Raw genomic sequence first — 43,764 nt, forward strand, 5'->3', positions numbered from 1 at the left:
TGTTTCTGTTTCTGTTTCTGTTTCTGTTTCTGTTTCTGTTTCTGTTTCTGTTTCTGTTTCTTTTTCTTTTTCTTTTTCTGTTTCTGTTTCTGTTTCTTTTTCTTTTTCTTTTTCTGTTTCTTTTTCTTGTTTCTGCTCAGCCGTCTCTTGCTGTTCTAAAATCTGCTCAAATGATATCGGGTTAGGCTTTGGCAATTCATTTGAAGAAATAGCTAGTGCGTTGCTTCCACTATATTCATGTAAAAATGCATTGGCCATTTGGCGATAGCCTTCAAAATTTGGATGTACGTCTGAACTATTGGGTAAAAGATTCGTCGCGTTTAACCCGAAAGCATCATATACGTTTACATACGTTGCACCAGCCTGTTCTGCCTGTTGCTGTAAAATCGTATTTAGCTTGACGAGCTGTGCATTTGTGCCTTCTTTTTGTGAAGCATGCACATTTGGATAAGCAAAATAATAGCCCATTACATAGACTTTTGCTTTAGGTGCTCGTACTTTCAATTCCTCTAAAATCTCTACCATATTTTTTCTGACAACATTTAATGCATAATCAGTTTGTAGCTGTGAAAAGGCTAATGTACCAGCTGTTGGATTAACCTGTACAAGACGTAGTAAATCGTTGGCACCTGCCGAAATAGTGATCAGTGTTGCATTCGCTAATAAGTCACTTGCTTCCTCTGATTTTACTCGTTTCAAGACATCAGCTGTAGTGAAACCTGGGAAAGCGAGCTCCTTCGTATAGAAACTCAATTGCCCAGTCACCCCTAGTCTTATGGCGATTAAATCACTATAGCCTGTATCAACCTGTCGATAAGGTGTTTGACCAGCTGCCAAGGAATCGCCAATTGACAGGTAGTTTTCACTCTGAGCAAAAGCAGATGAAACACCAAATACCATCGTAAGTATAACTGTACCAATTAAGCTTAGTAATCGTTTCATCTGCGCAGGCTCCTTTTCTTTACTTAAAATGCCCAGCTACCTTTGCGGAAAATTGGCTCTACAGTTCCATCTGGTAAAATACCGTCAATGTCCATCTCACCGCTGCCAATCATAAAGTCTTCATGTGTTACTGAAATATTTGCACCTAACGCTTCAAGCTGTCCATTTTCTAAATCTCTTCCACCTTCTAAGCAAGTTGGATAAGCTTCGCCAATCGCTAAATGGTTTGATGCATTTTCATCAAACAATGTATTAAAATATAAAATTCCCGATGCTGAAATTGGTGATTCATGTGGTACAAGTGCCACCTCACCTAAATAGCAAGAGCCTTCATCTACATTAATGAGCTCCTGTAATAAATCATGCCCTACCTGCGCTTCAGCCTTAATAATTTTGCCTTCTTCAAATGTCAGTTTAAAGCCATCAATAATATTCCCTTGATAAACTAATGGTTTTGTATTGCTGACATAACCATTTACACCTTGCTTCAGCGGTAACGTATAAACCTCTTCCGTTGGCATATTAGCAATGAAGACATTATTATCTGGCGTTTTACTACCTCCAGTAAGCCATTTATGCTGTGGTGCTAATGCAATTGTTAAATCAGTACCTGGCGCTTTATAGTGAAGCTTCGCATATTTTTTATTGTTCAGAAGGTCTGCACGAGATTCTAAATTTGTTACATGCTCACGCCAGTTTTCAACAGCATTACCTTCACCAATGTGAACCGTTTTAAAAATAGCTTCCCATAATGCTGGTACTTGTTCTTCAGCAGCAAGCTTCGGGAATACTTTCGCCGCCCACTTTGGAGAAGGCACAGCAACAATCGACCAGGCTATTAAATCCTTCATTACGGCGTTGCGATAGTTTTTCAGTGCAGCTCCTGATACCTTTTGATGTGTTGCAAGACGGTCTGCTGGAATTCCTGTTAATTTATCAGGATCTGCAGCATCAATCCATAATAGCGCCCCTTTACGTTCGATTACCTCATCACGCATTTTAACTACCCATTCCGGGAAACGATTAAATTCTTCATCTGAGGCATGCTCGAAGTAAGCACGATCCATTTCATCATCTGAAAAGTTTACATGAACACGACCTGCTCCAGCCTTATAAGCCTCTTTCACAACTAAGCGTGCAAAGTCCAGTGCATCCACTGATGTATTGACTAATAAGTATTGCCCTGGCTGAATATTGACACCAACTTTTACTGCAAGCTCTGCGTATGCTTGTAATTTTTCTTCAAAAGTCATATTATTTACCTCGCTTCTGTCCAATTGTTTTTGAATTGCCTTCCACTAGATTGCCATCGTGCCATATTTTTTGTACAGGCTTGCCTGGAATTTCTCTTGTCCATTTTTTATATGTTTTTTCATCACGATAAGATAATAACGTCAATACTTCACCATCTGCTCCAGCACGACCTGTACGACCAGAACGATGTAAATACTGCTCAATTGTTCTAGGGACATCAACATGAATAACATGTGTTAAACCTGCAATATCTAAACCACGTGCAGCAATATCTGTTGCAATTAAAATACGCGCTTCTCCTTTACGGAATGCATCTAACGTCTTTTTACGTTCTTCTTTCTTCATGTCAGAATGTAAAGTCACAATCGGTGCCGCACGGTATTGCAATTTCGTTTCCTTCATCAGCAATTGATCTATATTGTTGACGAAAGCTAATGCACGTAATCCTTCTGTATGTGATAGTCGGCGTAGGAAATCAGTTTTATCTCGCTCCTCCACTTTCACGAAAGAGTGTACAACTTTACCAACCTTTAACATATCTTCAGGCTTAATTTTGAAGCGTACTGGCTCGAACATCATGCGACTAGCTACTAATTCAATTTCTTCCGTAATTGTTGCTGAAACAACAACTATTTGTCGCCCATATGCTGAACCTTCGATAAAGGATTTTACTACGACACGATATTCACGACTAAGTAACTGATCACATTCATCTAAAATAACTGTTTCAATTTCTTTTAGCTTTAATTTTCCTGCACGTGCTAATTCATTTAATCGGCCTGGTGTTCCTACAACGATCGTCGGTTTTTTCTTTAACTTTTCGATTTGACGTGCGGAGTTTGCACCACCAATTAGTTGTTGAACCGTAATATCAGAACCTGCTGTCCATTCACGGATAACCTCTACAATTTGCATTGCAAGCTCCTGTGATGGGGCTACGATAAGTCCTTGTGTTTGTTTTTTTGAACCGTTTACCTTATTTAATAAAGGAAGTACATACGCTAACGTCTTCCCCGATCCTGTCGGCGATTCGGCTACAATATCTTTGCCTTCAAGCATTGCAGGAATCATTTCTTCTTGAATTTTCATCGGCTCTTCAAATTTCCATTTTGCTTGTAAATCTTCTTTTAATAAATTAATTACTGACATGTAATTTCCCACCTTCTATCTGCTTGACACTAGTTTAACACACTAATCATTTTCCTACTTCATATGTACGTAAACCTTTATCTAATCGTTTCAATCAAATAAATCTGCTCGCTCATATACGGAATTTGTAAGCTACAAAACCCTTTCACTTGAGCTTCCTTAAGGCTTGAGGCTTACCCGCAAAAAGCGAGCAGATTTTATTTGGTAATACAATGGTTAACCTACTATTTCATAGCCACATGCTAAAATAGCACGTTCTGCTAAAACAATTAGTGAGTCGATATATTTATCACTTAGCTTTAAATCTCTATTGACGATAGATAATTCTGTACATCCTAACACGATACGATCACAATTAAGTGCAAGCATCGCCTCTTCTATCGGCTGCCAATCCTCCTGAGAGACATCTTTCCCAGCCTTTACATAATCGTAAATAATAGACATGACTTTTTCTTTCATACTATCGTCTGGGACAACAGGTTTTATACCAAATTCCTCTAACGCATCTTGATACATACGTGAAGTTAATGTACCTGTTGTCGCTAAAATGCCGACACGCTCTGCCCCTAAGTCATAGGCACGCTTTGCCGTTTCACGAATCATATGTAAAACGGGCACTGGAGAGCCTTCAACGATATCATCATAAAAGGTATGTGCCGTATTGCATGGGATAGCAATCACATCTGCTCCTACAGAAGCAAGCTTTTTAGCATCTGCGACTATCACTGGAACTGGATTTTCCTTTGTATTATCTAAAATAAAGGCTGTACGATCAGGAATATTCGTATCATTATCAATGATTGTATGTAGATGCTCCTGATCCTTCGTTGCCTTCGTACGTCTTACAATCATTTCACCGATAAACATCGTTGCAAGTGGACCTACGCCACCTATTATACCTAAAGTTTGTTTTTTCATTAGTTTGACAGACCTTTGTTGTTAAAATATTTCTTATATTGGCGATAAAAACTTAAATTATCTAGCGTTATATTCAACCAACGCTTCGCATTCATATCTTTATAATTAAAGATGGAATCCGTCGCCATTCCTTGGCGAATAAGACTCTTCGCTTCAATTACTAGCTGTTCATTTTGTACATATTTAAAGAGTACACCATTTGGCACAATCGTCCAAAGATGCTTATTCTGAACATAGGTTAGTTGTTGCTTGCTTCCTCGAATAAAATCATCCGCAACATATTGCATTAAATTATAGCCACTTGCTGTCACATAATAATTGGAAAGTTCATTATGTAATTCAATACTTAATAACTTATATTGACCGTCACGTTCATCATACTTCATATCAAACGTGGCAAAGCCTTGGAATCGAATCTCTTCTAGAAACAATTTCACATGATCCATTAAGTCTTGATCATATGCTGTCATTATGGCTACATAGCGACCAATCCCCTCTGGAGAATGCTCCTCTAAAATTGGGTTCCCTACAGAAAGCAGCTTTACCTTACTGTCTTGCCCAACATAAGCATTGACGACGCACATATGAGCATCATCGCCTGGTATATATTGCTGTACCATTATGTCATCTCGGTATACAGATTCCTTATAAATGGCGTGGAAAATAGCTTCCTTTTCGTCGCTATCTTTTGCAATATACACTTTTTTCTTACCTGGAAAAATACATGTAGCATACTTTGTCATATTCAGAGGTTTAATGACAACCGGATATTCAAAAGGAATGTCAAATTCCTCATAGTCATTGACGGTGCAAACATGCATTGCCGGATAGTGAAAGCCGAACTTCGCACAAAGTTCATACATACTCTCACGTGTTAATAGCTGGTTAGCCAGTTTGGCATCAACATACGGAACTACAAAATATTCAGCTAGTTCTTCTTTATGTTGTACAATTTTTTTCACATAAAATTCATCACAGGCTAATAACAGTAGTTTTTTACCTGCAAATTCTTCAGCAATTGTCTTTAAAGCGACTATAAATCTTTCCTCAATATGGAGTCTTGGTACTTCACGAAATGTTAATAAGTCACTCTGTTGTATTTTCTCCATATTTGTATGGTTTAATGCTAGTGGTTTAACTCCATATGACTCGTAAAATGCTCTTGCCATACCGTAAGCATTCATTTCATCTCCTAATAAAACCGGTAAAAAAGCGTGCTCAATAGCCATTCTACTCAACTCACTTTAGCTTTTTTTAGGCTTATCACCATAACATGGGGTTGACTTCCGTTCCGACTTGTATAAATGGACGTTTTATCGAATATTATCCTATTATTTGGTGATGAGTCTTTTTTATTAGTGTAACATACTTTCCTTGTACTCCTGATAGCTCTCTTGAATCTATTTATGAACTGCTACAGCGTGTTTACCTAGCTTTTGATAGCTTTTAAAAAATTGATCTACATTATAAGTGACAAAGCCTTTTAATGGGTCCATGACAACTACTTTATCTCCTAAATGCCCTGTTAAGACAACAGCATGCAAGTTCATATAAGCTTCACGCGACTCTGTTTCACCTTCATATATCCAGCCCTTAGGTGGACTTGTTTTGGGTTCTGATAAATCTAACGTAACCCATGTCACAACTGGTACTCCTTCACGGACAAGCTGTAATATTTCGTCCTGTGAGGCACCCGTCCTATTTGTGACACGTAAATCTGCCTTTTTATCTGCTATTACTGCTTCTGCGGCTTTTACAATTGGAGCTGCAAAGACATACATACCCTCCGCTTTATCACTAGGATCACCCGCAAAAGCCTTCTCAGGATTTGGACCAATGCGTTGTCCTCCTACAATTCGTATATCTTGCTTTGGTAAATACTTATCAGCCATTTCAAGCTTCGTAACGTTCATACCATAATAATTTAAGACTGCTGTTAACGATGTTATTTCACAGCCATGCGGTAGTTCAGGATTTTGCATAACAACTGGTACATCTAGCTCCTGCTCGTCCCTTGAAAAATGTGTTTGCAATCGATAATACGGCTTTGTTGCATCATACGTAAAATGTTCGATTGTCGTATAGCCATCGTTTGTTGTACTATTTTCAAGCGTAGTTGCAGCAATAGCATATTCCCGTCCCTCTTTAAGTTTCGAAAATGTTGCTTCGCCCTCTTCAGAGCCAACCACATCCTCAACTACTTCACCCGTCTTTACATCTGTGGCAGTTATGTAAAGGTTAGGAATCGGTGCACCACTATTAAACTCTACCGTTAACACAGTCAATTCACTCTTTTGCTTTTCCTGCTGTGAAAATGGATTGCAGCTCGAAAGTAGCATGATTATCATAATACCTATTAATAAAAGGCGTTTATACCCCGTCCACAAGACAAATTCCGCTCCTATCCAGTTTGAAGATAAAACTTCAATTCTATTATTTCAATTTGTCATAGACTCTATTATACGCTAATTTCATAGACGTTCCTATTTTAACTTGGTTCACTTTATCTTCATTCGTCAGAGGACTCCCATTTCTGAAGCTGGTGAGATGAATGCAAATGTGGTTCCTTTTCAGTAGTGTCCAAACAGCTACTGAAATAGAGGAACTCAAGCTACTGATGCTTCGTTTTCGCGCAAAAACATCTGTGTCACGGATTATGAAATGACTCAAGTTATAACCTTCATTCAGCGGACGCCCCATCAAGGTATAATCATCTTACTACTTTTGAGTTTTACATTTTACACGCTAGGTTTAGGGAATGCTTACTTTTGGACGCAATGTATGCTTTAAAACTTTACCGGAAGCATTACGTGGCAATTCATCTAAAAATTCAATTTCATGTGGCACTTTATATTTCGCAAGCTGAGTCCGACAATACGCCAATATTGCCTCTTCATCGAGGAATTTCCCTTCCTTCAAGACGACAAATGCTTTCGGAACTTCACCATATACTTCATGTGGTAAACCTACAACGGCTGCTTCTAAAATTTCTGGTAGTTGATATAAAACCTCTTCTATCTCGATAGGATAAATATTTTCCCCACCACGAATGATCATATCCTTTTTACGATCTACAATATAGAGATAGCCTTCTTCATCAAAACGTCCTAAATCTCCTGAATAGAGCCAGCCATCTTTCATTGTTCTCGCTGTTTCTTCAGGATTACGTAAATAGCCTTTCATCACTTGAGGTCCTTTGACACAAATTTCTCCTACCTCACCTGCTGGCACAGTTTCACCAAAGCTATCGACAACGCGGACCTCTGTCTGTGCTAATGGTTTTCCTACTGATCCAATCTTTGTCAATGCATCGACATCTAACAGGGAAGTGGCAGCAGGAGAATTTTCAGTTTGTCCATATAGGTTTTGTACCTTCACATTAGGGAATGTTTCTTTCACTTGCTTAACAAGCTCATACGGCATAGGCGCTGCCCCGTAACATAATAAACGTAAATTTTTAAACTCGTGTTCCTTAAAGTCAGGTGTATTTAAAATGATTGAATACATGGCCGGAACACCAAAGAAAATTGTCGCTGCCGTTGTGGCTAGCTGCTCTAATGTATTTGTCGGAGAAAAAGCCTCTTCAATAACAAGAGTACCACCTTTATAAAACATCGGCATCGCAAATACATGAAGCCCTGCACAATGAAATAAAGGCGTACAAATAAACATTCTATCTTCATTGGTCATATCCATAGATAATGACCATATTTCCGCAGAGGATACAATATTTTGATGCGTTAACATCACTCCTTTTGGTTTACCAGTCGTACCAGAAGTGTATAGAACAACAGCAGTATCATCAGGCTCCAGTTTTATAACTTTTAGCTTACCATCATAGCTTTGAATCATTTCCTTCATTTCTAGAAGACCAACACGATGCTGGAAAGTATATGGAATATCAGCGAGTATTTCTTCTATTCTTTCATCATAAATAAGACCTTTAGCTTCTGAATGGTTAAAAATAAATTCGACCTCTGGGGCAGCTAATTTTGTATTAATAGGCATTACCACAAAGCCAGCTAATTGAACGCCTATATAAGCGACTAAAAATAAATCTGAATTAAGCGTGTATAATGCAATCACATCATCTTTTTCATAGCCTTGCTCTTGTAAGTACGCTGCAAATTTTTCTGCACGTTTATAAAAGTCACTATAGCTCATCTTTTCTCCGTCGTATAACGTTGCGATTCCATTTGGTTGTTGTATAGCATAGTTTTGAACAATTTCTGTCATTAACATCGTCATCAAAAGCCCCCCAATTTTTAATATTTATAACCCTCATAATGCATAGAATCTCCATAAAAGATTTACCGCTCTAATAATATGAAAATTCAGAAAATTACTCTTACATTTTATCAATCTATGCGAAATTTAGCAATTTTTCTACACATAAGAGAAAATTAGGGATTTTCACAGAAAGTTAGAGATAGATGCCCTGTATATTAGTTCTTTTCCATTCCAGCTGGGCGACTCCTTGGGGATCAGCGTCACAGATGAGACCCTGGAGCGAGTCTTGCGAGTGAAGCGGCTCATCGGACGCCCTCAGGAAGCTTTGCTCTGTGCACAGCTACAAATGTTTTATCTGTGCGAAAGCGTAGCGGCAGCTACAAGTGTTTTCTCTGCGCGAAAGCGTAGCGGCAGCGGCAATTGTTTTATCTGCGCGAAAGCGAAGCGTCAGCGGCAAATGTTTTCTGTAGCGAAAGCGAAGCGTCAGCTACAAGTGTTTTATCTGTGCGAAAGCGAAGCGGCAGCAACAAAGCGCCCAGTCGGAACGGAAATCAACCACACGTTTTGATGATGAACCAGACATTTTACTTTTCTATCAATTTCTGTTAGGTGTATGATATTTGTACAATTATTTTTTAGGAAAGGCCTGGTTAAAATGCTGTACGCACTTTTAGGAGATTTACATTCTAATATAGAAGATACGAAGGCAGTTCTAGCGCACATTCAGCAAACTGCGAAAGATGCAAGGGTGTTAGGATTAGGTGATTTATATGAATGTACTGTAAGTAAAAAAAAGGCACAAACAATGTCCAATTTACCGCTACAAAGAGCTGCGATAGTGGATAATGATTTCGAAAATTTACTAACATTCCCCTCTATTCGTGGCAATCAGGAGGAGCGTATTACACGTGTAACTGGCATCAAACGTTTCACAGAGCTACCTGAAACAATGGAAATTGATGGTGCAACACTTATGCACGGACATCAATTTCAATGGAGTGTGACATGGCGACCTACATTCCCCCCATTCAAAAAACCGCTGCTTTTCTTCGGACATAGTCATGAATCTGGTCTTTATCATCAAAATAAAAAGCTACCTATTCACATTCGCTTTGGCCAACCGATTGCATTACAAGAAAAGCACTACGGCATCAATGTTGGCTCTGTTGTGGATCACCGTGAGTGGTGTCTCTACGATAGTGATAAACGAACAGTAACGTTTATGTGCGCTTCTTCTGTCAATTAAGGTTCGTTTTTAAGATTTACGCAAGTCTACATACGACAAAAAAACGCTAAAATCGATTTCGACTCTAGCGTTTTTTCACCAATCTAGCAATTTTCACAATCCTGTAAAGCATCAAGTAATTTTTCCATATCGCAAATTCGATCGCACATCGTTTTAATCATATTTTTAAGGATTGGTATTAATTCTTGGCAAATACAGAACCTTAAAACGTTTTGCGCAAGTCGAACTCCGCCCTGATGGTGAACAATCATCTCTCGAAGATAATTTATATTAATGTTATTAGAAACTGGTGGTAAGCTCATTGCCTTGAACATTACTTCAGTAATTTCTTTATATGCACACATATATTCGTACAATTCATATTCTGAATTTTGCACGATACAGCATCTATTTTGTATCGCTTCGAGACATTCAACAGTCTCTGTACTTGTTTCTATTATTTCTAATGCAAGTTCTTGTACAAGTAGATTTGTTGTGTATCGCAAAACATTTTCTGACATTTTAATAGCAGCTACTTGATGCGGTAAAATTTGCTTAATAAAATTTTCTGAAATGCTACATGTAATAGTTACATAGGTCATGCCCTGAATCATTTTGTCGAGAATCCTTTGGTATTCCGCTAAATAAGCCTGTGTAACATTACTAAGTACAATTGGTTTAGCCATTAGACACACTCCTTTCAGAGTAATGTATGCCTGATAGGTTGTAGTGCTGTAGACAATTGTACCAATTTGATAATCATTTATTGCCCATCGTTTTTGATAGAAGTAATTTATGGCCGACAATGTGCTTTTGCCACAAAAACGAACTATTCTTTTTTATATGTATCCAAGCATTTTTGACAAATACATTGATTATGCTCTTGAGGCACCGTTTCAAAGATTTTCTCAGGAAATTTTTCCGTCATACACCAGCAATCCTTTTGCCCTTTTACTACCCCACAATGATTTTCTTGCCCACATAACGGACAATTGTTTTCCTCCATTCGTACACCTCCTTACATTTCTACATTGTAAAATAAAAAATAGAGGAGTACTCAATTTCATACTCCTCCACAATAACTTATTGATTTTTCCCATGAATCTGTTGCTTTACTTCTTCCTTGTCGGTATCACTATATATTTCTGTACCGACCCCACCACTTTGGGCTAGTAGCTTTTTTACTTCATTGTAAGATAAACCAGCTTCTGCATTTTTTCTTTTTACTTCATGAATATCAGTTCCAGCTGAAGTAAACTGAGTCTCGTTTTGTTCAGTCATACAAATCCCTACCTTCTATAGTTCATCAGGCTGCAATTCGATTAATTCATCGCCTTCTCTTTTCACTTTTTTATTTAGCTCTTTAATCGGTATAGCATCTACCGTTTGCATATCTTCATGTAAATCGAAAAGACTAATAGTATCTGATTCAACCATGTCTGGTTTGTTCTTGCTTGCTAAATTCATAAATATCTTTTTCTCATGTGGTACGTTTTCTATGTCCATCTTTCACACTCCTTTATCTTTAGTATGTGCAATATTAGACAAACTATATGCCTTTTATTTTTGCACTTTTATCGACACGGTGATATTCAGATATTTGAATGACCCGAACATTTCTTGTATGCAGCTCATGATAAATCCCTCTGCTATCTGTAAAGGATATATATTGATCTCGTTCGCTTCGAACTAATGCTTCTGCTTTTTCCTGTGACTCAATATGAATAAATCTTCTTACATAATGCATTTCATCAAAGAAATAAGTAATTTTAAATTCCTTCATTTATAAATAACTCCTCGATTACTGATTATGATTTGTTCAATGCTTATCCTATCCAATTAACTGTAGTTGCTATCCTCACGAAAATATTTATCTATTTCAGCATAACCTGTATGAAAGGAATTATTTTGTGCGCATCACCAAAACGTTGAGTTGATTTCCGTTCCGGCTAGGGCGTTCGCTCTAATCAACGTATACACATAATTTTTTGGTGATGAGCCTTATTTTATTGGAGGTGATGATTTTGATCCATACAGTTAAAGCAGGCGAAACATTGGCGCAAATAGCTAGAAATTATCGTACACCGCTATCGTCTATACTTGCAGCTAATCCTGGGATAGATCCAAATGTACTTTATATCGGACAACAAATTGTTATACCTGGTTTTCCAGATCCAAATACAATTCCTTATAGAATAGAAATTTCTACTGAAAATCGTTGGCTACGGTTATATAAAGACAATATTCTTCAAAAGCAATACCCAATTGCAGTTGGTAGAATGCTACACAATACGCCTATCGGCAATTTTATTATTATTAATAAGGCTCCAAATCCTGGCGGTCCGTTTGGAACAATGTGGATGAGTTTATCTAAAGAGCATTACGGTATACACGGCACCAATGATCCTAGCTCTATCGGTCATGCAGTTTCACATGGCTGTATTCGCATGCATAATCAGGATGTCGAAGAGCTTGCAAGCATAGTTCCAATTGGCACTGGAGTTTTTATCCATCCTTAAAAAAATTCTAAGATTTTATCGGAATGTTTTTTAGTTTTATCGGAACATTATGCTGATTTAATTGAAGAGGTTATATCTAAAATAACCTCTTCAGTGTAAATTAATCTTCACCTCTAGATTGTGCGAGCTTCGATAAATAATATTGCTCCTCTCTTAGCATATGATCGGCCATTGGAGCTGTAAATGTTCCTAGTACTTCTGCACTTAATTCCATTTCCTCTAACTCACGTAAAAAAGTATTAAATAATTTCATTTCTATCTCTACATCTTGATTAAAGCGATTCAATGCGGGGAAAGAGTTTATGTTCGCACGCAAATATCCTGTAAGCTCTACTGCCTTTAAATAAAATTGTTCAAAATGTTGAGCAAAGGTAGTACTTTTTTGGCGTAATCTCCTTTCTACACCATCTAAATCATCATTAATGATACCTGCATGTCCAGATGCATCTAACAGCCATACTAAGTGATGATGTAGCTCATGAAAGATTGGTGGCACTTCGCCTTTCTTCAAGTAGTTAAGAACATTTTGATACTCCACTAATTCATTCACCATATGATTGATAAAGGAAGACGAAAGATGAATATTAATATCTCCCGTTAATTGCTTTCTAAGGATATGAAACTTAAATTCCTTGAGTTGTTCTACAGCCTCAGCGACAGTAAGTGAAAAGGAAACCGCATTACTAGCATCTAACGAATTTACATAGGCAAGAAGCTGAGAAAATTTGTGGATAAATGAGCTTGCTTTTTTAATTTCCTCAGTCTCTGATGGATACAATGAATCATGAATAAATTGTGCGTGATCTTTCATTATCCCTAGCCAAAACCTATGTTCAAATACAGCATGCTGTACATAATTCGACAAACAGTCACATCTCCTTCGTTCTATACGTTCCTCTATTCTATTCTTCTTGGAAATATAATATTAATGCTCCTTGGGAAGTAAGTTTTCGTATAGGATGAAACGCTTAAAGCTATACTACATAATGCTGTAGTAACGAACCAATTCAATTTTTATTTAAGGTGCATCTTCATTTAATTGACCTTAAAAATTAGGAGGGAATATGCTTGTCCACGAAAGATAATATATTATCTATTTTCGCCTTAGGTGGCATCAATGAGATTGGTAAAAATATGTATGGAGTACAGTATGGAAACGATATTTTAATTATCGACTGTGGTGCTAAGTTTCCAGACGAAAGCTTACTAGGTATTGATTTAATAATCCCTGATATTACGTACCTACAAGAAAATAAAGAAAAGATTAAAGCATTAATTGTGACACATGGGCATGAAGATCACATTGGTGGTATTCCTTATTTCTTAAAAAAGATAAATGTTCCTATTTACGCGACGCGTTTTACTCTTGGCTTAATCGAGTTAAAGTTAAAAGAGCATAAGCTTTTACGAGAGACCGATTTAATAGAAATTCATTCCGATTCATCATTAAATTTCGGACAAGCTGATGTTAGTTTCTTTAGAACGAACCATAGTATACCTGATTGCTTAGGAATCGTTATTAATACCCCCGAAGGAAATGTAGTGCACACTGGCGATTTTAAATTTGATTTAACGCCTGTCAATAATCAATTTGCTGATATTCATAAAATGTCTGAAATAGGATCGCAAGGCGTACTAGTGCTTATTTCTGAAAGTACCAATGCCGAACGACCTGGGTTAACACCATCAGAAAAGCTTGTCGGTCATCATATTGAAGATGCATTTTTACATGCCGAGCGCAAAATCATTATCTCTACTTTTGCTTCTAATGTTAATCGTATTCAACAAATTGTAGATGCAGCGATTGCTACAAATAGAAAGCTTGCTCTACTTGGGCGTAGTATGGTGAATGTTGTAGATGTGGCACTTGAGCGAGGATATTTAGACGTTCCAGAGGATATATTAATTGATGCTCGTGAGGTTAAATATCTTCCACCTGAAGATGTTGTTGTACTATGTACGGGTAGTCAGGGAGAGCCATTAGCTGCTCTTTCTCGCTTAGCAAGTGGCAATCATCGCGAAGTCAAAGTTTTGCCTGATGACACAGTTATTTTTGCTTCATCTCCTATTCCAGGGAATGAGAAGAGTGTTTCACGAATCGTCAACAATTTGTTCCAGCTAGGTGCAAAGGTTATTTATGGCTCCTCTAGTCATACAGGAATGCATGTTTCAGGACACGGCCACCAGGAAGATCTAAAACTAATGCTTACGCTAATGAAACCTAAATTTTTCATTCCAATTCATGGTGAATTCCGCATGCTGCATCAGCATCGTTTGCTAGCTGAGTCAGTCGGTGTGAAACGAGGACATACATTCATTATCAAAAACGGGGATGTTGTTGATATTGAAAATGCAATGGCTAGACAAACAAGAAAAATCCCATCAGGTGATACGTATGTCGACGGGATCGGAATCGGTGAAGTCGAAGGAATTGTTTTACGAGATCGTAAACAGCTTTCAGAAGACGGCATGCTTGTCATCGTTTTAACACTAAATAAGGTAGATGGTGCCTTTATTTCAGAACCTGATACCATTTCACGAGGCTTTGTTTATGCTAAAGATTTTGAGGCGCTTTTGAACAAAGTAAATATACTCGTCAAAGAAACTACAACTGAGCTTCAAGAAGAAGGGAAACAGCAAATACATGTCTTAAAAAGAGAGATCAAAAGAGCTGTCGGTCAATATCTATTTTCTCAAACAAAAAGAAAACCAATGATTTTACCTATAATTATCGAAATTTAAAAAAGTCGGTGTGAAGGCTATTTTCCCCTTTGCACCGACTAAATTTTATCCGCAGCCCGATTGACCTTGAATCTTTATTAAAGTTCAGTCCCGGGCATTTCTTTGTAAAGCTCTCCTTTAAATATTTTGTGAAGCATAACATCGTAAAGATTCTGAGCCTGGTTAAATCCATGATGTAAATTTTTTGAGTGATTTTCTATTTGCATCGAAAATTTGTCAAAATGCCGTGGTAGTCCCTCTACTGCTGTTATCAATGACTCTTTATTTTTTAATAAATGCTGAATCGTATTTAAAAGTTGTACCATTTTTTGTTGGATATCAATCATCGGAATATCAATAGGTATTTGATGCAAATGTTGCCATTCTTTGATTTCATACCAACTAAGAAAATGCAATAAATAATCACTTAAAATAATTGTTTCATTTGGAATAATGGCCACGACATCATTTGCAATACACACTTCATTTTCACATTGATATATATATTTATTCACATTAGTTCTCGTAACAATGATGGTTTTAGCCGGTACTAGTGCACACTTAAAATCGTTATTAAATACCCTATTAATCTTTGGTAATCGTTCAATATCACCATGCAACATTAACCTTTTTAAAGATTCTGCCGTAACTAAGGGGAATCCGGAATTCGCAAAATGTTCCTTCCTCGGTACTATTTTTCCCTCTTCAATTTTAGCAACTTCATCTAATCGATAACGCTTTACCATGCCTGAATCCTCCAATCTTTAACTTAGTTATGTATACCCAAAACAAGCCACTGAAGAATCATCAACACTGTTTTTTTCCATAAGCCTTTTCTCTTAATAAAACCTTCCTACCAACAATAGTACCATTTAACGATAACAATATCTCTATTATACCAATATAATAGTATAGGCATTTTTAATGTTTTTCACTAGCTTTTTACATAGAGGTGAATCATATGTCAGACTTTTTAAAGCTAGTAGGTGAACAACTCCGTATTATTAGGGTATCCAAGGGGCTTAGTCAGGAAGAAGTGGCAGAAAGAACGGGGAAGTTAGGTTTTAGTAAAGGACGAATCTCAAATATTGAACATGGGCAATCTAATATCACATTGAGCACTTTAGAATCGCTGATGAAAGCATTAGATATTGTCCCTGAGGAGCTTTTTAATTTCCAAAAATTATCTGGTGTTACTGATATTGAAGAAAAGAACCTCATGCTTGACATACATCGCTCAGTATTAAGGGAGCGCAATTTAGACGAGGTAAAATACGTAGTACGCATTACGAAAGATTTTTTAGATACGATCGATTCACAATCAAAGAAAAACAGCTCCAATAGTCAATGACATTGGAGCTGTTTTGACGGCTACCTACAAATTTTTTCCGATAATTCTTAGTGCACTGTTTTAATGTTTTAGCATGCCCTTATTTTGTCCATATAAAAAATCCATTTAGTCTAAAACCAAATGGATTTATTCCTTACATACCAAACTTTTGACGATAACCACATTTTCTGCACAGTTCCTCTACTGCTTCTCTTCGTGAAAATCCGTCGACAATATTATTTGCACGCTCACCCTGAACAATGTCCGTGAAGGATTTCTCGTTCACATTCCCTAAATTAATAACGCCCTCACCATCAAGACAGCATGGCACTACTGTACCATCCACAAGAATAGCAGCTTGGCTTCGAAGTGCATGGCAAAAGCCTTTTCCTTCATCCTCAGGCTCAAGTAAGCTTGGCCATCTGAATTCATGATCCTGGTTTAAATAAATATTATTAGCAATCTTCACACCTTTACCGGGCTGTACTTTTTCTTCAATGCGATAATCCAGATTATATTCATTTTCTAGAATTTCGAGCGTTTCCCTATTTCTTCTCGCTGCAATATCCGTTACATGCTCCTTTTGTAAATTCCATAAACGATATGAAATAATCGTATTATATTCTCTCGCAGCACGAACAAAGTCCAAAATATCCCCTAAATATTTCTCACGATTCTCCGATCCCTCATGACCATCGAAGCTATGTAAAGAGAAATTGATTTGGCGTAAGGCTGGTTTCCCTAATAACTTTTCACGATTCTTTTTAATCAGTGTACCATTCGTTGTAATATTAACTTTAAAACCTTTCTCATGTGCTGCGTCAAGCAGCTGATCAATACGTGGATGTAAAAGCGGCTCCCCTTTTACATGCAAATAAATATATTTCGTGTGAGGACGTATTTCATCCAGTATTTTATTAAATTGTTCCACTTTAATAAGTCCCTTTGCACGAGCAGTTGGTGGACAAAAGCTACATGCCAAATTACAGACACTCGTTATTTCTATATAAACTTTTTTAAATGTTCTCAACGTTGATTCACCGTTCCAGTTCTTTATATATTCAAATCCTATTCATTTTAACAAATTTTACGATCAGGAACAGTCTTTCAGTCTCCATCCCCTTGCATTATTTATGAATCTTAGGGCTACATATACAAGTAAATTTGAGAAACATTAATAACTTATTAGTAATACTGAAATGAAAGGAGTGAAAACTATGTCTGACTATACACCTGAGAATGAACATTCAAAGAAGGAATCCAAAAATCATATTACTATCAATTTTACTTTTAATATCGGCAATACGGATATCCACTTAGAACAAAGGGCCGAGGGTGGTGGGCAAATCAATAAGGATGTAGGTACTAATGCCAACCAAGGCGGTCAAAATGCACTAAATGGCAGTCATACTCGAAACGTAAATTCTCAATTCGCGGATGGAAACGGCAGGAGCGGTATTGCCGGTGACGATAATGATGAAGCTGGCGGACAACAAGGCATAAAAGTAAGAAACAGCAGAGTAATCGACAGCGATATCCATTCATCTTCGAATCATAGTGAAAGTAGTGAAGATGAAAATGAGTCCTCTCCATTGTTAGATGAAGATACAAATGAATAAAGTGTATTTGAGTTCATCACCAAAATTTTGGATGAAATATAAGTACACCATGTAAATTGATCTTCGTTCCGGCTGGGCGACTTCTTGGAAATTAGCGTCACAGAACCTTTATGTAAGACTTTCAAAAATTAAAACTTCTATCTGCAAAGAATTTTCATAGCAACAGATAGAAGTTTTTTTGTCACACATTGCGTTTATAATTTTTTGTACCATCATATGAATAAAGGATTGGCTTTCCATCTACATATGTTTCTAAATGAACCGGACGACCCCATAGTTGATGAATATATGGCAAAACGTTTTCTAAATAGCGTGGATCCAGCTCCATTCCCTCATAACCATGCACTAAATAGAGCTCTCCGTTACGAAGGTAATCCCCATTTTTAACAACGATATATGGGAACCCTCCGTTTACACGCATCGATACGAGCTGATCTCGTACCATTTCATGATCCTTATCTGTAATACGATACTCATTACCCTTCTTCTGGAACAAATAAAGATCCTCTTGCCTTGCTAAATCCTTCGTTAAATAGTTGCGAATGAAGGATATATCCGACTCTATCTCTCTTACCTCAAACATTTTCTCTCGACCTGAGTTCGGTTGAACACCTAATTTTCTCATCTCTTCCGTTGGATGATTATAGCGATTTTCAATATCCTCAAAAATTTTCACGCCAAGGTAATAAGGATTAATAGATGTTTTGGAAGGCTGCACAACGCCTGCATTTAATTTGGCATATTCAATCGTCTCGGCCGTTGTTAACTTAAGCTCCCGCATTATTCGTTGGTGCCAAAAGGAAGCCCAGCCCTCATTCATAATTTTCGTCTCTAATTGTGGCCAAAAATAAAGCATTTCCTCACGCATCATCGTTAATATATCTCGCTGCCAGTCCTCCAGTTCTCGACTATGCTCCTCTAAAAATAGCAATAAATCTTTTTCTGGCTTTGGCGGGAAGTTCTTTATTTTTCGCCTTATCGATTTATACTCTTTTTCCTTATCATCTAAGCTCCATAGATCATCATACGGTGATCTTGCCGGAAGAATTTCCTCTTCATGTTCCTCCGTTTGCCAAGACAATTTTGGTCGTAAAAGAGATGGATCGATATGCTCCTGGATCGCTAAAACTGCATCTAAAAACTGTTCGACCTCATCCTTTCCGTATTCCCTTTCGTAACCAGCTATCCGTTCAGCTGTCGCAGTCATGCTCTCCACCATATCTCTTCTAGTATTGGAGAAGCGTACATTATTTTTAAAGAAATCACAGTGCGCCAATACATGCGCAATAATTAATTTATTTTGTGTTAACGTATTTGTATCGAGTAAAAATGCATAGCATGGATTTGAGTTAATGACTAGCTCATAAATTTGGCTTAGCCCTAAATCATATTGAAGCTTCATTTTATGAAATTGTTTACCAAAGCTCCAATGCGAAAATCGAGTAGGCATACCATATGCGCCAAATGTATAAATAATATCTGCTGGACAAATTTCATAGCGCATTGGAAAGAAATCTAAGCCAAAGCTTGAGGCAATTTCTGTAATTTCATCAATCGCTCGTTGAAGCTCTTTCATTTCCATCTTTTCGCCCCCTCCCTTGAACATGATTACTTACCATGATTCAACTTCTTTCACCATTTAAGATTCACTTTTTTTGAAAAAGCTCTTTAAGGCATCGTAAACATCGCCTTTTTTTCTCAAAACATGATACCTAAATTTGGGGTCATCAATTTTTTTGTATGTGTACATAAGTGTAGAAAAGCGGTTATGCTGATTGACTTCACCATAGCCAAACATGCTCGAAACGTCCATTAACTCTCCGACTAGCTTCAAGCATTTTTCATTATCCATTGAAATATTTTCGCCATCTGAAAAATGTACTGGATAAATATTGTAGCGAGAAGGATTATACTTTTCCCGAATTAGGTCCAATGCTTTTATATAGGCAGATGAGCAAATCGTTCCTCCGCTCTCTCCCTTCGTGAAAAATTCATCTTCTGTCACTACTTTTGCCTCTGTATGATGTGCAATAAACTCAATATCTACAGTTCCATACTTTGAGCGCAAAAATTTTGTCATCCAAAAGAAGAAGCTTCTAGCACAATATTTTTCGAAGGAGCCCATAGAGCCACTTGTATCCATCATCGCAAGAACTACTGCTTTCGATTCAGGTTTCTCCACTTCATCCCAAGTTTTAAAACGTAAGTCCTCATTATGAATCGGCGTAATTTCTGCTTTACCCTGCATTGCATTACGCTTTAGCGCATTGAGGATTGTGCGCTTCTTATCAACATTTCCCATCAAACCCTTTTTCCGAATATCATTAAACTCAATTTTCTCCGTCTTAATATCTGCTTTTTCTTTCTGCTGTAAGTTCGGTAACTCAAGCTCATGAAATAACACATTTTGAATTTCTTCAATGCTTACTTCAGCTTCATAGTAGTCATGGCCTGGTTTGTCACCCGCTTCTTTTCCTTTACCATTAGCCTGATTACCTCTGCTGGCATCACGTGCAATGACATCCCCTACATTACTATCGCCTTGTCCTTGCCCAACATGCTTGGAATTATCGTAGTTGTATCGAATTTTATATTCATCAAGTGAACGGATAGGAATTTTTATAACCTCTCGACCATTGGACATTACAATACTTTCTTCACTAACTAAATCAGGTAAATTATTCTTAATAGCATCTTTCACTTTTTCCATATGACGTTGCTGGTCCTGGTGCCCTTTACGATGGAGGGACCAATTTTCCTGAGAGATGACAAAGCGTTTATTTTCGTTTTCAGTCATTTTTATCCTCACCCATCTATCAAATTCATTTTTTCTATACTATGCTAGTGAGTCGCTTTCTTGAACTTCTTTAGTGAAATCAATTACATTTCATTGTCATTTCGCTTTGTAAATGAAGCTAAAAGGAGTGCCCTGAAATGGGACACTCCTATCTGGTCATTTAGATCCGAAATTAACGATTTAACAGACTACCAACATATTGCAATAATTCATTAGCAGACGTTGTATTATAGCCATGTTCATCAACAAGTCTTGCTACAACCTCATTAATTTTCTTCAACTGTGATTCATCCGGCATTTTTGAGGATGTTGTAATTTTCACGACATCCTTGAGATCCGCAAATAGCTTCTTCTGGATTGCATCTCGTAATCTTTCATGAGAATTATAGTCAAAACGTTTTCCTTTTCGAGCATAAGCAGAAATACGAATTAATATCTCCTCACGGAATGCTTTTTTCGCATTTTCTGAAATACCAATTTGCTCCTCAATAGAGCGCATTAATTTTTCATCAGGATTCATTTCTTCACCAGTTAATGGATCAAAAATCTTATTTTTATTACAAAATGCTTCAACATTATCGAGGTAGTTATTCATCAATGTTTTTGCAGACTCTTCATACGAATAAACAAAAGCTTTTTGCACTTCATTTTTGGCAATATCATCATACTCTCTTCGAGCAACTGCAATATAGTTCATATATTTTTCTCGATCTTCCTGAGAAATCGAAGCATGCTGGTCAAGTCCATCCTTTAGGGCACGCAGAACATCTAACGCATTAATAGATGGTATCTCTTTTCGGATAATAGCAGAAGAAATACGATTTATAATATACCGTGGATCAATACCGTTCATGCCTTCGTTCGGAAACTCTTTTTTAAGCTCCTCTAAGTCAACGGAATTAAATCCCTCCACATTTTCTCCGTCGTACAGTCGCATTTTTTTAATAAGATCCACACCTTGCTTTTTCGGTACTTCAAGTCTTGTTAGAACCGAAAAGATTGCTGCGGCCTTTAATGCATGCGGCGCAATATGAACATGTGACATATCACTTTCTTTAATCATTTTTTCGTAAATCAGTTCTTCCTGACTAACTTTTAAGTTATACGGAATCGGCATGACAATAATTCGTGAATGCAACGCCTCATTCTTTTTATTTGAAATAAATGAACGATATTCCGTTTCGTTTGTATGCGCAACAATTAACTCATCTGCACTAATCAATGCAAAGCGACCTGCTTTAAAATTACCTTCCTGTGTTAAAGACAGTAAATTCCACAAGAATTTTTCATCAAGCTTTAACATTTCCTGGAATTCCATCATACCCCTATTTGCCTTATTTAACTCACCGTCAAAACGATAAGCACGTGGGTCTGATTCTGAACCAAATTCTCCAATTGTTGAGAAATCAATACTACCTGTTAAATCAGCAATATCCTGAGATTTTGGATCCGATGGTGTGAAGGTTCCTATACCTACACGTTTGTCTTCAGAAAAAGTAATACGTTCAATTATCACATTTTCAATACGTCCATCATACTCCTTTTCAAGACGCATTGTATTTAAAGGCGATAAGCTTCCTTCAATTCGTATACCATACTCCTCATAAAAATCATTACGTAAATGATGTGGAATTAAATGTAGAGGATCCTCATGCATTGGACATCCCTTAATTGCGAAAACTGCACCTTCATCTGTTCGCGAAAATTGCTCAAGTCCGCGTTTCAACAAGGTCACTATTGTTGATTTACCACCACTCACTGGTCCCATCAGTAACAAAATACGTTTTCTAACATCCAATCTTCGTGCTGCCGGATGGAAATATTCCTCCACCAGTCTTTCAATTGCTGTTTCAAGCCCAAAAATTTCTTGACCAAAAAATTCGTACATTTTTTGCCCATCGCGTTGCTCTACACCACTACTTTTTATCATATTGTAGACGCGTGAATGGGCTGTTTGAGCAACTTCAGGTCTTTCCTTGATGATATTTAAGTAATCTGCAAATGTCCCTTCCCACTTCAGCCGATTTTCTTCTTCGCGATAGCTTTTCACTTTATCTAAAATGTTGATAGCCTTCCCTCCATTCAGGGCTTGATTTATAACATAGTATGAAGGAAATGACATTATGATACCCAATACTTTTTCTTTATCGAAGTTTCTTCTTATATTGCCTATAATTTTTTTCTGCTGAGTGAAAGAATGAATTTAAACATTATTCATTTCGACTGACGTTTTATTGGCACATTACCAAAATCAGGATAATATTTATTGAAACATTTTCTATATAAGTTGATTGGTGCGAAAGCGTAGCGTCAGCAAATGTTTTCTGTAGCGAAAGCAAAGCGGCAACTACAACAAAGCCCCAGTCGGAACGGAAATGAACCCTACGCTATAAGCACGTTTTCATCACAAAAATTGCTCATTTTTACCGCTTCGTTTTCCCACAAAAAGTGCTGAATGAAGATGAAAAATTCGGTTATTCTAACGTTAGAAAGGAGGTCCATTATTGAATCGCCATTTTATATTCCTTTTATCATGGATTTTATTATGGAGTTTTACTCTCCCCACGGTTGCTTTAGCAAAAGAAGAACCCACTCAAGAAGAAATTGTGCAGCAACGTATGGTCTATTACGTACAATTTGACGAATTACTCATTCCGTGGCATTTTTTAGCAGCCATTGACCAATATGAACGAAACTTGCAATCAGTTCGTAAAGATATTCCGAAACGGGATGGGATCATTGCCATTCAATTTTCTGATGAATATTGGTCAGGTGCTTTAAATCCTGTAAGAGATGACACCCGCCCAGAAACAATTAGTTACTTTGGCGGGATGGGACTAGATGGCAATGGTGATGGAGCTGCCAGTCCAAACGAAGACGCCGATGTTATATTCTCCATGGCTACTTTTTTAAGTAAATTTGGAACAACTGATGAGGACTTTAAATTAGCTTTATGGGAATATTACGGAAGTGAGCAAGCCGTAAATCAAATTTTCACCATTTCCAAAATGTATAGTCATTTCAAAACAACTGAGCTAGATGCCCACACATTCCCAGTTCCTACTAATTACGATTACAGTTATCGGGGTACATGGGGTGCTAATAGGGGCTGGGGCGGACGCCGTATTCATGAAGGAACCGATATTTTCGCTAGCTACGGTACTCCAGTAGTTTCTACTTCTTATGGAGTAGTGGAAGTAAAAGGCTGGAACCAATTTGGTGGCTGGCGCATAGGAATTCGAGACAATCATAACTCTTATCATTATTATGCCCATCTGGGTAGCTATAATAAGGAGATTGAAGTAGGAGATCTTGTTGAGCCAGGAACTGTTCTCGGATATGTTGGTAGCTCTGGCTATGGTAAAGAAGGAACATCCGGAAAATTTCCACCTCATCTTCACTATGGCATATATAAGTTCAATGGTCGTACAGAATGGGCATTTGATCCATACCCATCATTGCTACAATGGGAACGACTAGCAAAAAAAGCAAAACAATAATACATGTTAGAGCGCTTGGTGCACTTTTGCAGCAAGTGCTTTTTTCTTTTAGGTAGGTAAAAATGCATAAAGGTATTTAAAAAACTTCAGAATTGTACATATGACATATATTTTTAACTACCTACATCATTAACAACAAAGTGTTATTGTACTAAAACAACTAGATAGATTTAGTTATAAAATAACCTTTGTACTATAACAATAAAAAAAGCAAAGGGTTGGGAAAAGATGAAAGGGATTTTTCAGTTTAAAACACTTAAAGCCCGAATTTTAAGTGCATTTCTTCTTCTATTAGTATTAGTTGTTTGTTTTAATATCTATACTTACATTTCTAATACGAAGATGGAAAAACAAGCCGAAGATTTAGTAAATGAAGATTTAATTGTCTTAACAGCAAGTAAAAATTTAGCAATGTCTATGAGTGTTCGTCTCTCTGCAGCTTTAAGCTACGTCGCATCGGGTAATGAAAAATACATAGAAACTTTTAAAGAATATCGAAAAATTGCTGAAGAAAGCAATAGCATCATGGAGAAATACGATAAAAACCCTGAGCGTGAACGGCTGGTAGAAATGGGACGCGAGTGGAGCAATCGTGTCAATACAGAGGTATTCGATGTTTATAAAAAAGGCGATAAAGAATTAGCATTACAAAATTTAACGGCTATTAATAATCTTGTAACTGAAGTTCGTACGGGTTATGAAAAGTTAGCCAATACACGGACGGAAGAAATTACTAAAATAGGAGGAGATGTAGTATCTACAAGCAAAAACAATAAAATAATTGGACTAATTGTTAGTATTGTATTGACAATTGCAGGTATTCTAATTGCCATTATTACGGCTAGCAAAATATCTAAACCTACTACAGTTGTCTCAAAGCGTATGAACGAATTGGCAGATGGTAATTTACAACATGAACCACTTCCAATAACTCGCCGTGACGAGATTGGTCAATTAATGCTTTCAGCGAATGATTTGAATGAAAAATTAAAGCAAACGATCAGCTCTATTCATGCTGTTTCCGAAACAGTAGCTGCTAGTAGCGAAGAGCTTGCTCAATCTTCTAATGAAGTACAAACAGGTACAGAACAAATTACCGTGACTATGCAGGAGTTAGCCTCTGGCACAGAAACACAAGCATCCACTGCAGGTGATTTAGCTGAAACAATGGTTACTTTCCAAAGTAGTATTCACGAAACAACACAGGAAGGTATTGAATTAAAAGAGCACTCAAATCATGTACAGAATTTAACAACTACAGGTAAAGGCTTGATGGTGCAATCAACACAACAAATGGCAGCCATTAATGAAATTGTATTAGATTCAGTAAGAAAAGTGGAAGGCTTAAATGTGCAGTCTACTGAAATTTCCAAACTGGTGTCAGTCATTGACGACATTTCAAATCAAACAAATTTACTTGCCTTAAATGCTGCCATCGAAGCAGCTCGTGCAGGAGAGCATGGTAAAGGGTTTGCCGTAGTAGCCGATGAAGTTCGTAAGCTTGCAGAACAAGTTCAATTCTCTGTCACGGATATTTCCACTATCGTCAACCGCATTCAAGGTGAAACTGGCAATGTAACAACTGCTTTGCAATCAGGCTATGAGGAAGTAAAAAGAGGAACAGCACAACTCAATCAAACAAATGAAACATTCGAACAAATTTCAGGAGCTGTTGAGGATATGATTCTTAACATAAATACCATTTCAAGCAATCTAAATAAAGTTGCTGAAAATTCCGAGTCCATCAATGCCGCAATTGATGAAATGGCCTCTATTTCCCAAGAGTCTGCTGCTGGTGTAGAACAAACAACAGCAACTGTAGAGGAAACAGCCGCTACTATGGACGAAATTTCAAAGAGCGCGAACCAGCTCGCTAGTATGGCTGAAGAGTTAAATAGTCAATTACAGAAATTCACTATTTAAGGTACGGATGTTACTCCAATCCGTTTCGGACGAAGCCTGATTATTTTTTTGACTTACCCCGGGCGGTTTTGGGTGAGACCTGTCACTTTCTTGGTTTACCCGAGCGGTTTTGGGTGAGACCTGATCACTTTCTCGGCTTACCCGAGCGGTTCTGGGTGATACCTGATCACTTTCTTGGTTCACCCGAGCGGTTTCGGGCGAAGCCTGATCATTTTTTTAGTTTACCCGAGCGGTTTTGGGTGAGACCCGATCACTTTCTTGGCTTACCCGAGCGGTTTTGGGTGATACCCGATCACTTTCTCGGCTTACCCGAGCGGTTCTGGGTGATACCTGATCACTTTCTTGGTTCACCCGAGCGGTTTCGGGCGAAGCCTGATCATTTTTTTAGTTTACCCGAGCGGTTTTGGGTGAGACCTGATCACTTTTGTAATCTCTCCTAAAAAAAGCGATCTCGACATTACGTTCGAGATCGCTTTCTACTTTAAGATAATCTTATTGCCAATGTCTAATTGGTACCCGTTCAAGCTCATAGCGTTTAATAATAACACTAATCTTCTGAAACCATTCCTCACATAACTCTAGCGCCTCTTGATACTCGTCCTCTTCCCTTGATATAGGCTCACAGTCCATAAAAACATATTCTAAAATAGGATCAGATAAGTTATCAGCTACAATTTTCAACGTCAATTGAGACACCTTGTTATCCTCAGAGTCCTCTTCATCTAATTCCTCTTCTATATCCGGATTTTCACCAAGTAGTGAACTACTTATATAATTATTACTAGTTCTTGCAATATACATTTCGTCCTCTACTATAGCAACTTCATATATTTTATTAAATGGGATTTCCTTTTTAATTAATTCCTCTTCTAAATCTTCTCTACTTGCAAGGAAAAGTGTATTTGTAGGCTCATTTAATAATAAAGCACTTAAACAATCATCTGATATGATGCAATGTGTATGAGGAATAGCCATTAGCTCCTCCTCACTAGCATCCTGCATTTCATTCAACCAGCTAATATAAATAGATCGTTCTTTCACATACCGAATAACTCCTACTATTACTAGCCCTAAACCAATTAAGAAATAAACCCTACTAAATATAGCTGTTTCGACTGCATTTGCAAGTAATAAATAGATTGTCCCTAGAAATAAAAGGAAAAAGGTTTTCATCCATATCCCACCCTCAAAAAGATAATCGATAGAAAAATTGCATCCATATTAGTAGAAATTTTATTCTAACGATTAACTTTTCATTCTTAATTTATGTTTTCTATATCAAATCTTCGTACGCTCTAACAAATAAAAAAGCAGCTACAACGCAATTTTAAACGTTGTAGCTGCTACTATAATTTTAAATAATCAATTACCCCTAAATGATTATTCATATTAAAGATACTTATCCATTTAGTGTCAAAACCAAGGCTGCCGGTATAAATGATATAGAAAACATACTCAAATACCACATTGATGTACGGCGTAATGAAAAACGAACTTGTTTCTTTTCTGCATAAAAAATGTCTAACATAACTGAAGCAACAACAAGTGGGATCGTAACACATGCAATAGCAACTAATAAAATGTCTAAACCAAACATAAAAGCACCCCTCTGTTCGTGAACATTTATTTTCCATCTTTGTGACAACTTTATGTCAATTTCATTGTACACAATTCCGTCACAAATTGTCAACTAGATTCAACTAAGAAAAAGTATGCTTTTTATAGAATTTTTTTATCACAATAAAGACATTCACATAACAAACAAAGCAGCCACAAAATGCAGCTGCTTTGTTAATCATTAATACATTGGCTCTTCACTAAAATTTCACTTGACCACTCAATAAGGATGGCGCCTCAGACCTCAAGCTTCTTCATTTTAGTATTAATCCATTTCATTCTCTATATTTGTATGTCAGCCCTCTTAAAAAATTTCTCACAAAACGATCGCCACATTCTTTATAGTTACGATGACTTGGATTTCTTAAAATAGCACCTAATTCGCCTTTCGAAACGTTAACGCCTCCATCATATAAAAGATCTAACATCTCTTCACTCGTTAAGGCTAGCGCAATTTTCACTTTCTTTAACAGCATATTATTAGGGCTTTCTTTTCCTGAAACAGGTAGTGGTCCTTCAGGCTCGCCAGGCTTAGGCTTTTGTGGTCCTCGTTTAAATGTAATAAATCCATTTAAAAAAGCCTCTAACATTTTATTATTACATTTGATGTATTCTTCAGGTGCTTCTTCCTCATCATTAATTTTAATAAGCATGTTCAATACTTCTTCCTTCGAAAAATCCATGCCACCTAGCTTAAAAATTTCAACCATGTCCTTATTTTTAATATCTAGCGCATATCGCAAACGAATTAATATATCATTATTCGTCATTTAAAAACCTCCTTTATGTATTAATAAAGCGTAAATATAAAATGCCAGGCTTAATTATAACAGAGAGCAATACTTTTTCAGCTAGCTTTCTGAAATTCCTATAGTATTTAGACTGCGCATTTCCTTCTTTTTAAATGTATTAAAAGTAAACTCTCGACCATTCTAATCACAAGGAGGTGAGAAAAATGGCTAATCGTAGCTCAAATAAACTTCAAGTGCCCGGTGTACAAGAAGCTGTTGATCAATTGAAATATGAAATCGCACAAGAATTTAACGTACAGTTAGGGCCAGAAGCTTCTTCTCGCGCAAACGGTTCAGTTGGAGGAGAAATTACAAAACGCCTCGTAGAAATGGCTGAAAAACGTTCAAAAGGTTTATTATAATAAAAAGAAAAGAACGAATCCCTTTTGACTGGAATTCGTTCTTTCGTGTTTTCATTATTTTATTTCACCAGGTTGTAAAGCCCCGTTTGAGCCCTTTTTTAAAGTCAGCATCACCATGAAGGAAATGCAATATAAGGCAGCTAAGTAAATCATTACGACCGTCATATCATAACTTTGAAGAATATAGCCGACAAAGATTGGTGAAAATCCTCCTATTGCTCTACCGAAGTTAAAAATTGTGTTTGTAGCGGTACTTCGAATTTGCACCGGATAGAAGCTACTAATTAATGCTCCATACCCCGCGAACATGCCATTTGAGAAGAAGCCGACAATCGCACCACCTATTAAAATTGCGACACTTCCTGTGGCATAGGAATATAAAAACACAGCACATGCAGAGGCAAGTAAAAAGATACCGAAAGCTCGCTTTGCACCAAATCGGTCCATAAATCGTCCAAATGTTAGCATCCCAATAATCATACCAACTGCTGTACTAATTGTCCAAAGAGCCGAGCTTGAAACAGATAGACCTTGAGATTTTTGCAACATAGATGGCAACCAAATCATTAAGCCATTGTAACCAGCAATTTGAACAGTTGCCATAACGATTAATGACATTGTCGTCATCGATGTTCGAGGCGTTTCAAATAGTTGCACCAACTTACCTTTTTCATGTTGCTTATCGATTTTTTTATTTTTCTGAGCAGCCAACCACTCTGGTGATTCCTCAAGATTTTTTCGCACAATAAATGCGAAGATAACAGGTACCACACCAACAAAGAATAAAGCTCTCCACCCTAAAGTCGGAAGAATAACGGCACTTAGTAACGCTGCTAAAATAACTCCGTATTGGGCACCTACACTAACATATGAAGAAGCTCTTCCTTGCTTATTCTTCGGCCAAGCCTCCGCAACAAGTGCCATACCAATGCCGTATTCGCCACCTGCACCAAGACCCGCGATAAATCTATAAATATAAATTTGTTCAATATTTGTTGCTAATCCCGTTAAAGCTGTACCAATCGCAAACAATAAGATGGTATAAGTAAATATTTTTACTCGCCCATACTTATCAGCTAAAACCCCGAAAATGATGCCGCCCAACAGCATACCAATATTCGTTACAGAAGAAATGAGCCCACCCGTTGCGAAATCAATGTTAAATTCCGAAATAATCATTGTCATCGCAAAGGAGATAAACATAATGTCCATTCCTTCCAATGTTAAGCCAGCTACTGAAGCTACCACTGTTTTCTTACGATAATCCATTCTTACAATCCTCCAGTTTTCGTTGATAAAAATCTCTTTTAGCCTATTTGAGGGAATGGATTACACAATTCTTTTCCATTCTCTTTTGAAGCCTCACGGGACTCCGTTTAAAAGAGGTAAAAGCAAAATAAAAAGCCCTTCTGTCACAGTAGACAAAAAGGGCATGCGAAAACAAAGATATTATTAGCCTTAAAATATCACGTAGCCCTTTTCAGCCTCTCTGGACCGTATTAAAGGAAATTTATTTCGTGATACATACTAGCAAAATAGAACCGGTAATGTCAATAGCCGTTTCATGCTTAATTTAATTTAACTGGTTGGGAGTAATTCATAAATTACCATTCAGCAAAATTCTCCTCAATGAAATCTCCGAAAGATTTTGATAATACTTCTTTATCTCCTGAGTCGTGGTAGTATATTATGACTTCTCCGTTAGCATTTATTGCTATTGGATTACCTGAACCATCATCAGAAAAAATTAAGCTTTTGTTAATTTCAGGAGAAAACTCATCTCCTTTAAATGATTCTCTGCACCAATTCGTCAAATTAATAATAGTTTCATTACCCATGGATGAACCATTAGAAAATGCATGAATTGCTATCCCTGCATAAGAGCCTCCAAATCGCTTAATAAATTCTTTATAATCATCATCTAGCTTTATTTGAAGTTCTTCCTCTGCTTTCGCAATCTCTTTTGGTGTGGCAGGTACTCCTTTTAATTCAGGATACTTTTCAAGAAAACATTCTATTCTTTTCATCAGTTCTTCTTTCATTTTTCTTCTTTAACTCCTTTTTTATTTACCCTCCGAAAGCGAGTAGCCCGTAGCGGAAATCAGCCTCTTCGAATGTATAAAAATGGTTAATCAACACACCTGATTTAATATCTTTTTATTTCCATGAGAGTCGGGTACAACATCATCAGTATCAAACGAGACCAATCTTTGTCCTGAGCTACGGTATTTTTCAATTGCCTTTGGGTCTGTAGTTGTAGAAATAAACTGTGAACCCTTATTTGTTAACCTCCCAAGACACATGACCATGCACAGTCATTCCACTACCTGGTTTTTTAGCTGACAAGCCTTTTGAAAGATCTACGGCCTGAGCCATTTAGAGTTCAAGGTTCAAGCCGCATAACGTTTTTTTATTTCCAATATCCACCTGACAGTGTACAGTTCATTTTAAAAATTAAAATAATTAGATAATTGTGAATATTCTATTTTTCAACTTGTTGATTTCCCTTTCATTTATCTCCTCTTGCTTCTTCTAATAATTCTTTTGCATGATCTAATTCATAGTTTAAAAGATCATCGAAATCGTCATCTATTCCTTTTAGCGATAATGCTTTTTCTAAATACATTACTCCATCCTCTAATTTATTATCAGATAAAAAATATTCTCCTAAAATGCAAGAACTTTTAACAGAATAAATGGTATCATTTTCTTCGACTGCGCAAATATAGATCTTTTTTAAAATTTCAACAGCCTCATTAAAATCTCCAACATCTAGTAATCGCAATACCTTATTTAACTGGTTTTTATTATCCATATAAAATTCCCCTTTTATTTAATTGATATTGTGATAGCTCTCCAATTTGATATCAACTTAATTAATCACAACATCCGAAACTCAAGAGCATTTATGATAATGTTTCGCAAAACTCTAGATGACATTGGTCCCAAAATCATTAAATTTGCTAAGGGTTTCAAGGCTAATATCATAGTGATTTTCTATTGGTGTATAGAAATATTTCATACTATGCTTGTCAATCAACCCCTTGGATCTATTTCAATTACACTGTCATTTTAACTATATTTTCTCATCATGAGCATCCTCTCACTGACATTTTTTTAAACCTATCTCTATGGCTCATAATGTCGAATTTAAATTACATGTACTCAGCATAGTTCCTCGCTTGCGAAAGAAAATTATTCAAAACAACTTTTTAACGTTTGGTTAAACAAATCTTTATTAAAATCTAATTTCTTAGCGATGCTTTTTTCTTTTATGGACTCCGAACTATATATTAAAAGTTTCATTAAAGCATTTTTGAATATCACTTCATTTCTGTCTTCAACATCACTCCAACCAGTTTCATCCATACAAATATGGAGATCCATACACTTTTTCTTTGGTTTATAACTAAGTTTATAGACCCCACTTCTTTCGTAATATCTAGTCACATCTCCATTAATAAATAAAAAATAAGAAATCTCTGTTATATAATTTCCATAATTTTCATTTACGAATTTTTCCTTTATTAAATCTTTATATTTATAAACTGTTAATCGAATATTTGAAACTCCACCATTTGCCACTGTTATATATATATCCATCAAAAACTCTCCTCTACCTCTATGATATAGATCATCCAGTCCAAACGGGTCTATTTTGAAATTCGGATCAATCTGAGTATACATTCCCTCGATTGGATAATAATGCCTAAATAGATTATAGTATAGCCCTATTTCTTTATCAGCTTACTGCCCCTGGTACCTAAACGGAATGAAATCCTGCTCACCATTGAACTCCACTACTCGTCCATAAATATCAAACTCTGCTGACCAAACCCTTATTATCCTTTACGCTAGTAGCAAATTTTTCTCCTGTATAACCACCATCACATAGACAGAAAAAGCAGCCCCTGACTTAAAAAACCTACGTAAAAAAGAGGTTTGTACCTCTTCATATGTAGGTTCTGAAATTATATTTTTTCGGAAATATCACAATTAATTACCGATTGTTATATGAAATTCATCGAATAATACTCAGTAAGATTTTCCTTACACCTTTAGGTTTTGATAAATTCAGCCCAGCCATAACTAACCACCTCATCTTCAGTTGGAAAATCATATTTTGCATATGTATTAAATGGCAAACATTGTTCCAAAGTTATTTCATATGGACTTATCCATTCAGACTCACATTCTTTACAACACAAATACAGATTTGATGTTTGAATATCTTTTACAATTATGACCCAGCCTTGATCACACAATGGGCACCAATAAACTTTATATTCATTTATCATCTTACTTTCTTCTTTCATCGTTAGTTATTTTGAAGTAAATGCGGTAACAATTTTATTTGTTCCACCTTCTGTAATAATCGACACAAAAAACATATGTAAAGTAAGACCTTGTAACGTCTTCTTTACATATGTTTCGAAATCTTAGTGCAGTACTTTTCTTTATTTCATATCAATATTTCAGATGGGTTGATTAACCATTTTTATCCACTACTGATTTCCACTACGGGCTACTCTCTTTCCTGCGGGCGAGCATCGAGCCGCTTCCTCTGCTTTGTTGTTGCTGTCGCTACGCTTTCGCACAGAAAACATTCGCTTCGTGCAGGGTCTCGTCTGTCTCGCTTTCCCACGGGAAGCTTTGCACTGCAACGAAAGCAAAGCGGTAGGAGCACTCGAGTAGGCCTACGCTACAATCAGTTGAAATGGAAATTCATTGGCATTATAGCAACAAAAAAATCCTTTTATCGCCCAATAATAAACCTATTTTTCCCTAATCAACACGCCTGTTAATATTTTTTATTTTTCCTTTATTATATCTATAAATACTCTGGACGTTGCAAACTGCCCTCTTTAATAAAAGTTACTCCATTAATACTATTTTCTTTACACAAATTCACAAAAACTTCATCCACAACAATCAAATGCTTAGATTCTTCCATTCTGACAATATGATGCACACCGAGAGAATCAGGAATATATACAACATAGTTAATACTAATCGGACCATCAGGTAATGATTTTATTGATGGTTTATACTCGGATTTTTCTTTATTAAGACAAACTACGGAGTTTGAAACAATCATTGCAAAAAAATCATTATTTTGTTCTTTTGTTTTTGTTGATTTTATTTCAACTGGAATAAAGACACAATCATTTTCACAATGTCGTTCAATTATTTCTTTAAATTTCGCACTTACTAAAGGTGGACCTACAGTTGGCAAAATATCATATGTAGATAGATAAGTGTCAAATTTATCCACAATGTATGTTAGACCTCCATCTACTTGACATCGATTTCCTTTCTCCAATTCTCGTCTATCGTATCTATTCTCGTCGCTATAAAAGAAGAAAACATCTCTTTTATAAAAACATGATAATTTATAATACATAATCATACCCCTTCCCTTTAATCCATCTAATTTAGGCATATTCATATAATTACAACCACTTTCTGGAATTCCACCTATTGATGATAATCCAAATAGGTAATTTATACAGATAGATTCAAAACGTTTTACTTATGGACTGATCAAGAACTCCATCGCTCACGTAAAAATGGATGTTTTCAGCTATTTCTCCTGAAGAAAATACAAGGATCTTTGCCAAAAGTCACATTAAAATCAATGAAAAAGAGGGTTACTTTACTCAATCTGCACAAACGCATTTGAATAAAGTAACCGGCAGGTGAGCATTTTACACTCTAATAGCTAGGTTGTTCAAGAGCATTGCCAGAAACCAGCAATGACCTCTCCTGTTTCATTATGCCTATATAGATATAATGCACCGTACATAAACACATAATCCATTTTATCACTATAGCCTTCCTCCTCTATTTGCAGAAAAAAGGAATAATTATTATTTTCCAATTCTTTATAATAATAACTTTTAGGTTGAATAAGACGTGGTTCTCCCAAAACTTTAATAAACAAAAAATTATTCCCTTGGTTATCCGAATAATCGCTTATTGAGTTCATACCTAAATCTAAAATACTTTTATTAGTATTGCCTCCAATTTCGGAGTATTTATGCTCTATAACTCTTACTTCAATTGAAGGATAAATATTTTTTTCCAATAAAGTATCAAAATTCTTATGAATAATAATAGAAAGCATAACATCCTCCTTACCTGGATGAACTAGAGTTGCATAAAACCTGTAATCATCAGGTATTTGTTCTTCAATCAATTTTGGAGGATTACCACCTATTCTACCTCTCACTTGATCATCAAAAGGAATGCATTGAGCAAACAATTAAAATCCACCCTTCCATTTTATTAAAATTCTCGACATCATCGACACTACGGTGTAAAAAGTCAAATTGATCGCCTTGATTTTAATTTAGATTCTTTGCGAAAATGTTAAGCCAACATAAAACTATCTTTATTTATCAAGATCTACAGACCAATCAATCTCTTCATTAAACCAATTACACAATTTAGTTGAACCATTATCCATTTTCAAAGGGATTTCTCTTGCCCACATTTTAATGTCACTGATGAACATCTCTTTTTCAAGCCCTTCAAAGTTGTGTTTTTCTAACGCCCTGTTTAGAAACTCTAAAAATAGATTCCCCAAATAATACCTTTGTTCTACTTTATACATTTTTTCATATTCTTCTACTTTAACTGCAATATCAATAGCCAAACAATTATCTTTTTTGGTATATCTAATAAAAGATCTTCTCTTATAAGATTCTGGTAAACAACGAAACCCTACTAAAATAGTAACATCTACATTGGCATACGTACTATGAATTTTAGGTTTTATATAGTTACGTAACTCACTTGCCAATTCTCCAACCTTTGAACCCGCCGTATCAGTTACAATGTTAAAATGCATATTATATCATCCCCTTTCAAATTTAATGGCGACATTTATTTTCTGGTGGTAAATGTCCTTTCCATTGTTCATAACCCCGTATTTTTAGATTTTCTAAATGTTTTACAGTAGCATTATTAACATTTCTAGCTCCAACTTTACAGTCACATGCTCAGTCTCCACTAACAACCCATTTTTATCATAGCCAAATGTTTCTCAGGAGGCTTCAATATTACAAAGTATATCGTGTTGATACACTGTCCAACTATGTTCCCATAGAATTTTACCATGTAACAAAACAAAAGTTTCGGGGTTCTGATGATGATATATATAACTAGTGAAGTAAGTTTTTTCACAAAAAAACACATGTAAAAAAAGCGCTTTAGAGCACCTTCTTTACACATGTTTTGCAAATTTTTCAACTAACTTTGGCATCAAATAAAAATACCTCAGCAGTTATACTTCGAATAAGAAATTTTAGAGCTCATACATCTAATTATTTCGTGTCAACATCATTTAAAACAATTAGATGTAGTATATCTTTTGCTTCCTCTTTCGAAATTTAATCCCCTTATATTTACTTTTTAGTAGTGTATAGTTACTTTTCGCTTGATGACGAACAGTTTTCCTGTCACATCGTACTTCATCCTCTAATTAGAATTCCTGACACTCCAATCTTAATTTCCCTATTTTAGTTTCGCATTACCTGTCTCTGATGTCGCTGTTTAATTTTTTTTTTGACTTTCTAGAGGTATATAATAGATCTTCAACAACTTTTAGATTTTTTTTCAATTGTTTCGAGTAAATAAGTACATCTCCATTTACATACTCAAATCTAAATGTCCTTGTGTGTAAAACATTTATTTTTTCTTCAAAGAAACCGTCTCTAATAATAGTTTGAATAGTGTTGTTATCATTATATAAATATCTGTCAGTCCTAAACGTTTCTTCGCCTATATCATCGTCCCTTGTATAATATATTACTTTTTCTATCACAGATCTTTTATATATTACACAATATACTTGACTTAAAACCATTTCGTCATCATCGTTATTTAGAAATCTAAGACAAATTTTCTTTTCAACATCATTTATAATGAAAGAACTTCCCCAGCCCTTATTTTCAGCACAATAAGAAAAATACAGTTCATTGTTTTTTAGCCTATTCACAATAATCCCTTCCTTACATTTCGGCTCATTTTTATATATTTTCGGCTTTGGTAATTGATTTAATTCATATTGATATGGATATAATTCGAGATATGAATTGCTCCAAAGAACTGTTTCATTTCCTATATCTTCAACTTTATTAAGTAACACTTTATATAAGGATTCGTATTCTTCGAAAATTCTTACAATCATCTCGTAATCTTTTTCTATCATCTTGTACACTTCCCTAATTTTTTAGTTGTTATTGTTTCCCATGTCCTTCCTTTGTTCAGTTCTTTCTTTATCTTGTTCAGTTCCTTTTTAAACTCTTTTTTATTCTTTCCATCCAATCTATTAAAAATTTCCTCTTTGTATTTTTTAGCTTTACGGTCACATGCTCATTTTCAGTCTCAATTAACGAACCATTTTTGTCATAGCAAAACGTTTCCCAAGTGTCATCATAATAATCAGCTCGAATGACATTCCCTAGACCATCATGCTGATACGCTGTCCAACGATCACCTGGACGTTGAATTCTCTGAACCAATCCTGTCGGTCTTCGGTCAAACTCATTCCTATTCTTCAATCAAATTTTTTATCCTAAAAATGTGGCGTTAGTCGCACATGCCTGGCACATAAAAAAGCCCTTCTACTGAGAAATTAACATTCTTTCTTTCGTCTGAGTCAGATAACGCCCATTATTACCGTTATATTCTATTGCAGCATTTGGCCATGCAACAATATTTTTTTCTGCTACATCAGCAACTATATCCCTATATTTTGAAGTCAAAAATACTTTTTTACCATTCTGACCTACGATTTTGAAAACTTCCTTAATAAAATGCTCTGTTTCTTTATCATCACTGTAGTATGAAGCACTTAAATATCCGTCTTTTAAACATTTCGGGTCATATTGAGCAATATTTGAGGGAACGTATTGTATCATCCCTTTTCCCACCATTGGAAAACTATAAGGTGATGAATTTTGCATTTCAACAAGTTTTTTATAATCATCCAATGAAAAAATAGAGCTATTTAGAATAGTTGCAGAAACATTCACTTCACTAAGAAAAGATAATAATTTTATATTCTTATTTTCACTTCTTTTATTATCAATCAAATAAACACTCTGGAATTTTCCAAATAATAGCTCTGAAAAAATTTTTTTGTCTGTATCTGACATAAAGATTCCTAATTTCTTTACAATATTATTTCCGGTCTTCATAATTTCCTCCTTCCGCTATTAATATCTACAAATATTTCCAGGTTTCATATTATTTCCAACTATATCTAAATCACCTGGATTTAAGGGAGTTCCTTTTCCTACTGTTACTACAACAGCATTCGGATCCTGTCTTAGAATCCTATTAGCGTTATCCCATTCTCTTTGAGACATTCCGTGTACTGATCCTTTGTCAACGGTTTGAATATAAACCGTCTGTCCATTCACATCAAATGTCATAGCTGTATACGACCCACCAGCTCTTGTGCTTGCTAATTGAGCATTTGGAGGTAGATAAGTTTCTGCTAAATTTAGATTCATCGATTGAACTCTACCTCCTGCTACATGAATAGCACCAGGATTATCAGCTATAAATCGATCACGTACGTCATCCATGTGTTGTCGTGTGGCGCGATTACCTCTACGACTTAAACCTAACACATCTACCCACCAATTCGGGTTGTGGACATAGGCGTACAAAGTTGGGTTACCCCCAGCAAGCCCAATTGAATCAATTTGAGTATAGATACCTTCAACCGGAGAGTAATATCGGAATCGGTTGTAGTAAAGCCCTATTTCCTGATCTGCATATTGCCCCTGATAACGGAATGGAATAAAATCTTTCTCACCAGTAAACTCTATCACTCGTCCATAAATATCAAGCTCAGCTGACCAAACTTGCTTTCCTTGTTCGTCAAAAGCTTTAACAGGCGTTCCAAGATAATCACTAACAATGCTGTAATTACCTTCACTCGTGATTTTCGCTGTAGGGATGAACCCATCATCATTAAACACCCATGTAACTAGATTATCTGCTATTTCGGCGTCAGGCTATGAAGAAGATTCAATTGGATGTTCAAATTTATCTGAATCATTCTGTGAGAAATACTCATGTAGAATTGTATTCCCATCCCATACAAATCTTATTATTTTTTCGTTAGAACACTTCTCTATTCGTCTACCTAGCGAGTCATACTTGAAAGTAACTTCTGTGTTGTCTGGCTTGATGACCTTAGACATCATGCCATTACCAAAGTACTCGTACTTCCACGTATCACCATTCTTCTGAACTTTCAAATAAATGCCTTTGCGGGTATTGATATTATGCGCTATCAATCTGGCAATACACAATATCGTGATCGTATAAATAAGTGTGGGAATAAGAAGCTACGGAAGATTTTGTATTTTATGGTTTGTACAATTTTAATGGCAAAAAGAAAAGGAAAAGAAAATCACTTTGTGGACTACTATTACAAATTAAAAACGCAACCTCAGAAAAAGCATCATGAGGTCGCGATTGTGGCGTGTATGAATAAGTTCTTGAAAGTTGCATTTCACCTTATTACACACGGCATATCGTACGATTATGAGTCCGCACTACCAGCTCAGAAATCGTAACCAAGTTTATATTTACTATAACACACCGACCTTTCGAAAAAAAGAAAATCGTAAGGTCTTTTAGTCGTGCGAAAATTTAGTTGTAGTTGGGAGGGGTACCTCTCCCAACTACAACTAAATCAAAAAACAAAAGAAATTAAAGAATTACACTTGACTGGAGATAAGAAAGAGGCTGGGACATAAGTATATTTTCAAAGCAAAATTAAAAAAATTCACATAAGAAAAACGTGAGAAATCAACGTTTATAAAATTAATTTCTCGCGCTTTTTAAGCTTTTGACCAGTTATGTCCCAGCCTCATGATGTTTTTTACAAATATCACCACAGAGTTTTTAATCTGTACGAGGTCAAAAACATGCAACATTTCTTCTCTTTTATTTCATAGGATTGCTGGTTTCATCGACACTATCGGTTAAAACTTAAACTACTATCAGGCATGAAATGCTATAATATAATTGTTCTACTAACATCAAAATACATTTTCTATTATATATATTTGATAACCTTTAAAAATACAGAATCTGTATCAACCTCTATTAAACTCTCAATTACTGGAAACAAGTCTTTAATAAGTGGATGTTCAATATTTTCCACATCTAAACCCATTCCTTTTCTTAGCAAAAGGGGAGCTAATATTTCTGATGGTAAAAGCATTTTGTCTTCTCTATCAAATTCTTGGTACATTTTTGTTCTACTTAAATGAAATTCACAGGCCTGATTCACAGAAGCATTAATGTCTTTCTTTGTTTCATCCGTCAAATCGTTTAACAAATTAGAATATATGTCATTAAGCGGTTTTGGGAATTCATGAGGAATTTCTTTATCCTTATAAAATATTGAAAACATTTTGTTAACAAACTGGCAAACTGATTCAGGTGGCTCAACATTAAAATTGATTTTCTCAGGAGAGGTATACTGTAACAATTTATGTGCTTTATCTACTTCTTGTAAGATTAATAGATTACAAGCAGATAAACATACTTCTACAAACCATATTGGTTTAATTTCCCCTTTTTTTCCTGTTGCATATAATAGATGATCTATTGTTCCCCATAACATGCATTGTTTAAGTGAATAAGAATAATCACCCTTGTTGTTCAAATATCGTTCTAGAAAGTCAGCACAGTACCATGTGGAAAGTATATTACATGTATTACCTAAGGTAATATAATCTTTTTTTTCTTTAGAACCTTCCAAAAATTTTTCTATAATCGTATAACTTTCTTCATACATAAAAGACCGTTCTTTTTCTGCAAATCCTTTGCTCCATCTTTTAACTTTACTCTGTATTTTTTTATAAAGATTGCTTTCCAAACCTAATTCCCTCCTTAAGGACACCATTTTTTACTTCTTACCTTTATAACATTTTTATTTGAGTCCACAAATACATTTATTTGTGTTCCTTTTTTTATTCCCCCCTGTGTTTGGATTTCATCTAATATTCTTTTTGCATCTGCCTTTTTAGAAGCTGGAAGATTTTTATAATGACCACTTCCCATACTTGCACGGGTAAGACGACTTTGTGTATACCCATTTGCCCCTAATGATCTCTGAGCAGGTGAAAGACTAGGATTTCTATTAGTTTCTGTTGTTTTTATTTCATAAGCACTCCACTCACCAGTGTATTTATTCTTTGCCAGTATATCAACACCATGACCAGAATTATTTTGAATCTGAACAACTTCTGAGTATCTGCCACAATTGTTCAATCGGTTGACTATTTCATTCTCACCGACATTACCTAAAGATGTATTTAATCCATACTGATCTATCCAGCTATTCGGATTACTCACATATCCATAGATTGTAGGATTATTCCCAGAAAGTCCTATCGGGTCTTGTTGTATATACATTCCCTCTTGTGGTGAGTAGTACCTAAATCGATTATAGTAAAACCCTATTTCTTCATCCGCATACTGCCCTTGATACCTAAATGGGATAAAATCTTTCTCACCAGTGAACTCATTCACACGCCCATAAATATCAAGCTCAGCTGACCAAACCTTATTACCTTCTTCATCAAAGGCTTCAACAGGCGTTCCTAGATAGTCACTAATAATACTGTAATTACCTTCATTCGTAATTTTAGCTGAAGGGATAAACCCATCATTAAACACCCATGTGACTAGACTATCTGGTATTTTTGAGTCGTTCTGTGATGAATACCCATCTATATTTTCAAATATATCTGAATCATTATGCGAGAAATACTCATGTAGGATAGTATTCCCATCCCATACGAATTTCATTATCTTTTCGTTTGAGCTCTTCTCAATTCGTCTGCCCAGCGAGTCATACTTGAAAGTAACGTCTGTCTTGTCTGGTCTAATGACCTTCGACATCATGCCATTGCCATAGTACTCATACTTCCACGTATCACCATTCTTCTCAACTTTTTGAATCAGATTACCTTCATCATCATAAGAGAATGTTGCCTCTCTCGTTTCAAGTAATCTGCTGCCTGCACCATAGACACGATCTGTCTTTTCTTTTGTTTCATACAAATTCCCGACATCGTCAACACTGCGGTGTAAGAAATCAAATTGACCGTCTTGGTTGGACCAAACGAGGTTACTGAATTCATCGTAACCATAGGTAACTTTTACACCCGTTTACTCATTTACTATGCTTCGTAATCGATGATTGACATCCCAATTATAGACTCGTCTTCGTGTATGACGGCCCTGACTACTTATTCGATGGTGTGTTGGTCTACCAGTTACGTCATACTGCCATTTGCTAATGACATCTCCTGGTAAGATTCTCTCTATCTCTTGATCGAGTTCATTGTACTGCGTTGACGCTATCCAATGTGCTTACTATAAACGAGAAGCCAATTTGTGACACATTTCTCATATGTCATTCACAAAAAGAAGTAGCGATAAAATCCGATAGCTAGGATTCAATGCTACTCTTTTAATGTATATTAAAATTTTATTCCAAGTATAACTACTAAGTTATACTTGCATATTTTAAAAAATTCTGCGCTAAGATTTTTTTGAGTATTTAAACTTTTACAAGACTCTTAAATCATTAAATTCAATTGTAAGTTGATTATTATTTCTTTGTCCTGACAATGACAAAGTCAAATCTCTTCTTCCTTCTTCTTTTGTCCATAAAGGCAAATAAATATCTAGTCTTTTTTCTGCTTCAATATAGTAAATTTCCGCTAGATTAAAAGCATCATCCGGCAAAGGAATTATTTTGCAGTCATACTCGGTTATTACTCTTTTTAAATCATCAATATTAATTCTACCTAACCTACCATCCTCTTCAATTTTATTATATTTTTTTAGAAAGATCTAATATAATTTCCCTTATCATTGGTATAAACATTTCAATAGTTAAACTCATGGGCACCTCCTTCTATTCCCTACAGGTCTTGTTGGTGTATCTTTTGTTACACCAATCGATTTAAAATATTCATCTGATTCAAGGGTAGCTTGTCTCGCTTGATCTGAATATAATTGTTAATTTGGTAGTTGACATAAAGAAGCACCTCCTTTAATTGATACATTTATCGTACCGGAGGTGCCTGGTTATTTATATGCGTTATTATTACGGACTTACCTTCGTGTCAAAAAATCAGTAAATATACGAAAGACAAATCCATATCTATTACAAAAAAACATATGTAAAGAAGGGGTTTTGACGACTTCTTTACATATGTTTTGAATTTTAATCATAAGTCCGCATAATCAAATAAATTGTGACTTGACCTCGGAATTTAAGAAATAATTCAACTTCTTAACTATACTATTTTTAACAACATTTTAGTTTCAAGAAAATCACAATTCTTCTCTTATGATAGACTATACTAATCTCTAATACTGTTTAAATTTCTCATTATATTTTAAAATTTTTTTGACTTCCATACACGTAATGCCGCTTTAAATGATAAATCCTTCAACAAGGAAATGATATTAATTGCTTCCTCCCAAGAATACATTTTATAAGAGTTAAACCTTTCAGTATCAGCTATATTTGAAAGTAGTAATAAATACTTTTTATCCGCCGACTTTGCAGGATAGAGCGTAATAACAGCATTATCTACAGGATAGTACGTAAAACCTGTATGAGCCTCTACTCCCATATCCCAAGGGCTAGATGTATCTTTATTAAATTTTCCATCCAGTTCATCCTTGATGACAAACCAACTCTTATAAGTAATACTGTCCTCTGGAACATATTCTACTATTACCTTCAATTTAGTTCCTCCCTCTATAAATGTTGGTATATCAACGGTTTGACCCGTTTTTAAGATAGT

Annotated in this window: 46 protein-coding genes and 2 pseudogenes; 10 read left to right on the top strand and 38 right to left on the bottom strand. The window is 35.9% G+C overall.

Annotated features, from left to right (window positions below; translation table 11 throughout):
• The 7 genes from QRN68_RS24125 to QRN68_RS24155 all read right to left on the bottom strand — a co-directional run.
• A partial coding sequence (locus QRN68_RS24125) for an SGNH/GDSL hydrolase family protein (RefSeq protein WP_285399775.1) occupies nt 1–942 on the bottom strand: 942 nt, incomplete at its 3' end.
• 23 nt (nt 943–965) lie between these two features.
• Nucleotides 966–2,195 carry an aminopeptidase gene (locus tag QRN68_RS24130; protein ID WP_285399777.1) on the bottom strand — a complete coding sequence of 410 codons (1,230 nt, stop codon included), beginning with the start codon at nt 2,193–2,195 and terminating at the stop codon, nt 966–968.
• Nucleotide 2,196: 1 nt separating this feature from the next.
• Nucleotides 2,197–3,345, bottom strand: a complete 1,149-nt coding sequence (locus QRN68_RS24135; RefSeq protein ID WP_285399779.1) for a DEAD/DEAH box helicase — start codon at nt 3,343–3,345, stop codon at nt 2,197–2,199.
• A 216-nt stretch (nt 3,346–3,561) separates the two neighbouring features.
• A complete protein-coding gene (cuyB, locus tag QRN68_RS24140; RefSeq protein ID WP_285399781.1) occupies nt 3,562–4,263 on the bottom strand; it encodes a cysteate racemase in 702 nt (233 codons plus the stop codon).
• A complete protein-coding gene (locus QRN68_RS24145; protein ID WP_285399782.1) occupies nt 4,263–5,492 on the bottom strand; it encodes a carboxylate--amine ligase in 1,230 nt (409 codons plus the stop codon). The genes cuyB and QRN68_RS24145 overlap by 1 nt, the downstream gene beginning before the upstream one ends.
• Before the next feature lie 171 nt (nt 5,493–5,663).
• Nucleotides 5,664–6,650 (bottom strand): C39 family peptidase, encoded by a 987-nt coding sequence (locus QRN68_RS24150; RefSeq protein ID WP_285399783.1) that lies wholly within the window; start codon nt 6,648–6,650, stop codon nt 5,664–5,666.
• Nucleotides 6,651–7,014: 364 nt separating this feature from the next.
• On the bottom strand, nt 7,015–8,511 hold the full coding sequence (locus tag QRN68_RS24155) for a class I adenylate-forming enzyme family protein (RefSeq protein WP_285399785.1): 1,497 nt from the start codon (nt 8,509–8,511) through the stop codon (nt 7,015–7,017).
• A gap of 229 nt (nt 8,512–8,740) precedes the next feature.
• Between QRN68_RS24155 and QRN68_RS24160 the strand changes: the two genes are divergently transcribed.
• A complete protein-coding gene (locus QRN68_RS24160; RefSeq protein WP_285399786.1) occupies nt 8,741–9,061 on the top strand; it encodes a hypothetical protein in 321 nt (106 codons plus the stop codon).
• An 87-nt stretch (nt 9,062–9,148) separates the two neighbouring features.
• The gene (locus QRN68_RS24165; protein ID WP_285399787.1) at nt 9,149–9,739 is read left to right on the top strand and encodes a metallophosphoesterase family protein; all 591 of its coding nucleotides are present in this window, start codon (nt 9,149–9,151) and stop codon (nt 9,737–9,739) included.
• 83 nt (nt 9,740–9,822) lie between these two features.
• On the opposite strand, the gene QRN68_RS24170 is transcribed toward QRN68_RS24165, so the two are convergent.
• From QRN68_RS24170 to QRN68_RS24190, 5 genes are all read right to left on the bottom strand, one after another.
• Nucleotides 9,823–10,404: a DUF305 domain-containing protein gene (locus tag QRN68_RS24170; protein WP_285399789.1), complete on the bottom strand. Its 582-nt coding sequence runs from the start codon at nt 10,402–10,404 to the stop codon at nt 9,823–9,825.
• 143 nt (nt 10,405–10,547) lie between these two features.
• Complete coding sequence (locus QRN68_RS24175; protein WP_285399790.1) at nt 10,548–10,724, bottom strand: cysteine-rich CWC family protein; 177 nt, start codon at nt 10,722–10,724, stop codon at nt 10,548–10,550.
• 77 nt (nt 10,725–10,801) lie between these two features.
• On the bottom strand, nt 10,802–10,999 hold the full coding sequence (locus QRN68_RS24180) for a gamma-type small acid-soluble spore protein (protein WP_285399791.1): 198 nt from the start codon (nt 10,997–10,999) through the stop codon (nt 10,802–10,804).
• Nucleotides 11,000–11,014: 15 nt separating this feature from the next.
• Complete coding sequence (locus QRN68_RS24185) at nt 11,015–11,224, bottom strand: hypothetical protein (protein WP_285399792.1); 210 nt, start codon at nt 11,222–11,224, stop codon at nt 11,015–11,017.
• Between the two features lie 43 nt (nt 11,225–11,267).
• The gene (locus QRN68_RS24190) at nt 11,268–11,501 is read right to left on the bottom strand and encodes a hypothetical protein (protein ID WP_285399794.1); all 234 of its coding nucleotides are present in this window, start codon (nt 11,499–11,501) and stop codon (nt 11,268–11,270) included.
• A 241-nt stretch (nt 11,502–11,742) separates the two neighbouring features.
• Between QRN68_RS24190 and QRN68_RS24195 the strand changes: the two genes are divergently transcribed.
• Nucleotides 11,743–12,237 (top strand): L,D-transpeptidase family protein, encoded by a 495-nt coding sequence (locus QRN68_RS24195; protein ID WP_285399796.1) that lies wholly within the window; start codon nt 11,743–11,745, stop codon nt 12,235–12,237.
• Nucleotides 12,238–12,337: 100 nt separating this feature from the next.
• Here QRN68_RS24195 and QRN68_RS24200 read toward each other — a convergent pair whose 3' ends face one another.
• Complete coding sequence (locus tag QRN68_RS24200) at nt 12,338–13,102, bottom strand: DUF2935 domain-containing protein (RefSeq protein WP_285399798.1); 765 nt, start codon at nt 13,100–13,102, stop codon at nt 12,338–12,340.
• Between the two features lie 203 nt (nt 13,103–13,305).
• Here QRN68_RS24200 and QRN68_RS24205 point away from each other — a divergent pair, with 203 nt between their 5' ends.
• Nucleotides 13,306–14,979: a ribonuclease J gene (locus QRN68_RS24205; RefSeq protein WP_285399799.1), complete on the top strand. Its 1,674-nt coding sequence runs from the start codon at nt 13,306–13,308 to the stop codon at nt 14,977–14,979.
• Between the two features lie 77 nt (nt 14,980–15,056).
• Here QRN68_RS24205 and QRN68_RS24210 read toward each other — a convergent pair whose 3' ends face one another.
• Entirely contained in the window at nt 15,057–15,704 is a 648-nt protein-coding gene (locus QRN68_RS24210) for a restriction endonuclease subunit S (protein ID WP_285399801.1), read from the bottom strand.
• A 215-nt stretch (nt 15,705–15,919) separates the two neighbouring features.
• Between QRN68_RS24210 and QRN68_RS24215 the strand changes: the two genes are divergently transcribed.
• Complete coding sequence (locus QRN68_RS24215) at nt 15,920–16,309, top strand: helix-turn-helix domain-containing protein (protein ID WP_285399802.1); 390 nt, start codon at nt 15,920–15,922, stop codon at nt 16,307–16,309.
• A 133-nt stretch (nt 16,310–16,442) separates the two neighbouring features.
• Here QRN68_RS24215 and QRN68_RS24220 read toward each other — a convergent pair whose 3' ends face one another.
• On the bottom strand, nt 16,443–17,318 hold the full coding sequence (locus QRN68_RS24220) for a radical SAM/SPASM domain-containing protein (RefSeq protein WP_285399804.1): 876 nt from the start codon (nt 17,316–17,318) through the stop codon (nt 16,443–16,445).
• Between the two features lie 187 nt (nt 17,319–17,505).
• Between QRN68_RS24220 and QRN68_RS24225 the strand changes: the two genes are divergently transcribed.
• Nucleotides 17,506–17,907: a hypothetical protein gene (locus QRN68_RS24225; RefSeq protein WP_285399806.1), complete on the top strand. Its 402-nt coding sequence runs from the start codon at nt 17,506–17,508 to the stop codon at nt 17,905–17,907.
• Between the two features lie 181 nt (nt 17,908–18,088).
• Here QRN68_RS24225 and QRN68_RS24230 read toward each other — a convergent pair whose 3' ends face one another.
• From QRN68_RS24230 to QRN68_RS24240, 3 genes are all read right to left on the bottom strand, one after another.
• Entirely contained in the window at nt 18,089–19,489 is a 1,401-nt protein-coding gene (locus tag QRN68_RS24230; protein ID WP_285399808.1) for a SpoVR family protein, read from the bottom strand.
• 57 nt (nt 19,490–19,546) lie between these two features.
• Nucleotides 19,547–20,704: a sporulation protein YhbH gene (gene yhbH / locus QRN68_RS24235; RefSeq protein ID WP_285399810.1), complete on the bottom strand. Its 1,158-nt coding sequence runs from the start codon at nt 20,702–20,704 to the stop codon at nt 19,547–19,549.
• Nucleotides 20,705–20,876: 172 nt separating this feature from the next.
• Nucleotides 20,877–22,772, bottom strand: a complete 1,896-nt coding sequence (locus QRN68_RS24240; RefSeq protein ID WP_353957876.1) for a PrkA family serine protein kinase — start codon at nt 22,770–22,772, stop codon at nt 20,877–20,879.
• A gap of 436 nt (nt 22,773–23,208) precedes the next feature.
• Between QRN68_RS24240 and QRN68_RS24245 the strand changes: the two genes are divergently transcribed.
• Together QRN68_RS24245 and QRN68_RS24250 are read left to right on the top strand one after the other, a co-directional pair.
• Nucleotides 23,209–24,204, top strand: coding sequence for a M23 family metallopeptidase (locus QRN68_RS24245; RefSeq protein WP_285399813.1), 996 nt, complete (start codon nt 23,209–23,211; stop codon nt 24,202–24,204).
• Nucleotides 24,205–24,432: 228 nt separating this feature from the next.
• On the top strand, nt 24,433–26,127 hold the full coding sequence (locus QRN68_RS24250) for a methyl-accepting chemotaxis protein (protein ID WP_285399814.1): 1,695 nt from the start codon (nt 24,433–24,435) through the stop codon (nt 26,125–26,127).
• Between the two features lie 492 nt (nt 26,128–26,619).
• On the opposite strand, the gene QRN68_RS24255 is transcribed toward QRN68_RS24250, so the two are convergent.
• The 3 genes from QRN68_RS24255 to QRN68_RS24265 form a co-directional block, all read right to left on the bottom strand.
• Complete coding sequence (locus QRN68_RS24255) at nt 26,620–27,300, bottom strand: hypothetical protein (RefSeq protein WP_285399815.1); 681 nt, start codon at nt 27,298–27,300, stop codon at nt 26,620–26,622.
• 226 nt (nt 27,301–27,526) lie between these two features.
• On the bottom strand, nt 27,527–27,724 hold the full coding sequence (locus QRN68_RS24260; protein WP_285399816.1) for a hypothetical protein: 198 nt from the start codon (nt 27,722–27,724) through the stop codon (nt 27,527–27,529).
• Nucleotides 27,725–28,019: 295 nt separating this feature from the next.
• Entirely contained in the window at nt 28,020–28,514 is a 495-nt protein-coding gene (locus QRN68_RS24265) for a YehS family protein (protein ID WP_285399818.1), read from the bottom strand.
• A 185-nt stretch (nt 28,515–28,699) separates the two neighbouring features.
• Here QRN68_RS24265 and QRN68_RS24270 point away from each other — a divergent pair, with 185 nt between their 5' ends.
• Nucleotides 28,700–28,897 (top strand): alpha/beta-type small acid-soluble spore protein, encoded by a 198-nt coding sequence (locus tag QRN68_RS24270; protein WP_285399819.1) that lies wholly within the window; start codon nt 28,700–28,702, stop codon nt 28,895–28,897.
• A 54-nt stretch (nt 28,898–28,951) separates the two neighbouring features.
• Here the strand turns inward: QRN68_RS24270 and QRN68_RS24275 are convergent, their stop codons facing one another.
• The 13 genes from QRN68_RS24275 to QRN68_RS24335 form a co-directional block, all read right to left on the bottom strand.
• On the bottom strand, nt 28,952–30,166 hold the full coding sequence (locus QRN68_RS24275; RefSeq protein ID WP_285399820.1) for an MFS transporter: 1,215 nt from the start codon (nt 30,164–30,166) through the stop codon (nt 28,952–28,954).
• Between the two features lie 335 nt (nt 30,167–30,501).
• The gene (locus QRN68_RS24280; RefSeq protein WP_285399821.1) at nt 30,502–30,939 is read right to left on the bottom strand and encodes an SMI1/KNR4 family protein; all 438 of its coding nucleotides are present in this window, start codon (nt 30,937–30,939) and stop codon (nt 30,502–30,504) included.
• Nucleotides 30,940–31,406: 467 nt separating this feature from the next.
• Nucleotides 31,407–31,712, bottom strand: a complete 306-nt coding sequence (locus QRN68_RS24285) for a hypothetical protein (RefSeq protein WP_285399822.1) — start codon at nt 31,710–31,712, stop codon at nt 31,407–31,409.
• 380 nt (nt 31,713–32,092) lie between these two features.
• Complete coding sequence (locus QRN68_RS24290) at nt 32,093–32,500, bottom strand: Imm12 family immunity protein (RefSeq protein WP_285399823.1); 408 nt, start codon at nt 32,498–32,500, stop codon at nt 32,093–32,095.
• A 455-nt stretch (nt 32,501–32,955) separates the two neighbouring features.
• The gene (locus QRN68_RS24295) at nt 32,956–33,213 is read right to left on the bottom strand and encodes a hypothetical protein (protein ID WP_285399825.1); all 258 of its coding nucleotides are present in this window, start codon (nt 33,211–33,213) and stop codon (nt 32,956–32,958) included.
• 515 nt (nt 33,214–33,728) lie between these two features.
• Nucleotides 33,729–34,340, bottom strand: coding sequence for an imm11 family protein (locus tag QRN68_RS24300; RefSeq protein ID WP_285399827.1), 612 nt, complete (start codon nt 34,338–34,340; stop codon nt 33,729–33,731).
• A gap of 288 nt (nt 34,341–34,628) precedes the next feature.
• A complete protein-coding gene (locus QRN68_RS24305; protein WP_285399829.1) occupies nt 34,629–35,162 on the bottom strand; it encodes a hypothetical protein in 534 nt (177 codons plus the stop codon).
• 129 nt (nt 35,163–35,291) lie between these two features.
• Entirely contained in the window at nt 35,292–35,750 is a 459-nt protein-coding gene (locus QRN68_RS24310; protein ID WP_285399831.1) for a hypothetical protein, read from the bottom strand.
• 681 nt (nt 35,751–36,431) lie between these two features.
• Complete coding sequence (locus QRN68_RS24315; RefSeq protein ID WP_285399832.1) at nt 36,432–37,112, bottom strand: hypothetical protein; 681 nt, start codon at nt 37,110–37,112, stop codon at nt 36,432–36,434.
• Nucleotides 37,113–37,188: 76 nt separating this feature from the next.
• Nucleotides 37,189–37,464, bottom strand: coding sequence for a hypothetical protein (locus tag QRN68_RS24320; RefSeq protein WP_285399833.1), 276 nt, complete (start codon nt 37,462–37,464; stop codon nt 37,189–37,191).
• A 63-nt stretch (nt 37,465–37,527) separates the two neighbouring features.
• Nucleotides 37,528–38,103, bottom strand: coding sequence for a hypothetical protein (locus QRN68_RS24325; RefSeq protein WP_285399835.1), 576 nt, complete (start codon nt 38,101–38,103; stop codon nt 37,528–37,530).
• An 18-nt stretch (nt 38,104–38,121) separates the two neighbouring features.
• Nucleotides 38,122–38,895 (bottom strand): RHS repeat domain-containing protein, encoded by a 774-nt coding sequence (locus QRN68_RS24330; protein WP_285399836.1) that lies wholly within the window; start codon nt 38,893–38,895, stop codon nt 38,122–38,124.
• Nucleotides 38,896–38,931: 36 nt separating this feature from the next.
• Complete coding sequence (locus QRN68_RS24335) at nt 38,932–39,177, bottom strand: hypothetical protein (RefSeq protein WP_285399837.1); 246 nt, start codon at nt 39,175–39,177, stop codon at nt 38,932–38,934.
• Here QRN68_RS24335 and QRN68_RS24340 point away from each other — a divergent pair.
• Nucleotides 39,175–39,498: pseudogene (locus tag QRN68_RS24340) on the top strand (transposase); the annotation flags it as partial. The gene QRN68_RS24335 and the pseudogene QRN68_RS24340 overlap by 3 nt on opposite strands.
• Nucleotides 39,499–39,983: 485 nt before the next feature.
• Here the strand turns inward: QRN68_RS24340 and QRN68_RS24345 are convergent.
• The 4 genes and pseudogenes from QRN68_RS24345 to QRN68_RS24360 form a co-directional block, all read right to left on the bottom strand.
• On the bottom strand, nt 39,984–40,811 hold the full coding sequence (locus tag QRN68_RS24345; protein WP_285399839.1) for a hypothetical protein: 828 nt from the start codon (nt 40,809–40,811) through the stop codon (nt 39,984–39,986).
• Between the two features lie 14 nt (nt 40,812–40,825).
• Nucleotides 40,826–42,088 (bottom strand): annotated as a pseudogene (locus QRN68_RS24350) (RHS repeat domain-containing protein); the annotation flags it as partial.
• Nucleotides 42,089–42,511: 423 nt separating this feature from the next.
• Entirely contained in the window at nt 42,512–42,799 is a 288-nt protein-coding gene (locus QRN68_RS27160) for a DUF7668 domain-containing protein (protein WP_481817484.1), read from the bottom strand.
• 551 nt (nt 42,800–43,350) lie between these two features.
• Nucleotides 43,351–43,764 (bottom strand): hypothetical protein (locus tag QRN68_RS24360; protein ID WP_285399843.1); only part of this gene is annotated, 414 nt, incomplete at its 5' end.

This window comes from Lysinibacillus sp. fls2-241-R2A-57 (genome assembly GCF_030209535.1).
Taxonomy (GTDB): domain Bacteria; phylum Bacillota; class Bacilli; order Bacillales_A; family Planococcaceae; genus Lysinibacillus.

Coding starts and splice junctions, on each gene's coding strand:
- QRN68_RS24130 (WP_285399777.1), bottom strand. CDS start 2,195: ATGACTTTTGAAGAAAAATTACAAGCATACGCAGAGCTTGCAGTAAAA.
- QRN68_RS24135 (WP_285399779.1), bottom strand. CDS start 3,345: ATGTCAGTAATTAATTTATTAAAAGAAGATTTACAAGCAAAATGGAAA.
- cuyB (WP_285399781.1), bottom strand. CDS start 4,263: ATGAAAAAACAAACTTTAGGTATAATAGGTGGCGTAGGTCCACTTGCA.
- QRN68_RS24145 (WP_285399782.1), bottom strand. CDS start 5,492: ATGGCTATTGAGCACGCTTTTTTACCGGTTTTATTAGGAGATGAAATG.
- QRN68_RS24155 (WP_285399785.1), bottom strand. CDS start 8,511: ATGACGATGTTAATGACAGAAATTGTTCAAAACTATGCTATACAACAA.
- QRN68_RS24165 (WP_285399787.1), top strand. CDS start 9,149: ATGCTGTACGCACTTTTAGGAGATTTACATTCTAATATAGAAGATACG.
- QRN68_RS24170 (WP_285399789.1), bottom strand. CDS start 10,404: ATGGCTAAACCAATTGTACTTAGTAATGTTACACAGGCTTATTTAGCG.
- QRN68_RS24175 (WP_285399790.1), bottom strand. CDS start 10,724: ATGGAGGAAAACAATTGTCCGTTATGTGGGCAAGAAAATCATTGTGGG.
- QRN68_RS24180 (WP_285399791.1), bottom strand. CDS start 10,999: ATGACTGAACAAAACGAGACTCAGTTTACTTCAGCTGGAACTGATATT.
- QRN68_RS24185 (WP_285399792.1), bottom strand. CDS start 11,224: ATGGACATAGAAAACGTACCACATGAGAAAAAGATATTTATGAATTTA.
- QRN68_RS24190 (WP_285399794.1), bottom strand. CDS start 11,501: ATGAAGGAATTTAAAATTACTTATTTCTTTGATGAAATGCATTATGTA.
- QRN68_RS24210 (WP_285399801.1), bottom strand. CDS start 15,704: ATGGTAAAGCGTTATCGATTAGATGAAGTTGCTAAAATTGAAGAGGGA.
- QRN68_RS24215 (WP_285399802.1), top strand. CDS start 15,920: ATGTCAGACTTTTTAAAGCTAGTAGGTGAACAACTCCGTATTATTAGG.
- QRN68_RS24225 (WP_285399806.1), top strand. CDS start 17,506: ATGTCTGACTATACACCTGAGAATGAACATTCAAAGAAGGAATCCAAA.
- QRN68_RS24230 (WP_285399808.1), bottom strand. CDS start 19,489: ATGGAAATGAAAGAGCTTCAACGAGCGATTGATGAAATTACAGAAATT.
- yhbH (WP_285399810.1), bottom strand. CDS start 20,704: ATGACTGAAAACGAAAATAAACGCTTTGTCATCTCTCAGGAAAATTGG.
- QRN68_RS24250 (WP_285399814.1), top strand. CDS start 24,433: ATGAAAGGGATTTTTCAGTTTAAAACACTTAAAGCCCGAATTTTAAGT.
- QRN68_RS24255 (WP_285399815.1), bottom strand. CDS start 27,300: ATGAAAACCTTTTTCCTTTTATTTCTAGGGACAATCTATTTATTACTT.
- QRN68_RS24260 (WP_285399816.1), bottom strand. CDS start 27,724: ATGTTTGGTTTAGACATTTTATTAGTTGCTATTGCATGTGTTACGATC.
- QRN68_RS24265 (WP_285399818.1), bottom strand. CDS start 28,514: ATGACGAATAATGATATATTAATTCGTTTGCGATATGCGCTAGATATT.
- QRN68_RS24270 (WP_285399819.1), top strand. CDS start 28,700: ATGGCTAATCGTAGCTCAAATAAACTTCAAGTGCCCGGTGTACAAGAA.
- QRN68_RS24275 (WP_285399820.1), bottom strand. CDS start 30,166: ATGGATTATCGTAAGAAAACAGTGGTAGCTTCAGTAGCTGGCTTAACA.
- QRN68_RS24280 (WP_285399821.1), bottom strand. CDS start 30,939: ATGAAAGAAGAACTGATGAAAAGAATAGAATGTTTTCTTGAAAAGTAT.
- QRN68_RS24285 (WP_285399822.1), bottom strand. CDS start 31,712: ATGGATAATAAAAACCAGTTAAATAAGGTATTGCGATTACTAGATGTT.
- QRN68_RS24290 (WP_285399823.1), bottom strand. CDS start 32,500: ATGGATATATATATAACAGTGGCAAATGGTGGAGTTTCAAATATTCGA.
- QRN68_RS24295 (WP_285399825.1), bottom strand. CDS start 33,213: ATGAAAGAAGAAAGTAAGATGATAAATGAATATAAAGTTTATTGGTGC.
- QRN68_RS24300 (WP_285399827.1), bottom strand. CDS start 34,340: ATGCCTAAATTAGATGGATTAAAGGGAAGGGGTATGATTATGTATTAT.
- QRN68_RS24310 (WP_285399831.1), bottom strand. CDS start 35,750: ATGCATTTTAACATTGTAACTGATACGGCGGGTTCAAAGGTTGGAGAA.
- QRN68_RS24315 (WP_285399832.1), bottom strand. CDS start 37,112: ATGATAGAAAAAGATTACGAGATGATTGTAAGAATTTTCGAAGAATAC.
- QRN68_RS24325 (WP_285399835.1), bottom strand. CDS start 38,103: ATGAAGACCGGAAATAATATTGTAAAGAAATTAGGAATCTTTATGTCA.